This window comes from Mycobacterium sp. ST-F2 (assembly GCF_001905655.1).
In the GTDB taxonomy this organism is placed as follows: Bacteria; Actinomycetota; Actinomycetes; order Mycobacteriales; family Mycobacteriaceae; genus Mycobacterium.
This window is the reverse complement of the sequence record NZ_JMHT01000046.1, coordinates 1-56,642: the sequence shown is the minus strand read 5'-3', so window position 1 is coordinate 56,642 and position 56,642 is coordinate 1. Positions and strand designations below refer to the sequence as shown.

The 56,642-nt window shown below is 67.4% G+C and carries 59 protein-coding genes (1 of these 59 running past the window's edge); 40 read left to right on the top strand and 19 right to left on the bottom strand.

Annotated features, from left to right (window positions below; all coding sequences use genetic code 11):
- Window positions 1-748 carry the start of a transketolase gene (tkt, locus tag EB75_RS17495; protein WP_073696608.1) on the bottom strand. Its footprint begins 1,346 nt before the window's first position, so 748 of the gene's 2,094 nt are visible here — the first part of the coding sequence; the start codon lies at window positions 746-748; its stop codon lies off the left edge, out of view.
- Between the two features lie 238 nt (window positions 749-986).
- Between tkt and EB75_RS17490 the strand changes: the two genes are divergently transcribed.
- Window positions 987-1,988, top strand: coding sequence for a heme o synthase (locus EB75_RS17490; protein ID WP_083612378.1), 1,002 nt, complete (start codon window positions 987-989; stop codon window positions 1,986-1,988).
- 34 nt (window positions 1,989-2,022) lie between these two features.
- Window positions 2,023-2,952, top strand: coding sequence for a DUF1254 domain-containing protein (locus tag EB75_RS17485; protein WP_174557690.1), 930 nt, complete (start codon window positions 2,023-2,025; stop codon window positions 2,950-2,952).
- On the opposite strand, the gene EB75_RS17480 is transcribed toward EB75_RS17485, so the two are convergent.
- Window positions 2,949-3,923: a quinone oxidoreductase family protein gene (locus EB75_RS17480; RefSeq protein ID WP_073696606.1), complete on the bottom strand. Its 975-nt coding sequence runs from the start codon at window positions 3,921-3,923 to the stop codon at window positions 2,949-2,951. The genes EB75_RS17485 and EB75_RS17480 overlap by 4 nt on opposite strands.
- An 18-nt stretch (window positions 3,924-3,941) precedes the next feature.
- Between EB75_RS17480 and EB75_RS17475 the strand changes: the two genes are divergently transcribed.
- Entirely contained in the window at window positions 3,942-4,871 is a 930-nt protein-coding gene (locus EB75_RS17475) for an ATP-grasp domain-containing protein (protein ID WP_073696625.1), read from the top strand.
- Here EB75_RS17475 and EB75_RS17470 read toward each other — a convergent pair whose 3' ends face one another.
- Entirely contained in the window at window positions 4,872-5,264 is a 393-nt protein-coding gene (locus tag EB75_RS17470) for a type II toxin-antitoxin system VapC family toxin (RefSeq protein WP_073696605.1), read from the bottom strand.
- Window positions 5,261-5,512: a type II toxin-antitoxin system Phd/YefM family antitoxin gene (locus tag EB75_RS17465; protein WP_073696604.1), complete on the bottom strand. Its 252-nt coding sequence runs from the start codon at window positions 5,510-5,512 to the stop codon at window positions 5,261-5,263. Before EB75_RS17465 ends, EB75_RS17470 begins: the two co-directional genes overlap by 4 nt.
- A gap of 88 nt (window positions 5,513-5,600) precedes the next feature.
- Here EB75_RS17465 and EB75_RS17460 point away from each other — a divergent pair, with 88 nt between their 5' ends.
- Both EB75_RS17460 and EB75_RS17455 read left to right on the top strand, forming a co-directional pair.
- Window positions 5,601-5,825 carry a hypothetical protein gene (locus tag EB75_RS17460; protein ID WP_142239672.1) on the top strand — a complete coding sequence of 75 codons (225 nt, stop codon included), beginning with the start codon at window positions 5,601-5,603 and terminating at the stop codon, window positions 5,823-5,825.
- 30 nt (window positions 5,826-5,855) lie between these two features.
- Window positions 5,856-6,413: a Uma2 family endonuclease gene (locus tag EB75_RS17455; RefSeq protein ID WP_217267709.1), complete on the top strand. Its 558-nt coding sequence runs from the start codon at window positions 5,856-5,858 to the stop codon at window positions 6,411-6,413.
- Here the strand turns inward: EB75_RS17455 and EB75_RS17450 are convergent.
- Window positions 6,403-7,332 (bottom strand): COX15/CtaA family protein, encoded by a 930-nt coding sequence (locus tag EB75_RS17450; protein WP_174557689.1) that lies wholly within the window; start codon window positions 7,330-7,332, stop codon window positions 6,403-6,405. The genes EB75_RS17455 and EB75_RS17450 overlap by 11 nt on opposite strands.
- Window positions 7,333-7,352: 20 nt before the next feature.
- Complete coding sequence (locus tag EB75_RS17445) at window positions 7,353-7,934, bottom strand: TetR/AcrR family transcriptional regulator (RefSeq protein ID WP_073696600.1); 582 nt, start codon at window positions 7,932-7,934, stop codon at window positions 7,353-7,355.
- A gap of 83 nt (window positions 7,935-8,017) precedes the next feature.
- Between EB75_RS17445 and EB75_RS17440 the strand changes: the two genes are divergently transcribed.
- Window positions 8,018-8,626 carry a hypothetical protein gene (locus EB75_RS17440; protein WP_073696599.1) on the top strand — a complete coding sequence of 203 codons (609 nt, stop codon included), beginning with the start codon at window positions 8,018-8,020 and terminating at the stop codon, window positions 8,624-8,626.
- On the opposite strand, the gene EB75_RS17435 is transcribed toward EB75_RS17440, so the two are convergent.
- The 3 genes from EB75_RS17435 to mptB are packed head-to-tail and all read right to left on the bottom strand — an operon-like array spanning window position 8,619 to window position 12,038.
- Complete coding sequence (locus EB75_RS17435; protein WP_073696598.1) at window positions 8,619-9,401, bottom strand: ABC transporter permease; 783 nt, start codon at window positions 9,399-9,401, stop codon at window positions 8,619-8,621. The two genes, EB75_RS17440 and EB75_RS17435, sit on opposite strands and share 8 nt — an antisense overlap.
- A gap of 31 nt (window positions 9,402-9,432) precedes the next feature.
- Window positions 9,433-10,368, bottom strand: a complete 936-nt coding sequence (locus EB75_RS17430) for an ABC transporter ATP-binding protein (RefSeq protein ID WP_142239671.1) — start codon at window positions 10,366-10,368, stop codon at window positions 9,433-9,435.
- Entirely contained in the window at window positions 10,359-12,038 is a 1,680-nt protein-coding gene (gene mptB, locus EB75_RS17425) for a polyprenol phosphomannose-dependent alpha 1,6 mannosyltransferase MptB (RefSeq protein ID WP_073696596.1), read from the bottom strand. Before mptB ends, EB75_RS17430 begins: the two co-directional genes overlap by 10 nt.
- A gap of 113 nt (window positions 12,039-12,151) precedes the next feature.
- Between mptB and EB75_RS17420 the strand changes: the two genes are divergently transcribed.
- The 7 genes from EB75_RS17420 to EB75_RS17390 are packed head-to-tail and all read left to right on the top strand — an operon-like array spanning window position 12,152 to window position 18,396.
- Window positions 12,152-12,895, top strand: a complete 744-nt coding sequence (locus tag EB75_RS17420) for a helix-turn-helix transcriptional regulator (RefSeq protein WP_142239677.1) — start codon at window positions 12,152-12,154, stop codon at window positions 12,893-12,895.
- Window positions 12,892-14,319 (top strand): Fe-S cluster assembly protein SufB, encoded by a 1,428-nt coding sequence (gene sufB, locus EB75_RS17415; RefSeq protein ID WP_073696595.1) that lies wholly within the window; start codon window positions 12,892-12,894, stop codon window positions 14,317-14,319. The genes EB75_RS17420 and sufB overlap by 4 nt, the downstream gene beginning before the upstream one ends.
- Complete coding sequence (gene sufD / locus EB75_RS17410) at window positions 14,319-15,497, top strand: Fe-S cluster assembly protein SufD (RefSeq protein ID WP_073696594.1); 1,179 nt, start codon at window positions 14,319-14,321, stop codon at window positions 15,495-15,497. Before sufB ends, sufD begins: the two co-directional genes overlap by 1 nt.
- On the top strand, window positions 15,494-16,264 hold the full coding sequence (gene sufC, locus EB75_RS17405) for a Fe-S cluster assembly ATPase SufC (protein WP_020100570.1): 771 nt from the start codon (window positions 15,494-15,496) through the stop codon (window positions 16,262-16,264). The genes sufD and sufC overlap by 4 nt, the downstream gene beginning before the upstream one ends.
- 1 nt (window position 16,265) lies before the next feature.
- Window positions 16,266-17,510, top strand: coding sequence for a cysteine desulfurase (locus EB75_RS17400; RefSeq protein ID WP_073696593.1), 1,245 nt, complete (start codon window positions 16,266-16,268; stop codon window positions 17,508-17,510).
- A complete protein-coding gene (sufU, locus tag EB75_RS17395; RefSeq protein ID WP_083612376.1) occupies window positions 17,507-18,025 on the top strand; it encodes a Fe-S cluster assembly sulfur transfer protein SufU in 519 nt (172 codons plus the stop codon). Before EB75_RS17400 ends, sufU begins: the two co-directional genes overlap by 4 nt.
- Window positions 18,022-18,396: a metal-sulfur cluster assembly factor gene (locus tag EB75_RS17390; RefSeq protein WP_073696591.1), complete on the top strand. Its 375-nt coding sequence runs from the start codon at window positions 18,022-18,024 to the stop codon at window positions 18,394-18,396. The genes sufU and EB75_RS17390 overlap by 4 nt, the downstream gene beginning before the upstream one ends.
- 1 nt (window position 18,397) lies before the next feature.
- Here EB75_RS17390 and EB75_RS17385 read toward each other — a convergent pair whose 3' ends face one another.
- Window positions 18,398-18,847, bottom strand: coding sequence for a hypothetical protein (locus tag EB75_RS17385; RefSeq protein WP_073696590.1), 450 nt, complete (start codon window positions 18,845-18,847; stop codon window positions 18,398-18,400).
- Window positions 18,848-18,954: 107 nt separating this feature from the next.
- On the opposite strand from EB75_RS17385, the gene EB75_RS17380 reads away from it, so the two are divergent.
- The 7 genes from EB75_RS17380 to EB75_RS17350 all read left to right on the top strand — a co-directional run bounded on the left by EB75_RS17380 (window position 18,955) and on the right by EB75_RS17350 (window position 24,682).
- Entirely contained in the window at window positions 18,955-19,482 is a 528-nt protein-coding gene (locus EB75_RS17380) for a hypothetical protein (protein ID WP_073696589.1), read from the top strand.
- A gap of 102 nt (window positions 19,483-19,584) precedes the next feature.
- Window positions 19,585-20,271 (top strand): DUF8548 family protein, encoded by a 687-nt coding sequence (locus EB75_RS17375; protein WP_073696588.1) that lies wholly within the window; start codon window positions 19,585-19,587, stop codon window positions 20,269-20,271.
- Between the two features lie 59 nt (window positions 20,272-20,330).
- The gene (locus EB75_RS17370; protein WP_073696587.1) at window positions 20,331-21,431 is read left to right on the top strand and encodes an NADH:flavin oxidoreductase; all 1,101 of its coding nucleotides are present in this window, start codon (window positions 20,331-20,333) and stop codon (window positions 21,429-21,431) included.
- A 65-nt stretch (window positions 21,432-21,496) separates the two neighbouring features.
- Window positions 21,497-21,862 carry a thioredoxin gene (gene trxA / locus EB75_RS17365; RefSeq protein WP_073696586.1) on the top strand — a complete coding sequence of 122 codons (366 nt, stop codon included), beginning with the start codon at window positions 21,497-21,499 and terminating at the stop codon, window positions 21,860-21,862.
- A gap of 44 nt (window positions 21,863-21,906) precedes the next feature.
- A complete protein-coding gene (locus EB75_RS17360) occupies window positions 21,907-22,737 on the top strand; it encodes an enoyl-CoA hydratase (RefSeq protein ID WP_073696585.1) in 831 nt (276 codons plus the stop codon).
- A 30-nt stretch (window positions 22,738-22,767) separates the two neighbouring features.
- On the top strand, window positions 22,768-24,393 hold the full coding sequence (locus EB75_RS17355) for an ABC-F family ATP-binding cassette domain-containing protein (protein ID WP_073696584.1): 1,626 nt from the start codon (window positions 22,768-22,770) through the stop codon (window positions 24,391-24,393).
- Window positions 24,394-24,490: 97 nt separating this feature from the next.
- Window positions 24,491-24,682 carry a helix-turn-helix domain-containing protein gene (locus tag EB75_RS17350; RefSeq protein ID WP_073696583.1) on the top strand — a complete coding sequence of 64 codons (192 nt, stop codon included), beginning with the start codon at window positions 24,491-24,493 and terminating at the stop codon, window positions 24,680-24,682.
- A 112-nt stretch (window positions 24,683-24,794) separates the two neighbouring features.
- Here EB75_RS17350 and EB75_RS17345 read toward each other — a convergent pair whose 3' ends face one another.
- Genes EB75_RS17345 through EB75_RS17335 form a run of 3 tightly spaced genes read right to left on the bottom strand, consistent with a single transcriptional unit; the run spans window position 24,795 to window position 28,699 of the window.
- On the bottom strand, window positions 24,795-26,510 hold the full coding sequence (locus EB75_RS17345; protein WP_073696582.1) for a flavin monoamine oxidase family protein: 1,716 nt from the start codon (window positions 26,508-26,510) through the stop codon (window positions 24,795-24,797).
- Window positions 26,507-27,301 carry a carbon-nitrogen hydrolase family protein gene (locus EB75_RS17340; protein ID WP_073696581.1) on the bottom strand — a complete coding sequence of 265 codons (795 nt, stop codon included), beginning with the start codon at window positions 27,299-27,301 and terminating at the stop codon, window positions 26,507-26,509. Before EB75_RS17340 ends, EB75_RS17345 begins: the two co-directional genes overlap by 4 nt.
- Window positions 27,302-28,699 (bottom strand): amino acid permease, encoded by a 1,398-nt coding sequence (locus EB75_RS17335; RefSeq protein WP_073696580.1) that lies wholly within the window; start codon window positions 28,697-28,699, stop codon window positions 27,302-27,304.
- A 216-nt stretch (window positions 28,700-28,915) separates the two neighbouring features.
- Here EB75_RS17335 and EB75_RS17330 point away from each other — a divergent pair, with 216 nt between their 5' ends.
- On the top strand, window positions 28,916-30,319 hold the full coding sequence (locus tag EB75_RS17330; protein WP_073696579.1) for a purine-cytosine permease family protein: 1,404 nt from the start codon (window positions 28,916-28,918) through the stop codon (window positions 30,317-30,319).
- Here EB75_RS17330 and EB75_RS17325 read toward each other — a convergent pair whose 3' ends face one another.
- Window positions 30,320-30,919, bottom strand: a complete 600-nt coding sequence (locus tag EB75_RS17325) for a helix-turn-helix domain-containing protein (RefSeq protein WP_073696578.1) — start codon at window positions 30,917-30,919, stop codon at window positions 30,320-30,322.
- An 88-nt stretch (window positions 30,920-31,007) separates the two neighbouring features.
- Here EB75_RS17325 and speB point away from each other — a divergent pair, with 88 nt between their 5' ends.
- Window positions 31,008-31,988, top strand: a complete 981-nt coding sequence (gene speB, locus EB75_RS17320; protein ID WP_073696577.1) for an agmatinase — start codon at window positions 31,008-31,010, stop codon at window positions 31,986-31,988.
- Between the two features lie 58 nt (window positions 31,989-32,046).
- On the opposite strand, the gene EB75_RS17315 is transcribed toward speB, so the two are convergent.
- Entirely contained in the window at window positions 32,047-32,613 is a 567-nt protein-coding gene (locus EB75_RS17315; protein WP_073696576.1) for a TetR/AcrR family transcriptional regulator, read from the bottom strand.
- Between the two features lie 71 nt (window positions 32,614-32,684).
- The gene (gene acnA / locus EB75_RS17310; protein WP_073696575.1) at window positions 32,685-35,507 is read right to left on the bottom strand and encodes an aconitate hydratase AcnA; all 2,823 of its coding nucleotides are present in this window, start codon (window positions 35,505-35,507) and stop codon (window positions 32,685-32,687) included.
- 179 nt (window positions 35,508-35,686) lie between these two features.
- On the opposite strand from acnA, the gene EB75_RS17305 reads away from it, so the two are divergent.
- From EB75_RS17305 to EB75_RS17270, 8 genes are all read left to right on the top strand, one after another.
- On the top strand, window positions 35,687-36,319 hold the full coding sequence (locus tag EB75_RS17305) for an Rv1476 family membrane protein (RefSeq protein ID WP_073696574.1): 633 nt from the start codon (window positions 35,687-35,689) through the stop codon (window positions 36,317-36,319).
- 237 nt (window positions 36,320-36,556) lie between these two features.
- Window positions 36,557-37,978 (top strand): NlpC/P60 family peptidoglycan endopeptidase RipA, encoded by a 1,422-nt coding sequence (gene ripA, locus EB75_RS17300; protein WP_073696573.1) that lies wholly within the window; start codon window positions 36,557-36,559, stop codon window positions 37,976-37,978.
- A gap of 10 nt (window positions 37,979-37,988) precedes the next feature.
- The gene (ripB, locus tag EB75_RS17295; RefSeq protein ID WP_142239669.1) at window positions 37,989-38,711 is read left to right on the top strand and encodes an NlpC/P60 family peptidoglycan endopeptidase RipB; all 723 of its coding nucleotides are present in this window, start codon (window positions 37,989-37,991) and stop codon (window positions 38,709-38,711) included.
- A gap of 170 nt (window positions 38,712-38,881) precedes the next feature.
- A complete protein-coding gene (gene moxR1, locus EB75_RS17290; RefSeq protein ID WP_502689382.1) occupies window positions 38,882-40,009 on the top strand; it encodes a chaperone MoxR1 in 1,128 nt (375 codons plus the stop codon).
- A complete protein-coding gene (locus EB75_RS17285; RefSeq protein ID WP_073696571.1) occupies window positions 40,006-40,956 on the top strand; it encodes a DUF58 domain-containing protein in 951 nt (316 codons plus the stop codon). Before moxR1 ends, EB75_RS17285 begins: the two co-directional genes overlap by 4 nt.
- A gap of 87 nt (window positions 40,957-41,043) precedes the next feature.
- Window positions 41,044-41,808: a 3-oxoacyl-ACP reductase FabG1 gene (gene fabG1 / locus EB75_RS17280; RefSeq protein WP_073696570.1), complete on the top strand. Its 765-nt coding sequence runs from the start codon at window positions 41,044-41,046 to the stop codon at window positions 41,806-41,808.
- Window positions 41,809-41,850: 42 nt separating this feature from the next.
- Complete coding sequence (gene inhA, locus EB75_RS17275) at window positions 41,851-42,660, top strand: NADH-dependent enoyl-ACP reductase InhA (protein WP_073696569.1); 810 nt, start codon at window positions 41,851-41,853, stop codon at window positions 42,658-42,660.
- A gap of 84 nt (window positions 42,661-42,744) precedes the next feature.
- A complete protein-coding gene (locus EB75_RS17270; RefSeq protein WP_073696568.1) occupies window positions 42,745-43,764 on the top strand; it encodes a ferrochelatase in 1,020 nt (339 codons plus the stop codon).
- Between the two features lie 5 nt (window positions 43,765-43,769).
- Here EB75_RS17270 and EB75_RS17265 read toward each other — a convergent pair whose 3' ends face one another.
- Entirely contained in the window at window positions 43,770-44,609 is an 840-nt protein-coding gene (locus tag EB75_RS17265) for an Rv1486c family protein (RefSeq protein WP_073696567.1), read from the bottom strand.
- Window positions 44,610-44,668: 59 nt separating this feature from the next.
- On the opposite strand from EB75_RS17265, the gene EB75_RS17260 reads away from it, so the two are divergent.
- From EB75_RS17260 to EB75_RS17250, 3 genes are read left to right on the top strand one after another with little or no spacing between them, the layout of a single operon-like run.
- The gene (locus tag EB75_RS17260; RefSeq protein WP_073696566.1) at window positions 44,669-45,100 is read left to right on the top strand and encodes an NfeD family protein; all 432 of its coding nucleotides are present in this window, start codon (window positions 44,669-44,671) and stop codon (window positions 45,098-45,100) included.
- Window positions 45,101-45,145: 45 nt separating this feature from the next.
- Window positions 45,146-46,345: an SPFH domain-containing protein gene (locus EB75_RS17255; RefSeq protein ID WP_142239676.1), complete on the top strand. Its 1,200-nt coding sequence runs from the start codon at window positions 45,146-45,148 to the stop codon at window positions 46,343-46,345.
- Window positions 46,346-46,347: 2 nt separating this feature from the next.
- Entirely contained in the window at window positions 46,348-46,707 is a 360-nt protein-coding gene (locus EB75_RS17250) for a DoxX family protein (RefSeq protein ID WP_073696622.1), read from the top strand.
- On the opposite strand, the gene EB75_RS17245 is transcribed toward EB75_RS17250, so the two are convergent.
- Window positions 46,700-47,440, bottom strand: coding sequence for a TVP38/TMEM64 family protein (locus EB75_RS17245; RefSeq protein WP_073696564.1), 741 nt, complete (start codon window positions 47,438-47,440; stop codon window positions 46,700-46,702). The genes EB75_RS17250 and EB75_RS17245 overlap by 8 nt on opposite strands.
- A 224-nt stretch (window positions 47,441-47,664) precedes the next feature.
- Here EB75_RS17245 and mutA point away from each other — a divergent pair, with 224 nt between their 5' ends.
- Genes mutA through meaB form a run of 3 tightly spaced genes read left to right on the top strand, consistent with a single transcriptional unit; the run spans window position 47,665 to window position 52,776 of the window.
- The gene (mutA, locus tag EB75_RS17240) at window positions 47,665-49,539 is read left to right on the top strand and encodes a methylmalonyl-CoA mutase small subunit (RefSeq protein ID WP_073696563.1); all 1,875 of its coding nucleotides are present in this window, start codon (window positions 47,665-47,667) and stop codon (window positions 49,537-49,539) included.
- Window positions 49,540-49,541: 2 nt separating this feature from the next.
- Window positions 49,542-51,791 (top strand): methylmalonyl-CoA mutase, encoded by a 2,250-nt coding sequence (scpA, locus tag EB75_RS17235; protein ID WP_142239667.1) that lies wholly within the window; start codon window positions 49,542-49,544, stop codon window positions 51,789-51,791.
- Between the two features lie 10 nt (window positions 51,792-51,801).
- Window positions 51,802-52,776: a methylmalonyl Co-A mutase-associated GTPase MeaB gene (meaB, locus tag EB75_RS17230; RefSeq protein WP_073696621.1), complete on the top strand. Its 975-nt coding sequence runs from the start codon at window positions 51,802-51,804 to the stop codon at window positions 52,774-52,776.
- A gap of 58 nt (window positions 52,777-52,834) precedes the next feature.
- Here the strand turns inward: meaB and EB75_RS17225 are convergent, their stop codons facing one another.
- Window positions 52,835-53,467 (bottom strand): TetR/AcrR family transcriptional regulator, encoded by a 633-nt coding sequence (locus EB75_RS17225; RefSeq protein ID WP_083612372.1) that lies wholly within the window; start codon window positions 53,465-53,467, stop codon window positions 52,835-52,837.
- Window positions 53,468-53,585: 118 nt separating this feature from the next.
- Here EB75_RS17225 and EB75_RS17220 point away from each other — a divergent pair, with 118 nt between their 5' ends.
- From EB75_RS17220 to EB75_RS29345, 4 genes are all read left to right on the top strand, one after another.
- Window positions 53,586-54,914, top strand: a complete 1,329-nt coding sequence (locus EB75_RS17220) for an amidohydrolase family protein (RefSeq protein WP_073696561.1) — start codon at window positions 53,586-53,588, stop codon at window positions 54,912-54,914.
- A 48-nt stretch (window positions 54,915-54,962) separates the two neighbouring features.
- Window positions 54,963-55,496 carry an ester cyclase gene (locus EB75_RS17215; RefSeq protein WP_073696619.1) on the top strand — a complete coding sequence of 178 codons (534 nt, stop codon included), beginning with the start codon at window positions 54,963-54,965 and terminating at the stop codon, window positions 55,494-55,496.
- Between the two features lie 365 nt (window positions 55,497-55,861).
- Window positions 55,862-56,473, top strand: a complete 612-nt coding sequence (locus EB75_RS17210) for a hypothetical protein (RefSeq protein WP_073696560.1) — start codon at window positions 55,862-55,864, stop codon at window positions 56,471-56,473.
- The gene (locus EB75_RS29345) at window positions 56,463-56,612 is read left to right on the top strand and encodes a hypothetical protein (protein WP_168176063.1); all 150 of its coding nucleotides are present in this window, start codon (window positions 56,463-56,465) and stop codon (window positions 56,610-56,612) included. Before EB75_RS17210 ends, EB75_RS29345 begins: the two co-directional genes overlap by 11 nt.
- Window positions 56,613-56,642: the final 30 nt, after the last annotated feature.

Sequence of the window (56,642 nt, the reverse complement as noted above, 5' to 3'; positions counted from 1 at the left end):
GGGCCTCTTCGATCGCGGTGACGTTCTCGCCGCCCTCGACCTCCTGCACGTGCCAGCCGTAGGCGCGGTACCGCGCGCAGGTGTCCTCGGAGAGCGCGATGTTGGTGTCGTGCTCGATGGAGATCTTGTTGTTGTCCCACAGCACGATCAGGTTGCCGAGCTGCTGGGTGCCGGCGAGCGACGACGCTTCGCTGGTCACGCCCTCTTCGATGTCACCGTCGGAGGCGATGACGTAGATGAAGTGGTCGAACGGGCTCTCGCCGGGAGCGGCGTCGGGGTCGAAGAGCCCGCGCTCGTAGCGCGCGGCCATCGCCATGCCGACCGAGGAGGCCAGGCCCTGGCCCAGCGGGCCGGTGGTGATCTCGACGCCCTTGGTGTGGCCGTACTCGGGGTGGCCGGGGGTCAGCGAGCCCCAGGTGCGCAGCGCCTCGATGTCGGCCAGCTCGAGGCCGAAACCGCCCATGTACAGCTGCAGGTACAGCGTCAGGCTGGAGTGCCCACACGACAGAACGAAGCGGTCACGGCCGATCCAGTGGGTGTCGGACGGGTCATGACGCATCTGGCGCTGGAACAGGGTGTAGGCCAGCGGGGCGAGGCTCATGGCGGTTCCGGGATGGCCGTTACCGACCTTCTGAACCGCATCCGCGGCCAGCACTCGTACGGTGTCGACGGCGGCCGAGTCCAGCTCGGTCCAGTCGTCCGGGTGGTGCGGGCGGGTGAGTTCGGAAATCTCTTCGACAGTGGTCACGGGCGCACTCCTGCTTCGGGTACTTCGGGAAAGACTGGGTCGCGGCAAATTGCAAGCGAGCTGCATGACTACCCTAATGCGCGCCGCTCGCGCGGTGCAGACCGCTTCACCTTTGACCTGTCCGCGATTGGGTTTCTGTTCACCTGAAACCACCCTGCGGTGTCGAGCACTCAGGTGCGCGGTCTACCATCGTCTGTAGTAGAGGCTGCGCGGCCGTGACTTCCGAGGAGATATCTGCGTGAGCATTCGCGAGCGCCGTTCTGTCCACGGGGCGCACGGTTTCGGTCCCGGAGCTGCGGCGTCTGACGAGTCCGTCACCAAGTCCCCGAACCGGGTTCGGGACACGTTGCTGGCCTACATCGCCCTCACCAAGCCGCGCGTCATCGAACTGCTGCTGGTGACCACGATTCCCGCGATGCTGCTTGCCCACCGCTTCGATGTGGTGGCCAGCCAGGGCCCGATCAAACCGCTGCTGATCCTGAACACGCTGGTCGGCGGCCTCCTCGCCGCCGCCGGTGCCAACACCCTGAACTGTGTCGCGGACGCCGACATCGACAAGGTGATGAAGCGCACGGCCCGCCGGCCGCTGGCCCGGGCGACCGTCCCCACCCGGAACGCGCTGATCTTCGGCCTGGTGCTGACCGTCACGTCGTTCCTGTGGCTGTGGCGCTCCTCGAACCTGCTGTCGGGCCTTCTGGCCCTCGCGACCATCGCCTTCTACGTGTTCGTCTACACACTTCTGCTGAAGCGCCGTACCTCGCAGAACGTGGTGTGGGGCGGCGCTGCCGGCTGCATGCCGGTGATGATCGGCTGGTCGGCGGTCACCGGCACCATTCAGTGGCCCGCGCTGGTGATGTTCCTGATCATTTTCTTCTGGACGCCGCCGCACACCTGGGCGCTGGCCATGCGTTACAAGGAGGACTACGAGGCAGCCGGCGTGCCGATGCTGCCCGTCGTCGCCACCGAGCGCGAGGTCACCAAGCAGATCCTCATCTACACCTGGGCGACCGTCCTGACGACGCTGGCGCTGGCGCTGGCCACCGGCTGGCTGTACGCGGCCGTCGCGCTCGTCGCCGGCGTCTGGTTCCTGGTGATGGCACACCAGCTGTACTCGGGCGTCAAGCGTGGCGAGCCGGTGAAGCCGCTGCGCCTGTTCCTGCAGTCGAACAACTACCTGGCTGTGGTGTTCTGCGCGCTGGCGGTCGACTCGGCCCTCGCGCTGCCGATGTTGATCCACTGATCCGACCCGCTAGCTTGGGGCTATGCCCCAACTGGTGAGCCCTGACAACTTCGCCCGCGCCGAATCCGACATGTACTTCGGCGGTATCGTCCGCGACAACGGCTTCGGTGCCTTTTTCCACAACCGTGAACTCAGCTCGGTCGACCACCAGATCGTCATCCGGCAGAACCGCGACACCCTCTACTCGGCAGCGGTGTTCGACCTCGACGCCGGGCCCGTCACCGTAACGCTCCCGGACAGCGCGGGCCGGTTCATGTCGCTCCAGATCATCAGCGAGGACCACTACACGACCCAGGTTGCCTATGCGCCGGCGTCGGTGACGCTGACGCGCGATGAGGTGGCGACCCGCTACGTCGTGGCGGCGATCCGGACGCTCGTCGACCCCGATGACGCCGCCGACCTGGCCGCAGTGCATGCGCTCCAGGACGCCGTCACCGTCGCTCAGGACGCGCCTGGCAGCTTCACCATTCCGGACTGGGATGCGGCCAGCCAGAAGACGGTTCGCGATGCGCTCGTAACGCTCGCCACCACGCTCCCGGACACCAAGGCCATGTTCGGCACGGCGGCCGACACCGACCCGGTGCGGCACCTGATCGGCTCGGCGAACGGCTGGGGCGGCAATCCCGAGCGCGACGCCTTCTACCTGACCGTCGTGCCGCCGCGGAACGACGGCACGACGGTGCATCGGCTGACGGTCAAAGACGTTCCGGTGGACGGGTTCTGGTCGGTCACCGTCTACAACAGCGGTGGTTACTTCACGGCCAACGAGCAGAACGCCTACTCGCTGAACAACATCACGGCGACCAAGGACGCCGACGGCGGCACCACCATCCAGTTCGGCGGCGCCGACGGTGCCAACGTGCTGCCGATCACCCCGGGCTGGAATTACACCGTGCGGCTGTACCGGCCCCGCCCGGAGATTCTCGACGGCAGCTGGACGTTCCCGGCGGCGGAACCGGTCTAGGGCACCAGCACGACCGAGCCGACGGTCAGGCGGGACTGCAGGTCGGCGTGTGCGCGGGCGGCATCGGCCAGTGGATAGCGCTGACTCACCGTCACGTTGATGGTGCCGTCGGCGATGGCCTGCAGCAGTTCGCCTGCCCGCCATGAGAATTCATCGGCGGTGCGGGTGTAGTGCGTCAGACTCGGCCGGGTGACGAAAAGCGAGCCTCCGCGGTTGAGTTGTTGCAGATCGAACGGCGGCACCGGCCCGCTGGAGGCGCCGAACAAGGCCAGGGTGCCGCGCACCGCGAGGCTGGCCAGGCTGGCGTCGAACGTGGCGGCGCCGACCCCGTCGTACACGGCGGCGACGCCCTCGCCTCCGGTGAGCTCGCGGATCTTGGCACCGAACTCGGCGGGATCGTCGGGGTAGTCCAGCACCTCGACGGCGCCCGCCTGCCGGGACAGCTCGGCCTTGTCGTTGTTGGAAACGGTGGTGATGACGCGCACCGCCATGCTGGTGGCCCACTGCGTCAGGATCAGCCCGACACCGCCCGCGCCGGCGTGCAGCAGCACGGTGTCGCCCTGCTGCACTGGATACGTCGACTTGATCAGGTAGTGCGCCGTCATACCCTTCAGCAGAGAGGCGGCGGCGACGTCGGGCTCGACGCCCTCGGGCACGTACGCCACGTAATCGGCTGGTGCGACGCAGTATTCGGAGTAGGTCCCTTTCGCAGCGGCCGTGACGACCCGGTCGCCGACCGCCAGGGCTGCCACGTCGTCACCGACCGCGGTGATGGTGCCGCACACCTCGTCGCCCGGGATATAGGGGACCTCACGCTGGTACAGCCCGGAGCGGAAGTACGTGTCGATGAAGTTGACGCCGATGGCCTCGGCCTTGATCAGAACCTCACCCGGCCCCGGGGTGGGCTCGGGACGTTCGACGAGGGACAGGACTTCCGGACCGCCGAGTTCGGCGACTTCGATGGCGTGCATGGCACCTATCATTCCAACGTGAAGCTCGCGAGGCCCGACATCCGGCATCCCCGTGTCGTCTTGGCAGGTTGTCAGGCCCTCGTCGAAGGCGACGGGGACGACGACGGTTTGGTCGGCGCGCTGCGCAACCGCGGATTGCACGCGCACTGGCTGGCCTGGGACGACCCGGCCACGCTGCGGGCTGATCTGGTGATCCTGCGAGCCACGTGGGACTACACCGAGCGGCACGACGAGTTTCTGGCGTGGACCAAGCAGGTGCGCAATCTGCTGAACGCGCCTGCCGTGGTGGCGTGGAACTCCGACAAGCGGTATCTGGCCGATCTGGCTGCGGCCGGGGTGCCGACCGTCCCCAGTGGTTTCTTCGCGCCGGGGGAGTCGGTGTCGGTGCCCCGCGGTGAGGTCGTGGTCAAGCCGGCGGTGGGTGCGGGTTCGGTTGGCGCGCAACGTTTCACCGATGCCGTCGCGGCCGCTGCGCACGCCGCCTCGCTGCAGGCCGAAGGTCGCACCGCGTTGATCCAGCCCTACGACGCGCGCATCGAAGCGGGGGAGACCGCGCTGGTGTTCCTGGCCGGCATGCAGTCGCACGCCTTCATCAAGGGGCCGATGTTGCCGCCCGCCGGCGGCAGTGTGGAGATGCACGAATCCGGCACGTACGCCGAGGAGCAGCTGCAACCGGCCGACCCGGACTTCGAACTGTGGGATGTCGGTTACGCGACGTTGGATGCGGCGGCAGCGCATCTCGGCATCGAGCCGACGGAGTTCCTGTACGCCCGGGTGGACGTCATCGGGGACCGCCGGGATCCGCGGCTATTGGAACTCGAACTCGTCGAACCGGGGCTGGGCTGGCGACAACTGGCCGAGCCCGAACGTGCTCTGGCGCAACGGCAATTCGCTCTCGGTGTCGAGTCAGCTCTGGAGCGGCTGGGACTCGGTCCGCTGTCGCCGTAGTTACGTCTCGGCGACGGGATCGACTGTGCGCAGTCCCAGGGCAGCAGCCACCTGCAGCACGCCGGCGTCATGACTGACCATGACCGTGCCACTGCCCAGGCTCAGGGCGGTGGCCAGGTGAATCGCATCGAGGGTCTTGACGTGCTCAGTGATCGATTCGGCTGTCGTGAGGACGGACTCACTCAGCGGCGCGGTGGCGATCTTGTCCAACAGGTAGTCACGCTCGAGCACTGGGCGCTGCTGCCGACGCAGGACTCGCGTGAGCTCGGTTTGCAGGATGCGCGACGACACCACCTCGTGCTGTTCGGTGGCCTCGTCGAACCAAGCCACCGCACTTCGGTGACCTTCGATCGCGTAGACGGCGACGGACGTGTCGAGGTAGTAGCGCGTCAACGATCCGATGCCATTTCGGCAAGGAGCGCGTCGATCTGCTTGGCGGACTTTCGGGGCAGATCTCGCTCGGCGAGACGCGGAGCGGCCGGATTGCGCGGCGGAATGATTCCCGACGACTCCGAATCCACCGGAACCAGGCGGGCGACGGGGTGCCGGTGCCGAGTGACGACGTAGGTTTCGCCGGCGGCAACGTCTTCGAGCGCCGCGGTCGGGTTCTGCCGCAGCTCGGCGACGGTGATCGACTTCATCACGATGATTGTAGATATCATATCTACAATCATCTAGGTTAGCGTGTCATCGCTGTAGCACCATGCGGTATTCATTTAGATGTGGTCTGTGCCGTATGACGAGCCGCGTGACGACCATGACCGCGGCATTCCGGACTACCGAGGACTGGCCTCCCAAATTGGGCACAGCCTTGCCGCCAACGGGCCGAACATCATCGCTCCCAACGGCCGCGCGTTCTGGAAGCTCACCGACGCCGACAGTGGTGCGCTCGCGTGGCTGGCGTTCACTCCGGAGTTGCCAGTGCTAGCGCCTGCAAGCCGGGGCTACGCCTAAAGTTGTCAGTGGTCAGGTTTACCGTCGCGATTGAAAGGGGGTGCCATGGCGCAGCCAATTCTGAAGTTTCCCGACTACTGGTCCGAAGCCGATCTGGGCGATCTGCCTGCGGACGGGCACCGCTACGAGATCGTCGACGGGAGCCTGCTCGTGACGCCGCCGCCGCTGGACAGTCACCAGGCGATAAGTGGCAATTTGTACTTCATCCTGCGGACTGCGGCTCCGGCCGGCTGGCGTGTTCTGTACGAGGTCGGTGTTCGTGTCCCGGGCGGAAATTTCATTCCTGACCTGGTTGTTCTCAAGCCTGATTCGGCCCGCGGGGTCGAATGGCGCGAGTCATCCGACGTTGCCCTCGTCATCGAGATTGCTTCGCGCTCAACTGAACTCGTCGATCGGAGTCTGAAGGTCATCAAGTACGCCGAAGCGGGAATCCCAAACTACTGGCGGATTGAGGGCGACGGAACGGTCGAAGTTCGCGCGCTCACCGACGGTCAGTACGTCATGAAGGGCACGATTGCGCCCGGGGAACCGGCACACCTTGCCGAGCCCTTCAGTGTGGAATTCGACCCCGCGAATCTCACCGATTAGTGGAGCTTGGGTCTCGGCGAGACCGCATCGACGCCCATAGCGCCGCCGTGGCTGCGGTGCAGGCGCCGGCGCCCGCGACATGGATGGCGACGAGAACCGCGGGCACGCCGGTGTAGAACTGGACCGCACCGACCGCGCCCTGGGCGAGCACCAGCCCCGCCAGGACCGCCAGCCGCAGCAGCACGGGCTTGGGGGCGCGCACTGCGAGCAGCGCGAAGCCCAGTCCGATGACGAAGCTCAGGTAGGCCACCAGCAGCGACGAGTGCAGGTGCGCCAAATCGGTGATCTCGACCTGCAGTCGCTTGACCGGTTGCAGGGCGCTCTTGTCGCCGGCATGCGGTCCGGCGCCGGTCACCAGCGTTCCGGTCACCAGCACCGCGGACAGCGTCACGGCGGTCAGGGCAGTGAACCAGCGCAGCGGCTGCGGTACGACGAGTTGGTCGGTGCCCGAATCGGATTCGCCGATCTTGACGTAGAGCAGCACCGCCAGCCAGACCATCACCATCGACACCAGGAGGTGGACGGCGACGGTCCACCACAGCAGCCCGGTACGGACCGTGATGCCGCCGATGATCGCCTGCACCACAGTCGACGCCGGCATCAGCCAGGCGTACAGCTTGACCTCGCGGCGGCGGCCGGCGCGGATGACGGCGAGAACCGCCAGGGCGGCGGTCAACACGACGCCGAACGTGAACATCCGGTTGGTGAACTCGACGGCCTGGTGCACCACGGGCACTTCGGCGTGGGGCACCGGTACGAAGCTGCCAGGGAAGCATTGTGGCCAGGTCGGGCAGCCCAGTCCGGAAGCCGTGACCCGGACGATCGCCCCGGTGACGGCGATGCCGCCCTGGGTCAGGATGACCAGGAACGCGATGAGCCGCTGGACCCGAAGTGAGGGGATGGGCAGCTTGTCGAGCACAGGCTGATGGTAGATCAGTGCTAACTACGTGGCGTAGTAGGGGCGACGAACGGCACCAGCACCTGATCGACGAGGTCGACCACCAGCTCGTCGGTGATGGCGTCGCCGGTGATGAGGAGTCGGTGCCACAGCACGCTCTGGCCGAGCTCGCGGGCGATCTCCACGGGCACGTCGGCGCGGACGTCGCCGCGGGTCACCCCGCGCGCCAGGAGGTCGGCCATCTCCTGCTTGCGCCAGCCGATCACGTCGGCCCGGAACGCGGCGGCGAGTTCATCGTCCCCGGTCATCGCGGCGACCACCGCTCGCATGGTGGCGGCTTGCGGCCCGGTGAACACCGCGGCCCAGCCGCGCAGCACCGCCAGCATGTCGCCGCGGTAGCTGCCGGTGTCGGTGTGCGGTATCGCCGCTTTCGCGTTGCGCAGCAAGGTGTCTCGCAGCAATGCGGCACCGTCGGGCCAGCGTCGGTAGAGCACCGGTTTGCTGGTGCGGGCCGCGGCGGCGACGGCCTCCATGGTCACCCCGGCCGGTCCCTGCTCGGTGAGCAGCGTCATGACCGCGGCGCGGATCGCCGCATCGAGTTCGTCGCCGCGTCGTCGCATCAGACCTCCTTGAAGAAACGCTTGCGTATCTTAACCGATGAGCCTAGCGTCTTGTTAAGAAACGGAATCGTATCTTGGAGGAAGCCATGAGCCGCCCGAACTTGTACCCGCTGCGAGCCCTCGACACCGCGACCGTCCGTTACACCCGGGCGCCCCACGGCCGTCGCCGGGTGACCATCGAGCACCGGCCGCTACCTGGGGTGACTCCGCTGATGCTTCTCGACTGGTTCACGCACCTCGGCGGCACCATGTGTTACGGCGACCAGATCATCGACCGGTACCTGGCGTGGCACCCCGTCGACCACATCCGATGGGAACTGGCCCGCCCGGCGCCGACCGGCGGCGCGGCCGAAGGTGCTCGGTTCCGCATCGTCGAGGCGTTCGGTGGACGGCCGGACTACCGCGTCGACGTGGTGGACAGGGTGGAAAAGCTCGACGAGACCGGTATTCGGCTCGTACAGCGGGTGGCCGGCGTGATCGTGTTCAGCCTCGAACACACCTGGTCAGCAGGGGCCGAAGGGGCGCACTACGTCAGCGTTGTCGACGTCGGTGCGCGGTCGGCGCTCATGGCGCCGGTCAACCGGCTGCTGCTCCGGCGGTTTCCCGACGACATGGTGCGGGCCTGGGTGAAGCACAACATCGAAGAGGTCGGGCAGCTGGAACATCTGCTGCCGCAGTTGCTGCCCGTCAGCTGAACCGGAACCAGCGCAGCGCGGCCAGTCCGGCGAGCACGCCCCACGCGGCCAGCACCGCAATGCCGAACCAGTCGACTGACAGCGTCATCGCCTGGGTCAGTGATTCGGTCAGTGCGCCCGACGGCGTCAGCCTGGCCACCCAGCGCAGCGCCTCGGGGACGACGCGGTGCTCGATGGTCAGGGCGCCGAGCCCGGCCAGGATGAACCACAGCAGGTTCGCCAGGGCCAGCACGATCTCGGCCTTCAGCGTTCCGCCGAGCAGCAGGCCCAGCGCGGCGAACGAGGCGGTGCCGAGCGCGATGACCACCGCGCCCAGCAGCAGGCTCAGTGGGCTCGGCCGCCAACCCAGCGCAATACCGATGCCGCCCAACAGGATTGACTGCAGGAACACCGTGGTGACCACGGCCAGCGACTTGCCGGCGATGATGCCCCACACCGGCAGTGCGGTGGCGCCGAGGCGTTTGAGCGCGCCGTAGCGCCGATCGAAGGCGACGGCGATGGCCTGCCCGGTGAACGCTGTCGAGATCACCGCCAGCGCCATGATCGGCGGGGTGAACGTCCCCGGGCGGTGGTCGCCCAGCGAGCCCAGCGGCAGCAGCGTGAGCCCGATCAGCAGGGTGATCGGGATGAACATGGTCAGCAGCAGCTGCTCGCCGTTGCGCAGCAGCAGCTTGAGCTCCAGGCTGTACTGCGCCGCGAGCATCGCGGGGATGGCCGCGGGCCGCGGATCCGGGGTGAACGTCCCGGGCGCGAACCGGTTTGTCGCTGTACTCATGCGCGATCCGCCTTCGCTACTCGCCGGCCACTCATGACCGCAGCTCCCGTCCGGTCAGATCGAGGAACACGTCCTCGAGGCTGCGCTGCTCGACGCGCATGTCGGTGGCCAACACGTTCAGGCGCGCGGCCCACGCGGTGACGGTGGCCAGCACCTGCGGGTCGATCTGGCCTTCCACCAGGTATTCGCCGCCGGCGGCCTCGGTGGCGCGGTAGCCCTCGGGCAGCGCGGAGATCAGCAGCGACAGATCCAGCTTGGGTGGTGCGGAGAAACGCAATTGGTTCTCGGCGCCACCCCGCATGAGATCGGCGGGCGTGCCGGCAGCCACTGCGGCGCCGTGGTCGATGATCACGATGTGGTCGGCCAGTTCCTCGGCCTCGGTCAGCTGGTGGGTGGTCAGGACGACGGTCACGCCGTCACGGCGCAGGCCTTCGATCAATTCCCACACCACGATTCGGGCGTGGGCGTCCATGCCGGCGGTGGGCTCGTCGAGGAATACCAGCTCGGGGCGTCCGACGATGGCGCACGCCAGCGCCAGGCGCTGCTGCTGGCCACCGGAGAGCCGGCGGTAGGTGGTGCGGGCGGCCTCGGTCAGGCCGAGGGTATCCAGCAGCCACTGCGGATCGAGCGGGTTGGCCGAGTACGCGGCGACCAGATTCAGCATCTCGCCGGCCTTGGCGGCGGGATAGCCGCCGCCGCCCTGCAGCATCACGCCGATGCGGGCGCGCAGCTTGGCGTTGTCGGCCGTCGGGTCCAGGCCCAGGATCGAGATGCTGCCGGAGTCGGGCTTGTTGAAGCCTTCGCACATCTCGACGGTGGTGGTCTTACCGGCCCCGTTGGGTCCGAGCAGGGCCAGCACCTCGGCGCGCTGCACCTCGAGATCCAGGTTGTTCACGGCCTGGATCTCGCCGTAGCGCTTGCTGACGCCGCGCAGCAATACGGGCGTCTCAGTGGAACTCACGGGGATTCAGCGTAAGCGTCGGGCCTGGCAGCGGAGCTACCAGGGGCGTCACCGTTGTCTGTATCCGGCAATCCGCGCCACGGCAGCCGGTTCCGGGTCAGCGCGATCAACAACAGCACGATGACGGTGCTGGCCAGGGTGGCGTCGAGGATCTGGAACAGCGCGAACCGGTCGCCGTTGGCCGTCGGGCCGAAGACGCCGACGACGAACGTCACCACGATGGTGGTGCCGCGGAAGCCCGGCCGGGTGGCCCAGCAGGCCAGCGGGATGATCGCCCACAGCAGGTACCACGGCTGCACGACGGGGAACAGCAGGACCGTCGCACCCATGGCAACACCGAGGCCGCCGAGTGGGTGCAGCCGGCCGCGTAACACCGACAGCAGCAGCCAGCTGACCAGCACGCCGATGACGAAGACGCCGATGCCACGGGTCAGGCCGAGGACTGCGGTGGTGTGGTCGCCGAGCCCCAGCAGAATGCCGACCTGCCCGGTGCCGAGCGCGACGAGTGTCGGCGGCGACATCCAGGACCGCACGACGTTCGCGGTACCGAGGGTGAACAGCCAGCCGAAGCCCAGGCCGCTGGCCCAGCCGATGAGCGCCATGACCGCGAGCGCGACCACGCCCAGCGGCACGCAGGCCTGGAAGAACGCTTTGACCGTCCCGCCCAGGCGGCGCGCGAGGGCCATGGCCACGAAACCCAGCGCCAGCAGCGACGGCAGCTTGATCTGCGAGGACATGGCGATGAGCACCGTGCCGGTGAACAGCATCGCCAAGGGCCACCACCGCGCCCAGTCGTCGCGGTGCCGCGGCCAGCGGAGCGGCCGGGGGATGAGGGGGCGGCCGGAATCGATGCCACGCATCGCGAATTCGGTGCCGGCCAGCATCAGTCCGAGCATCGGTGCTTCGTTGTGGATGCCCGCGATGAGGTGCATGAAGAGCAGGGGATTACACGGCCCCAGCCACAGGGCGCTGACCTCGGCGACGCCGCAGCGGCGGGCCAGCCGTGGCGTTGCCCACACCGTGGCCGCGACGCCGAGCAGCACGACCAGCCGGTGCGAGAGCACTCCGGCGACGATGTTGTCGCCCGTCAGCTCCGAGATGCCGCGGCCGATCCATAAGAACAGCGGCCCGTAGGGCGCCGGGGTTTCGCGCCACAGGCTGGGCACCGTCAGGGTGAAGACGTGGTCGAGACCGAGTCCCGTGGCCGGGCCGACGCGGTACGGGTCCAGGCCGATACTGGCTATCTGGCTCTGCGCCAGATAGGAGTAGACGTCCTTGCTGTACATCGGCGGGGCGATCAGCAGCGGCAGCGCCCAGAGCAGCAGCGTCTGGTCCAGCTGGCTGCGGGACATGCGGCGTTTGCCCAGCGTGTACCGGCCAAGCATCAGCCAGGCGAGGGCCATCATGACGGCGCCCGTGGTGGTCATGGTCAGCGAGACGGTCTGGATGCGCGACGGCAGGTTCAGCAGGCGCACCCCGAACGTCGGATCCTGGACGACGGGCCGGGCGCCGGCGCCGAGCGCGCCGATGGCCATCAGTACCGTTCCGGTCGCGCCGAACAGGCGGGTCCGCCGCAGCGAGGCGACCTCGGAGGCGTTGAGCGGGGAGCCGACGGACGGCTCGTCGGCATGCCAATGCGCGACGGCCGTGCTCAGGTGCTGAAGGCGGTCGGGCATCAGAGCAGATTAGCCGTAGGCCTGTTCGGCATCGTTGAAGTCGGGCGACGCCGGTGATAAGGGTTACCTTCCTAGATTCGGTTACTGAATTCCGTCACAATGGTGTTGTGAAATTGTCGTCTGGAGCTCCCGAGGCTGCCGGCACCGCGACCGCGGTGGCGTCGGCGACGGCTGTTTCCGACGGCCACACCCGCTCGGCCATCGTGCAATTGCTGCTGGAAGGCGCGGTTACCGCGAGCCAGATCGGCGAGCAGCTCGGCATCTCGGCCGCCGGTGTGCGGCGTCATCTCGACGCGCTCATCGACGCAGGCGACGCCGAATCCAGTGCTGCCGCCGCATGGCAGCACAACGGCCGCGGCCGGCCCGCCAAGCGCTACCGGCTGACCGCCGCGGGGCGTGCCAAGCTCGGCCATACCTACGACGATCTCGCCGCCGCTGCCATGCGCCAGCTGCGCGAGATCGGCGGCGACGATGCCATCCGCACGTTCGCGCGTCGTCGAATCGACTCGATCCTGTCGGGCGTCAGCGCCACCGACGATGTCACCGACACGGCGGACCAGGTGGCGGCCGCGCTGACCAAAGCCGGCTACGCCACCACGACGACCCCGGTGACGGGCCCGATCGGCGGGGTGCAGATCTGCCAGCACCACTGCCCCGTCTCGCACGTCGCCGAGGAGTTCCCCGAGCTGTGCGACGCCGAGCGCGAAGCGTTCGCCGAGGTTCTCGGTACGCACGTGCAGCGGCTGGCCACCATCGTCAACGGGGACTGTGCGTGTACGACGCACGTTCCCGTCATCCCTGAGCACGCAGTCCACTCGATCCACCCCGCGACCCAAGAAGAAGGAGTGTCGCAATGACGACCACCCCGGAACAGTTGACCCAGGAGGAGACCATTGCCTCCCTGGGCACGTACGGCTACGGCTGGGCTGACAGTGATGCCGCCGGCGCCGCCGCGACCCGTGGGCTGAACGAGGCTGTCGTCCGCGACATCTCCGCGAAGAAGAACGAACCGGAGTGGATGCTCGACTTCCGGCTCAAGGCGCTGCGCATCTTCGACAAGAAGCCCATGCCGCGCTGGGGCAGCGATCTCGACGGCATCGACTTCGACAACATCAAGTACTTCGTGCGGTCCACCGAGAAGCAGGCCACGTCCTGGGAGGAACTGCCCGAGGACATCAAGAACACCTACGACCGCCTGGGTATCCCGGAGGCCGAGAAGCAGCGCCTGGTCGCCGGCGTCGCCGCGCAGTACGAGTCGGAGGTCGTGTACCACCAGATTCGCGAGGACCTCGAGGCGCTGGGCGTCATCTTCCTGGACACCGATTCGGGCCTGCGCGAGCACCCCGAGCTGTTCAAGCAGTACTTCGGCACCGTGATCCCCTCCGGTGACAACAAGTTCTCCGCGCTGAACTCCGCCGTGTGGTCGGGTGGCTCGTTCATCTACGTGCCGCCGGGCGTGCACGTCGACATCCCGCTGCAGGCCTACTTCCGGATCAACACCGAGAACATGGGCCAGTTCGAGCGGACGCTGATCATCGCCGACGAGGGCTCCTACGTGCACTACGTGGAGGGTTGTACCGCGCCGATCTACAAGTCGGACTCGCTGCACTCGGCCGTCGTCGAGATCGTGGTGAAACCCGGTGCGCGCGTTCGGTACACGACCATCCAGAACTGGTCCAACAACGTCTACAACCTGGTCACCAAGCGAGCACGCGCCGAGGCCGGCGCGACCATGGAGTGGATCGACGGCAACATCGGTTCCAAGGTCACCATGAAGTACCCGGCGGTCTGGATGACCGGCGAGCACGCCAAGGGCGAGGTGCTCTCCGTCGCGTTCGCCGGTGAAGGCCAGCACCAGGACACCGGTGCCAAGATGGTGCACCTGGCTCCGAACACGTCGAGCAACATCGTGTCGAAGTCGGTGGCCCGTGGTGGCGGACGGTCGTCGTACCGCGGCCTGATCCAGGTCAACAAGGGCGCGCACGGCTCCAAGTCGAGCGTGAAATGCGATGCGCTGCTGGTCGACAACGTCAGCCGCTCGGACACGTACCCGTACGTCGACATCCGTGAAGACGACGTCACGATGGGTCACGAGGCCACGGTCTCGAAGGTCAGCGAGGATCAGATGTTCTATCTGATGAGCCGCGGCCTGACCGAGGACGAGGCCATGGCGATGGTGGTGCGCGGCTTCGTCGAGCCCATCGCCAAGGAACTGCCAATGGAATACGCGCTCGAGCTGAACCGGCTGATCGAGCTGCAGATGGAAGGCGCTGTCGGTTAGTGAGTAATTTGACTGAGGCGGCGGAAGGCATCGTCGCCAACAAGGGTGAGCTGTTCACGTCCTTCGACGTCAACGCTTTTGAGGTGCCGCACGGCCGTGACGAGCTCTGGCGGTTCACGCCGCTGAAGCGTCTGCACGGCCTGCACGACGGCTCCGCGGTCGCCACCGGCGCTGCGCGCGTTGAGGTTTCGGAACGGGACGGCGTCACGGTCGAGACCGTCGGTCGCGATGACTCGCGGCTGGGTCAGGGCGGCGTACCCGCGGACCGCGTTGCCGCACAGGCGTATTCGTCGTTCGCCGAGGCCACTGTGGTGTCGGTCGGTCGCGACGTTCAGGTCGCCGAGCCCATCGAGATCGCCATCGCCGGTCCGGGTGAGGGCAAGACCGCCTACGGCCACCTGCAGCTGCGAGTCGCAGAACTCGGCGAGGCCGTCGTTGTCATCGACCAGAGCGGCAGCGGAACCTACGCCGACAACATCGAATTCGTCGTCGGTGACGCAGCGCGGTTGACCGTCGTGTCGATCGCCGACTGGGCCGACGACGCGGTGAACGTCAGCACCCACCACGCGACGCTGGGCAAGGACGCCGTGCTGCGGCACGTCGCCGTCACCCTCGGCGGCGACGTCGTGCGGCTGACCTCGCGCACCCGCTACCTGGGTCCCGGCGGCGACGCCGAGATGCTGGGCCTGTACTTCGCGGACGAGGGTCAGCATTTCGAATCGCGCCTGCTGGTCGATCACGCAGTGCCCAACTGCCGCTCCAACGTGTTGTACAAGGGTGCGCTGCAGGGCGATCCGGACTCGAAGAAGGCCGACGCCCACACCGTGTGGATCGGCGACGTGCTGATCCGAGCCGCGGCCACCGGCACCGACACCTTCGAGGTGAACCGCAACCTGGTGCTCACCGACGGCGCCCGCGCCGACTCGGTGCCCAACCTGGAGATCGAGACCGGCGAGATCGTCGGCGCCGGGCACGCCAGTGCCACCGGACGTTTCGACGACGAGCAGCTGTTCTACCTGCAGGCCCGCGGTATCCCCGAGGACCAGGCCCGCCGCCTGGTGGTCCGGGGCTTCTTCGGCGAGATCATCCAGAAGATCGCCGTGCCGGAAGTCCGCGAACGCCTCACCGCCGCCATCGAACACGAACTTGAACTGACTGAAGGACGCAACAACTCATGACCACACTGGAAATCAAGGACCTGCACGTCTCGGTCACCGCACCCGACGGTGCGGACGTCCCGATCCTCAAGGGCGTCAACCTGACCGTGAAGTCGGGCGAGACCCACGCGGTCATGGGGCCCAACGGTTCTGGCAAGTCGACGCTGTCGTACGCCATCGCCGGTCACCCCAAGTACACCGTCACCTCCGGGTCCATCACCCTGGACGGCGAGGACGTGCTGGAGATGAGCGTCGACGAGCGCGCTCGCGCCGGCCTCTTCCTGGCCATGCAGTACCCCGTCGAGGTGCCCGGCGTCTCGATGTCGAACTTCCTGCGCACCGCCGCCACCGCGGTCCGTGGCGAGGCCCCCAAGCTGCGCCACTGGGTCAAAGAGGTCAAGACGGCCATGTCGGAGCTGGACATCGACCCGGCGTTCGGCGAGCGCAGCGTCAACGAAGGCTTCTCCGGTGGTGAGAAGAAGCGCCACGAAATCCTGCAGCTGGGCCTGCTGAAGCCGAAGATCGCCATCCTCGACGAGACCGACTCGGGCCTGGACGTCGACGCGCTGCGCGTGGTGTCCGAGGGCGTCAACCGGTACGCCGAGGCCGAGCACGGCGGCGTCCTGCTGATCACGCACTACACCCGCATCCTGCGCTACATCCGTCCGCAGTTCGTGCACGTCTTCTTCGACGGCCGCATCATCACCTCCGGTGGTCCGGAGCTGGCCGACGAGCTCGAAGAGAACGGCTACGAGCGCTACACGCAGGCCGCGGCTGCAGGAGCCTGATATGACCGCGTCAGTGGATCTGGACCTGACGCGGATCAGGGCCGACTTCCCGATCCTGAGTCGGGTGATGCGCGGCGGAAACACGTTGGCCTACCTGGATTCCGGGGCCACGTCGCAGAAGCCGCTGCAGGTGCTCGATGCCGAGCGGGAGTTCCTGACCACCTCCAACGGCGCGGTGCACCGCGGTGCGCACCAGCTGATGGAGGAGTCGACCGACGCCTACGAACAGGGCCGCGCCGACATCGCGGCGTTCGTCGGGGCCGACGACGACGAGCTCGTCTTCACCAAGAACGCCACCGAGGCGCTGAACCTGGTGTCGTATGCGGTGGGGGACAACCGGTTCGACCGCGTGGTCGGCCCGGGGGACGTCATCGTCACCACCGAGCTGGAGCACCACGCCAACCTGATTCCGTGGCAGGAACTGGCTCGCCGGACCGGTGCCGAGCTGCGCTGGTACGGCGTCACCGACGACGGCCGCATCGATCTGGATTTGCTGCAGTTCGATGAGCGGGTGAAAGTGGTTGCCTTCACCCATCATTCGAACGTCACGGGTGCCATCGCGCCGGTCGCCGAGATCGTGCGGCGAGCTCAGGCCGTCGGTGCGCTGACGGTGCTGGACGCCTGCCAGTCGGTGCCGCATCAGCCCATCGACTTCCACGCGCTCGATGTCGATTTTGCCGCGTTCTCGGGTCACAAGATGTTGGGGCCCACCGGGATCGGTGTGTTGTACGGCCGTCGCGCACTGTTGAACGCGCTGCCCCCGTTCCTCACCGGCGGGTCCATGATCGAGACCGTCACCATGGAGTCGGTGACCTACGCGCCGGCACCGCAGCGGTTCGAGGCGGGTACCCCGATGACCTCTCAGGTTGTCGGATTGGCTGCTGCCGCAAGGTATCTCGGCGCCATCGGGATGGCTGCCGTCGAGGCGCACGAAGGCGAACTGGTGGCTGCCACGCTCGAGGGGCTGAGCCAGATCCCGCAGGTGCGGATCATCGGGCCGACCACCACCGAGCACCGCGGTTCTCCGGTGAGTTTCGTGCTCGACGGCGTCCACGCCCACGACGTCGGTCAGATTCTCGACGACGGGGGCATCGCGGTCCGGGTCGGGCATCACTGTGCGGCGCCGCTGCACCGGCGGTTCGGTATCGCCGCGACGGCTCGCGCGTCGTTCGCCGTCTACAACACGCTCGACGAAGTGGGCCGGTTGGTTGCGGGCGTCAAACGCGCTGTGGAGTTCTTCGCATGAGAATGGAACAGATGTACCAGGAAGTGATCCTGGACCACTACAAGCACCCGCATCACCGTGGGCTGCGCGAGCCGTTCGGTGCGCAGGTACACCACGTCAACCCGACGTGTGGCGACGAGGTGACACTGCGGGTGACGCTGTCCGACGACGGCGAGACCATCGCCGACATCTCGTACGACGGCCAGGGCTGCTCCATCAGCCAGGCGTCGACGTCGGTGCTGACCGACCAGGTGATCGGCCAGAGCGTCGACGAAGCGCTCAAGACCGTCGGCGCATTCACCGAGATGATTTCCTCCCGCGGAAGCGTTGAGGGGGACGAAGATGTGCTGGGTGACGGCATCGCGTTCGCCGGTGTCGCCAAATACCCGGCGCGGGTGAAATGCGCGCTGCTGGGCTGGACTGCGTTCAAAGCCGCGCTCGCCGAGGCGAGCGCCAAAGACACGGCGCTCGCGTTGGCGAGCGCATCGGACACGGCGCTGGCATCCGCCGGCGCAATTGCGGAGGGTAAGCGATGACTGAAGGCACACCCGAAGGAACCACCGCGGCCAACGTGGTCGACGACCCCGAACTCCTCGACGCCGTCGAGGAGGCCATGCGCGACGTCGTCGACCCCGAGCTCGGCATCAACGTCGTCGACCTGGGTCTGGTCTACGGCATGACGCTCGAAGAGGGCGACGAGGGCACCGTCGTGAAGCTGGACATGACGCTGACGTCGGCGGCCTGTCCGCTGACCGACGTGATCGAGGACCAGTCCCGGACCGCCCTGGTGGGCGCGGGCCTGGTCAGTGATCTCAAGCTCAACTGGGTCTGGAACCCGCCGTGGGGTCCGGACAAGATCACCGACGACGGTCGCGAGCAGCTCCGGGCGCTGGGTTTCACGGTTTAACTCAAAGCCGCAGTTCGATCACGTCGGCCGACAACGTGCCGCCGAACGCTTCCAGCGTGCCGACGTTGCAGCCGCCCGTGACGCCGGTGGCGCTGACACTCAAGTCATGGCCGCCGGCTGTTTTGGTGTAGGTCGGTGGGGCGGTCACGGTGCTGCCGGGGCGCGCGATGGCGGGCGCGCTGATCTGGCGGCCATCCAGGTAGAAGCGCACGATGATGTCCGAACAGCCGTTGGCGTCGTTGTTGAACGACGCCAACACCTTCTCGGCAATATGGGCGTCGAAATGGATCGACGGCCTGGCATTGCAGTCCTGACCGTTGGGCGGCGAACAATATCCCCGGACGTATTCCGAGACTTGGTCGGCCGCCGCGGTCGGGGCCAAAGCGACGCCCGCCGTGCCGATGGCGCCGACCAGTGCCAGGGCAACGCTGCCGCTGCGTTGGGTGAACATGTCGGCCCCTCTCCGTCGGCTGATGAAATCGACGGTAGGACCGCGGGACCGCCGGGCATATAAGGGGATTCCCTACATTTCTGTGCCAGGTTGCCCACACTGACCATGTGCTCGCGGTTCCGGCCATCGCGTGGCGAGGCGGCTTCGTCTACCGCGTGTTGATGATCGGCGGCGGTCTCGGTCTTGCTCTCGGCGTGCTGGCGTGGATCGACTCGGGACTGCTGCTCACCGGTGTCGTCGTGCTGGTGATCGTCGGGCTTACGTACGGCATCTGGATGGCGCGGCGGATGGCGCGGTTGTGGCCCGCGGCCGCTCAGCTCAGCGGCGCGGAGAGAGTGGCGGTGGTCCGTGCGGCACGCCGGGGCGAGCGGCTGCCGGAGGAGCGACTTGTCCACGCCGCCAATGACTATCGCGTCGCGATGCATACCGCGGCGGCGACGTCCAAGGAACTGCGCTGGCTGTTGATGGTGTTGCTGGTTGTCGCGGCGGGCACCGCGGCGTGGGATACCCGATACGGCTCCTTCGGCAACGCGGTGGTGTCGGCGATCTACTTGATGCTGCTGGTGGCCGAAGTACTCTGGTGGCCGAAACGGCAGGCCCAACTGCTCACCAACGTCGATCGGGCCTGTGGATAACTCCCGATTCTGGCGCCTTTTCGTGGCGTTCTTGTCGGTCGCCTTCTCTAGCTTCCAACGCAAGAGGACCACCGCGGTCCGATGCGAAAGGAAGGCACCACGATGAACGCTGACATCGATCGATTGCGGGCCGCGTGCGAACGCGATCTCGGAGACCCGGCGGAATGGCCGATGCCCGTGGGATATCCAGATTCCTTGGCGCTCTGCATCATTGACGCCATCTACGTCACGGGCGCCCGGCACCTCACCGTCGACAAGATCATCGAGCGCTATCGGAGCTACCGGGCCGGGCAAGGCGCTGACGCCGACGCTGACGGTGCGCCGGAACTGCTGGCCAATGTCGAGGCGCTCGGCGGGCCGCAGCAGTGGGCCGCCCAGATCGGTAACCGGCGGCCGACGTCCACAGCGAAAGACGCACCGCTGCGCTCGGTGGCGCTGACCGAGGTGGCGCAAGCCTTTGTGGCGCTTGGGATCTGCACCACCGAGGACCTGCGGGTGATCGCCGCGGACCCCGAGCTGGCGAAGGAGGCCAAACGGGCGTGGTGCGCGGTGCCGGGGCAACGGTCGGGGTTCACCTGGCGCTTCCTGCTGATGCTGGCGGAGCTGCCCGGCACCGATCCGACGGTCGTGGCATACGTCGCCCGCGAGGCCGGTGCCGACGGTCCTGAAGAGGTGGCGGGGCTACTTGCCGCTGTCGCGGACTCGGCCGGCTGGAATGCCGATGCGCTGCGCCAGGCGATCTGGCGGTTCGAAGCGCGACGCGCGCAGGAGCTACCGTCGTCCGCCTGACTGACCGGTTACCGGGCACCGCAGGAATCCAGAATGCCGGGACGGTGTTGCATAGCCTCATGACCGTTGATGCATCTGGACTCTTTGCCCCGCTGGCCCTGCGGAGCCTGACCGTCCCCAATCGGTTCGCCATGGCTCCCATGACCAGGCAGGCGTCGCCCGGAGGCGTCCCGGGGCCCGACGTGGCGGAGTACTACGCCCGTCGGGCTGCCGGTGGGGTCGGCCTGATCATCACCGAAGGCGTGCGGCTGGGTGACCCGTCGGCCGCCGGGTCTCCGGACATCCCGACGCTTGTCGGCGCCGCGGCGCTCGACGGCTGGCGCAACGTCACCAGTGCCGTGCACCGGCACGGCTCGACCATCGCGGCCCAGCTGTGGCACCAGGGCGCCGAGCGCGGCGACCGCGACGGAGTGGCCGCGGTCAGCCCGTCGGGCGTCAACGGCCACGGCGAGCAGGTCGGCCGCGCTTTGGCGGCCGCCGAGCTGCCCGCCGTCGCGAAGTGGTACGCCGAGGCCGCCCGAAATGCCAAGGAGGTCGGTTTCGACGCCGTCGAGCTGCACGGTGCGCACGGCTACCTGCTCGACCAATTCCTCTGGACAAGAACGAACTTGCGTACCGACGAATACGGCGGCTCGGTAGAGAACCGCACCCGTTTTCCGGCCGAGGTGGTCGCCGCCGTGCGTGCCGCGGTCGGCCCGGACTACCCGATCATCTACCGGTTCTCGCAGTGGAAGGGCACCGATTACAACGCGACGCTGGTCGACGATCCGATGCAGCTGCAGGAACTGCTGGCGCCGCTGGTCGACGCCGGTGTGGACGCCCTGCATCCCTCGACACGGCGGCACTATGTGCCGGCGTTCCCCGACGTCGACCCGGCCCTGACGCTGGCCGGCTGGACCAAGAAGGTCACCGGAACCCCGGTCATCGCCGTCGGTTCGGTGGGCCTGCAGACGGCCTTCCGGTCCGAGAAGCCCGGCCAGATCATCGAACCGGGACCGGTGGACCAGTTGGTGGAGCAGTTCGACGCGGGCGAGTTCGACATGATCGCGATCGGCCGGGCGCTGCTCGCCGACGCCGGTTGGGTGAACCGCCTGCGCACCGGCACCCTGGACGGGTTCAATGGCTACGACGCGGCCACTGCGCTGGCGCGATTGAGCTGACCAGACCACGATTGAGCTGACCAGATACTGGGAACAAGCAGGTACACCGCAATGTTGGGAGAAGCGTGAGCACCAAGGACATCACCGCCGCCGAATTCAACGGCATCATCAGCGACAACGACATCGTGCTGGTGGACTTCTGGGCGTCATGGTGCGGGCCGTGCCGGGCGTTCGCCCCGACGTTCACCGCATCGTCCGAGAAGCACCCCGACGTCTTCCACGCCAAGGTCGACACCGAGGCCGAACAGGGTCTGGCCAGTGCCGCCGAGATCCAGGCCATCCCGACCCTCATGGCGTTCAAGAAGGGCCAGCTGGTCTTCCGGCACTCGGGCATGCTGGCGGCCAACCAGCTCGACGAGGTCATCAGCCAGATCAAGGCGTTCGACATCGACGCCGCGATGGCAGACGACAGCGCGACCACCGACATCTGAGCAATCTGCACTGCCGGCGGGTGTGACTTTGCGCACCCGCTAGCGTGCAGGGCGTGAGCGAACAGACCCCACTGGTACTCGTCGACCACCCGCGCCCCGGCGTCGCGCTGGTCACCCTGAACCGTCCCGAGCGGATGAACTCCATGGCGTTCGACGTCATGGTGCCGCTCAAGGCGGCGCTCGAGGAGATCAACCACGACAACGACGTCCGCGCGGTCGTCCTGACCGGCGCTGGGCGGGGGTTCTCGTCGGGTGCCGACCACAAGTCGGCAGGCTCGGTTCCTCACGTCGCGGGGCTGACCCGTCCGACGTTCGCGCTGCGCTCCATGGAAGTGCTCGACGACGTCATCCTCGCCCTGCGCAAGCTGCATCAACCCGTTATCGCGGCCGTGAATGGAGCGGCGATCGGCGGTGGCCTCTGCCTGGCGCTGGCCTGTGACATCCGGGTCGCCGGCGCGGGTGCCTACTTCCGGGCTGCGGGCATCAACAACGGCCTGACGGCCAGCGAGTTGGGCCTGTCCTATCTGCTGCCGCGGGCCGTCGGCACCTCGAGGGCGTTCGAGGCGATGCTCACCGGCCGGGACATCGACTCGGCGGAGGCCGAGCGGATCGGTCTGGTGTCGCGGACCGTCGCCGACGAGCAGCTGCTGCAAACCTGCTTCGAGATGGCCGAGCGCATCGGTTCGTTCTCCCGCCCGGGAATTGAATTGACCAAGCGGACTCTCTGGAGTGGACTGGACGCCGGTAGTCTGGAGAGCCACATGCAGGCCGAAGGCCTGGGTCAGCTCTTCATCCGACTGCTCACCGCCAACTTCGAGGAGGCGGTTGTCGCGCGCGCCGAGAAGCGACCCGCGGTCTTCACCGACGACAAATAGGCCGGCACAGACAGTCAAGGAGGCAGCTGCGTGATCACCGCAACGGACCTGGAGGTCCGCGCCGGAGCGCGCACGCTGCTGGCCTTCGAGGGTTCGGCGCTGCGGATCCAGCCGGGGGACCGGATCGGGCTCGTCGGCCGCAACGGCGCCGGCAAGACCACCACTCTGCGCATTCTGGCCGGGGAAGGCCAGCCCTACGCGGGCTCGGTCGAGCGGATCGGCGAGATCGGTTACCTGCCACAGGATCCGAAGGAAGGCGATCTGGACGTCCTGGCCCGGGACCGAGTGCTTTCGGCCCGCGGTCTGGATACCTTGCTCAAGGACCTGGAGAAGCAGCAGGCCATCATGGCCGAGGTCGTCGACGAGGCCGCACGCGACAAGGCGGTGCGCCGGTACGGCGTTCTGGAGGAACGGTTTTCGGCGCTCGGTGGCTACGCTGCCGAGAGCGACGCCGGCCGCATCTGCGCCAGCCTGGGCCTGCCGGATCGCGTGCTGACGCAGCCGCTGCGCACCCTGTCCGGTGGTCAGCGTCGCCGCATCGAGCTGGCGCGCATCCTGTTCGCCGCGTCGGAGGGCTCCGGGTCCAACACCACGCTGCTGCTGGACGAACCGACCAACCACCTCGACGCCGACTCCATCGGCTGGCTGCGTACGTTCCTGCAGAGCCACACCGGTGGGCTCGTGGTCATCAGCCACGATGTCGAACTGCTCGCCGACGTGGTGAACCGCGTGTGGTTCCTCGACGCCGTGCGCGGCGAGGCCGACGTCTACAACATGGGCTGGCAGAAGTACCTGGACGCCCGGGCCACCGACGAGCAGCGTCGCCGCCGGGAACGCGCCAACGCTGAGAAGAAGGCCGGTGCGCTGCGGGCCCAGGCCGCCAAGATGGGCGCCAAGGCCACCAAAGCCGTTGCCGCACAGAACATGTTGCGTCGTGCCGAGCGGATGATCGCCGAGCTCGACGCCGAGCGGGTGGCCGACAAGGTCGCCAAGATCAAGTTCCCGACCCCGGCGCCGTGCGGCAAGACACCGCTCATCGTCAAGGGTCTGACCAAGACGTACGGCTCGCTGGAGATCTTCACCGGCGTGGACCTGGCGATCGACCGGGGTTCGCGCGTCGTCGTGCTGGGCCTCAACGGCGCGGGTAAGACGACGCTGCTGCGCCTGCTGGCCGGTGTGGAGAAGGCCGACGCGGGCGGTATCGAACCGGGCTACGGCCTCAAGATCGGTTACTTCGCGCAGGAGCACGACACCCTCGACAATGCGGCGACGGTGTGGGAGAACATCCGGCACGCCGCGCCGGACACGGGCGAGCAGGATCTGCGTGGCCTGTTGGGCGCGTTCATGTTCACGGGCCCGCAGTTGGAACAGCCAGCGGGCACATTGTCCGGTGGTGAGAAGACCCGGCTGGCGCTGGCCGGCCTGGTCGCCTCGACCGCCAACGTGCTGCTGCTCGACGAGCCGACCAACAACCTGGACCCGGCGTCGCGCGAGCAGGTGCTCGACGCACTGCGCAGTTACGCGGGTTCGGTGGTGCTCGTGACGCACGATCCGGGTGCGGCCGAGGCGCTCAATCCGCAGCGGGTCCTGCTGCTGCCGGATGCCACCGAGGACTTCTGGTCGGACACCTACCGCGATCTCATCGAATTGGCCTGACCTGATTCACCGAATCGCCCGCGCCGAGCGACCGCTGTTCTTACGCTGATTTCCGTCAGCCCGGCATACCGCCGGGGGGAGAGTCAGGGGATCGGCGATGAGGCAATCCAAGGCATCTCGCGACCAGATGATGACCCAGCTGCGCAGCGCCTACGAGGGCGGCGCCAGTATCCGGTCGTTGGTGGCCATGTCCGGTAAATCCTATGGGTCGGTGCACAGCATGCTGGTGCAGTCGGGCGCGGTCATGCGCAGCCGCGGCGGCCCGAACCACACCCGCAAGATCGCCTGAACGCCCCTGCGGCCCAGCCGCTTTCGGCTGTCTACCGCGACCCGCGGAGCCGTCTTGCGCGTGCGGGGGTACGCACAAGACGGTCCCGGGAGGCGGAAACCGTTGTCGGGCGCTAGATCTCGTCCGTGAGCCGTACCGGGGCGATGACGTCGAAGACGTCGCCCGGGCCCGGATTGTTCGGCGACGTTGATCCGCCGAACTGGTCCATCACGGCCCACACCGCGTTGAGCGCCGTGGTGATGGCGCCTTCGGCCCAGCCCGCTGTCCACGAGATGTCGTCACCGGCCAGGTAGATGCCGCGGTGCCGCTCATCGATGTCCCGCTGCATGAAGTGGGTGTACAGCGTCTCCTGGTACCGGTAGTGGCCGGGCAGGTTCGCCTTGAACGCACCCATGAAGTTGCGCTCGGTCTCCCACGACACCGTCTTCGGCGTCTCGATGATGTGGCTGCGGATGTCGACGTTCGGGTAGATCGCCTGCAGCGACTTGAGCATGAGGTCCATGCGCTCGGTCGCGCTGAGCGGCACGATCTTCCGGGAGTCGTCCTCCCAGGTGTACGACAGGCAGACGACGCCCGGCTTCTCGTTGCCATTGGCGTCGAGGCCCTGATCCAGCAGGTAGGTGCCCCGGCTCATCCGGTCGGTCAGTGTCATCGACATGACGTCGCGGCCGGCGGCATCCTTGTCCTTCCAGAACGGCCGGTCGACCAACACGAACACCTTCGACGAACCCATGTAGTGCGTCTGCTCGATGGCTGACCACACGTTGGGCGGGAACAGATCGTCGTCGCAGCGAATGTTGTTGAGCAGCATCCACGATTGCGCGGTGACGATGACGGCGTCGTACGTGCGGGTCTGGCCGTCGGCGTCGGTGATGGTGTAGCGGTTCGGGTGGGTGCGCCGGATATCGGTGACCGCGGCGCGCGTCCGGCCGCCGTGCAGTGACTCGAGTGAGGTGCCGGCCGGCCAGTGGGCGAGGCGCTGCGGCGAGCGCTGCCACAGCCGCAGCGGAAGCTGCTGGGAGCCGCCGACGATACCCCTGTGGTTGTCGTCGGCCTCGGTGAGCACAACCCGCAGGATTTCGAGCATCGAACTCGGGTAGTCGGTGTCCCACCCGCCGGTGCCGAAACCGACCTTGCCGAAAATCTCCCGCAGCTCGAACGACTTGAAGTGATGCGACTTTGTCAGGAAGCCCCAGAACGTCTCGTCGTCGAGTTCGCGAACGAGCTTGCCCCACGCCGATTTCAGGGCCTGGGTGTCGCGCTCGCGGATGGCGTTCTGGATCGCGTGCAGGTCGGCGCCGTCCTCGAGCGTCTTACGCCAGGCGTCGGCGACGTCGGTGAAGGCCTGCGGCAGGTCGGCGAGCTTCTCGGCGTAGTACGTCTGGCCCTTGAGGTCGACGACGGTGCTGGGCGCCGCGACCGAGAGCGGGTTCGGGAATTCGAAGGTCTCGATGCCGACCTTGTCGAAGTACTCGTAGAGGGTCGTCGAGGTGGGCGGGAACCGCATGGCACCCATCTCGGCCACCGCGTCGGGAGCGTGTTCGAACGGGATGGACCGCATGCGGCCACCGATCTGATCCGCTTCGTAGACAACGGGTTTCAGGCCCATCTTCATGAGCTCGTAGGCGGCGGTGATGCCGGCGCAGCCGCCGCCGACGATGGCGACCTCGGTGCCGTGGCGGTCGGCGGGGATCGAACCGAGGCCGTCGGCCGATGACACGTAGTCGTCGTAGGGGAAGGGGAAGTCGGGGCCGAACATGGTGATCGGCTTGTCCGACACGCTGGTGTCCGACAGCTGTGTCTCGTCGATGGGCTGGGGGACGGTCATCGGATCTGGTTCTCCTGGTAGAGATCTCGGCGGCGATCGCCGAGATGGGTGTTGACTGCGCGGGACACGGTTACCGCGGCGGGATCAATGTGGGTGATGAGCAGTTGCTCGGCTTTACCAGCGCGACTCAGTTCGGTCGTGTCGGGCGCGATGGTGCAACTCAGGCCGCAGTATTCGAGGTCGTTCTCGACTCCGGTGCGGTTGACGTAGGACAGGAACAGCTGACTTTCATAGGCGCGGGCGGGCACGATGTGCGTCGCCACGAAACTCCACGGCTCCATGAGTCCGGTCGGGACGACGAGCCATTCGGTACCCGCGTCGGCGTGGGCCCGCGCGTTCTCGGGGAATTCGATGTCGTAGCAGATCAACAGACCGCAAGTGACCCCGTCGAGTTCGAACTGCGTGACCCACTGCTCGCCCGGGGTGAACAGGTCCCGGTCGAAGCCGTAGAGGTGGGTCTTGCGGTAGTTCGCCAGGGATCGGCCGGTGCGGTCGACGACCTGTACGGCGTTATACGGCCTATTCGGCGCTTCCTCGGCATACCCGTAGACCACGGCGATTCCGGTCTCGCGGGCGATGTCCTGGACGGCCCGGAAGATCGGACCGTCGGCCGGCTCGGCGCGCTCGGCGACGGCGGCCCCGATGTTGTAGCCGGTGACGGACATCTCCGGGGTGACGACGATCCGGCAGCCGGCGTCGGCCGCCCGCCTCGCCGCCGCTGCGATGGCGGCGAGGTTCTCGGCGACGGTCCCGGAATCCTGCGGGCCTTGGAACATGCCGACGGTGAGCATCTACGCGGCGTCCACGCGCAGCTTCGACTTGCGGATGCTGTAGCCGAAGTAGACGGCGAGGCCGATGGCACCCCAGATGCCGAACGCGATCCAGGTGGCGCCGGGCAGTGCCCACATCAGGTAGCAGCAGAAGAGGAAACCCAGCACTGGCGCGACCGGGAACAGCCGCAGCCGGAACGTGCGGTGCAGATCGGGGCGCGTGCGCCGCAGGATGATGACCGCGATGTTGACCAGGGCGAAGGCGAACAGGCAGCCGATCGAGGTGGCGTTCGCCAGTTCACCCAGCGAGACGAAACCGGCCAGGGCCGACACGACCACACCGCAGATGACGATGTTCCACGTCGGCACGAAGGTCCGCGGGTTGATCTTGGCGAACAGCCCGGGCACCAGGCCGTCGACGGCCATGGTGTAGAGGATGCGGGTCTGTCCGTACTGGACGGCGAGGACGACGCTCGCGATGGCGATGACGGCGCCGATGGACAGGATGATGGCCGGCACGTTGCTGGTGGTGATGCCGCTGAGTGCGACGGCCAGGGTGGCACCTTCGTCGGCACTGAACTTGGTCCAGCTCATGGCACCCAGTGCGGCCAGCGCGACCGCGAGGTACAGGACGGTGACGATCAACAGCGAGGCCATGATGGCGCGTGGCAGGTCCCGCTTCGGGTTCTTGGCCTCGTTGCCTGCGGTGGATGCCGCGTCGAAGCCGATGTAGGAGAAGAAGACCTGGGACGCGGCGGCGGAGACACCCATGAAGCCCAGCGGCATGAACGGCGTGAGGTTGCCGGCCTTGAAGGCGGTGAAGGCGACGGCGCAGAAGAACACCAGGACGACGCACTTGAGGATCACCATCGCGGTGTTGACGACGGCGGATTCGGATGCGCCCCGCAGCAGCAGGATCGAGGCGAGCACCACGATCGCGATGGCCGGCAGGTTGATGACGCCACCTTCGCCGGGCGCGCCGGTGATGGCGGCGGGAAGTTCGATACCGAACAACTGGTGCAGCAGCGTGTTGATATAGCCGCCCCAGCCGACGGCGACGGCCGCGACGGACACGCCGTACTCGAGCATCAGACACCAGCCGCACACCCAGGCCCAGAACTCGCCCATGGTCGCGTAGGCGTAGGAGTACGAGCTGCCGGAGACGGGGATGGTACCGGCGAGCTCGGCGTAGGACAGCGCCGAGAACAGCGCGGTGACGGCGGCGAGGATGAACGAAATGAGGACTGCCGGACCGGCTTTCGGTACGGCCGCGCCGAGGATGACGAAGATTCCGGTGCCGAGCGTGGCGCCGATGGACAGCGCGGTCAGGTGGATGAATCCCATCGACCGCTTGAGGTGGGGACCTTCGGGTTCTTCGTTCGCGGCGACGATGTCGTCAACAGACTTTTGTGCGCTCATGGCGCGCAGAATGCCCGGTCGGGGGGCCTGGATGAGGGCCAAGGGGAGCTCCGTGGGGAGGAGGGCGCGCCACGAGATTTGTGACTCGCGTTACAGAGTGCGGTACGTCACTGCCATCTGTCAACACCTGGAGTGACCTAGGAAACAATAGTTGCCTTGAGCGACACCGATGCCTAATCTGTTGGCAGTGATCTGAGCCACATCAAAGGGGATGCCATGGCAGCCGCAATCGAGACCCGGTCCATCGACTGGATTCCAACCCACGAACGCCGGGGCAAGGTGCACCACCAGGCGCCGTTCTGGTTCACCGGGAACTTCGTGTTGACCACCATGGTCACGGGCTTCCTCGGGCCGGCCAACGGTCTGGCTGCCGGATGGTCGGTGCTCGCCGCGGTCGCGGGCGCCTGCTTCGGGACGCTCTTCATGTGCTTCCACGCCAATCAGGGGCCGACCATGGGCCTGCCGCAGATGATCCAGTCTCGTGCGCAGTTCGGTTCGCGTGGCGCCCTCGTCCCGTTCATCGCCGTCATCTTCGTCTACATCGGTTTCAACGTCTTCAACACCATCCTTGCGACGGACGGCTTCAAGACGGTCTTCGCGGGCCCGAACTGGGTCTGGTACCTCGGGCTGATGGTGGCCGCCATCGTGATCGCCGTCGTCGGCTTCGACCTGATGATGGTGGTCCAGCGCTGGCTCACGTACCTGCTGATCGTCGTTTTCGGTGTCCTCACCGTGTACGCGCTGTCGACGCTGCATCTGAACGCCGCCGTTCCTGATGGCGGAAAGTTCTCTCTGACAGTGTTTTTGATGCAGTTCGCCGCGGCGGCGGGCTACCAGATCTCGTACGCGGTGTACGTGTCCGACTACTCGCGGTACCTGCCGGAGAACACCTCGGCCAAGCACGTCATCTGGTGGACGTATCTGGGTGCCGCCGGCTCGTCGGTGTGGCTGATGTCGTTCGGTGCCATCCTGGCGTCGGCGCTGCCGACCCCTGACGCCATCGCGTCGATCCGGACCGTCGGCAACCAAATGCTGCCTGGCTTCGGCACTTTCACTGTCGTGTTGTCGTCGGTTGCTCTCGTGACCATCATGTCGGTCAACGCCTACGGCGCGAGCCTGACGAGCATGAGCGCCCTCGACGCGTTCCGTCCCATCACGCCGACCATCCGGCTGCGGGTGCTCGGCATCGCGCTGACGTCGTTCATCGCGTTCGTGGTGGCGTTGTCGCTGCCCGAGGGCTACCTCGAGTCGTTCAACACTTTCGTGCTGTTGATGCTGTACTTCCTGATTCCATGGACGGCGGTCAACCTCGTCGATTTCTATTTCGTCCGCCGTGGGCACTATTCGATCGTCGACATCTTCCGGCCGGACGGGATCTACGGTCGGTGGTCGTGGCGCGGACTGGCGGCGTACATCGTCGGCATGGTGTCGATGGTGCCGTTCATCTCGCTGCACTTCTACGAGGGACCCATCGCCAAGGTGCTTGGGGGAGTGGATATCTCGTTCATCGTCGGCCTGGCGGTATCGGGCCTGGCGTACTACGTCCTGACCCGCGACGTCGACCTGAGTGACGAGCATGCCGCCATCGAACGGAGCCGCGCGGAGCTGAGCGTCGCCTAGCTACTCGGCGGCCTCGGCCAGGCGCCGGTGCGCGAGCGCCGGCGTCAGGACCCACAACACTTTCGCGCCCATGTGTGCGTCGGCATGGAAAGCGTGCGGGCGGTCCGCGTCGAAGGTCAGTGCGTCGCCCGCCTCGAGCGTGATGCGACTGCCATTGCCCTCGACGAAATCGATGTGCAGCCGGCCTTCGATGACCATGGCGAATTCGACCTCGGCCGGCAGCGAGTAGGTGTCGGTGCCGCTGCCGCCACCGGGCTGGATCTCGCTCATCAGCACCTGGAAGCGCCGTTCATTGCTCGGCGTCAGCTGGAACTCGGTCATCTTGGTGCCGCCGAATTCGATGGGCGGGTACTCGCCGGCCCGGACGACCTCGCCGACGGGGGTTTCCTCGAAGAGGGAGCCGACCTGCAGGTCGAGTGACTCGCAGATGCGGATGAGCGCGGCGACGGACGCGTTGGACTGCCCGCGCTCGACCTTCGACAGGTAGCCCTTGGTCACGCCGCTGGCGGCGGCGAGTTCGTCCAGCGTCATGCGCTTGGCGCTGCGCGCGGCCTTCAAGCGTGCGGCGATGGTCAGTTGCGTTGCCGGTGAACCGCCCACGATTTCCTCCTAGGAAACAAAGATTGACAATGATTCTACTGCGGGAAACAATGAGACCCAAGCCACACGCCACGACTTTGGAGAGCCGATGAGTTTCGACCGGTACATCAAGACCACCGCACCAGACGGACGCGAGATCGTCGGCCAGGTCGATGCGAGTCGCTTCCCGCGCTACGCCGAACCGACGACTTTCGCGCGGGTGCCGCGCCTGGATCAGGTGTCGTCGCCCGATGTGACGATTCTGGGCGTCCCGTTCGACACTGGGGTGTCCTACCGTCCGGGCGCCCGCTTCGGCCCCGGCCACATCCGCGCGGCCTCCAAACTGCTGCGGCCCTACAACCAGGCGCTGGACGTTTCGCCGTTCGCCAATCAGCAGGTCGCGGACGCCGGTGACATCGGGGTCAACCCGTTCAACATCAACGAGGCCATCGAGACCATCGACACCGAGGTGACCGCGCTGCGCAAGGACGGCAGCGCCGTCCTGACCCTCGGCGGCGACCACACCATCGCGCTGCCGATCCTGCGCTCACTGCACCGCGACCACGGCCCCATCGCCGTGCTGCACTTCGACGCGCACCTCGACACCTGGGACACCTACTTCGGGGCGGCGTACACGCACGGCACCCCGTTCCGCCGGGCCAGCGAAGAGGGCCTCATCGACATGGAGCGCTCGCTGCACATGGGCATCCGTGGCCCGCTGTACAGCAAGAAGGACCTTGAGGACGACGCGATCCTCGGCTTCCAGGTGATCCGCTCCGACGACTACCAGATCGACGGTTTGCAGAGTGTGCGGGAGCGCATGGTCAAGCGACTCGCTGGTGGTCCCGTCTACGTGTCGGTCGACATCGACGTGCTGGACCCGGCGCATGCGCCCGGGACCGGGACGCCCGAGGCCGGCGGCCTGACGTCGCGCGAACTGCTGCATTCGCTGCGTTCGCTGACCGGCCTGAACGTCGTCGGCGCCGACATCGTGGAGGTGTCGCCGGCCTACGACCACGCGGAGATGACGGGCATCGCGGCCGCGCACGTCGGCTACGAGCTGTTGTCGGTGATGAGCGCGAACCGCTGAGCCGGACGACGATCAAGCGGCGAGGTACGAGCCGCGTTGAGGAGTTCGGCAGATCAGACTAAGGCTTGCGGCGCACGGACGCCTCGACGATGTCGAGCACGGCGCTCAGATCCTCACCGGTCTGACCCGACGCGAGCCGCGCGATGAGGCCGTCGAGCACCAGGTCGAGATAGATGTGCAGCACTTCGGTGGGCACGTCGTCACGCAGGGTGCCGGCGGCCTTCTTGCGCTCCAGGCGCGCGATGGTGGCCTGGTTGAGTTCCTCGTAGCGCTGCTGCCACTCGGCGCGGAACTCGGCGTCGGTGCGCAGGCGCCGCGCGATCTCCAGCCGCGTGCCCAGCCACTGATAGTTGTCGGGCTTGGCCAGCATGTTGCGCATGACCTGGACCAGGCCGTCCTTCTCGACGGTCTCGGCCATGCGCTCGCCGTCCTCCTCGGCGAGCGCGAAGAACAAGGCGTCCTTGTCGCGGAAATGATGGAAGATCGCACCGCGCGACATCGCGGTGGCTTCCTCGAGAAGCCGGACGGTCGCACCCTCGTACCCGAACTCGGAGAAACAGCGTCGAGCCCCGTCGAGGATCTGCGCTCGACGGGCGGCGAGGTGGTCGTCGCTTACTTTGGGCACCAGGACTCCTACTGGCGTTCGGTTGGGCAGCATCCTTTGTCCAGGAGCTGCCCAACCGAATCAGCCAGCTATCAGGCCTCGTTACCCGACCGCAGCATGTTGCGCAGCACGTACTGCAGGATGCCGCCGTTGCGGTAGTAGTCGGCCTCACCGGGGGTGTCGATGCGGACCACGGCGTCGAACTCGATCTTCGAGCCATCTTCCTTGGTCGCGGTGACGTGCACGGTCTTCGGCGTCTTGCCGGCGTTGAGCTCTTCGATACCGCTGATGTCGAAGGTCTCGGTGCCGTCCAGGCCCAGCGACTTGGCGCTCTCGCCGGCCGGGAACTGCAGCGGGATGACGCCCATGCCGATCAGGTTCGAGCGGTGGATGCGCTCGAACGACTCGGTGATGACGGCCTTGACGCCCAGCAGCGTGGTGCCCTTGGCGGCCCAGTCGCGCGAGCTACCCGAACCGTATTCCTTGCCGCCCAGCACGACCAGCGGAATGCCGGCCTTCTGGTAGTTCATGCACGCGTTGTAGATGAACTCCTGCGGGCCACCCTCCTGGGTGAAGTCGCGGGTGTAGCCACCCTGCGTGCCCTCCAGGCCGATGGTGTCGAGGATGCGGTTCTGCAGGCGGATGTTGGCGAAGGTGCCGCGGACCATGACCTCGTGGTTGCCACGACGGCTACCCAGCGAGTTGTAGTCCTTGCGGGCCACGCCGTGCGCGTCCAGGTAGTCCGCTGCCGGGGTGCCCGGCTTGATCGGGCCGGCCGGGCTGATGTGGTCGGTGGTCACCGAGTCACCCAGCAGGGCCATGACGCGGGCGCCCTTGATGTCGGTGACCGGCGCCGGCTCCATCTCCATGCCGTCGAAGTACGGCGCCTTGCGGACGTAGGTCGAGGCGTCGTCCCACGCGAAGGTGTCGCCGTCGGGGGTCGGCAGGTTGCGCCAGTTGTCGTCACCCTTGAACACGTCGGCGTAGGACTTGCGGAACATGTCCTGGCTGATGGCGCTCTTGATGGTGTCGTCGATCTCCTGGGCCGACGGCCAGATGTCGCGCAGGTAGACGTCGTTGCCTTCGGTGTCCTTGCCGAGCGAGTCGGTCTCGAAGTCGAAGTCCATGGTGCCGGCGAGGGCGTACGCGATGACCAGCGGCGGCGAGGCCAGGTAGTTCATCTTGACGTCGGGGGAGATGCGGCCCTCGAAGTTGCGGTTACCCGAGAGCACCGCGGTGACGGTCAGGTCCTCTTCGTTGACGGCCTTGGAGATCTCCTCCGGCAGCGGGCCGGTGTTACCGATACACGTGGTGCAGCCGTAGCCACCCAGGTAGAAGCCCAGCTTCTCCAGGTACGGCCACAGGCCGGCCTTCTCGTAGTAGTCGGTGACGACCTGAGAGCCCGGGGCCATGTTGGTCTTGACCCACGGCTTGCTGGACAGACCCTTCTCGACGGCATTGCGGGCCAGCAGGGCGGCACCGATCATGACCGACGGGTTGGAGGTGTTGGTGCAGGAGGTGATACCCGCGACCGCGACGGCGCCGTGGTCGAGGATGAACTCACCGTGGTCGCCCTTGACGCGGACCGGCTTGCTCGGCCGGCCCTCGGCGCCGTTGGCGGCGGACTGGACGTTGACGGCACCGTCGTCGGCGAACGACAGGGCGGCCGGGTCGGAAGCCGGGAACGACTCCTCGACGGCCTCGTCGAGCTTGGTGTGGTCGGCCGGGTGCTGCTCCTCCACGTAGTTGTGGATGTCCTTGCGGAAGGCGATCTTGCTCTCCGACAACAGGATTCGGTCCTGCGGGCGCTTCGGGCCGGCGATCGACGGCACGACCGTCGACAGGTCCAGCTCGAGGTACTCGGAGAAGGCCGGCTCGCGGTCGGCGTCGTGCCACATGCCCTGGGTCTTGGCGTAGGCCTCGACCAGCGCCAGCTGCTCGTCGGTGCGGCCGGTCAGGCGCAGGTAGTTGATGGTCTCTTCGTCGATCGGGAAGATCGCACAGGTCGAGCCGAACTCGGGGCTCATGTTGCCCAGCGTGGCGCGGTTGGCCAGCGGCACCTCGGCGACGCCCTTGCCGTAGAACTCGACGAACTTGCCGACGACGCCGTGCTTACGCAGCATGTCCGTGACGGTCAGCACCACGTCGGTGGCGGTGACGCCCGGCTGGATTTCACCGGTCAGCTTGAAGCCGACGACGCGGGGGATCAGCATCGAGACGGGCTGGCCCAGCATGGCCGCCTCGGCCTCGATACCGCCGACGCCCCAGCCCAGCACGCCCAGGCCGTTCTCCATGGTGGTGTGGCTGTCGGTACCCACACAGGTGTCGGGGTAGGCCTGGCCGTTCCGGACCATCACGGTGCGGGCCAGGTACTCGATGTTGACCTGGTGGACGATGCCGGTGCCCGGCGGGACGACCTTGAAATCGTCGAAGGCGCCCTGGCCCCAGCGCAGGAACTGGTAACGCTCGGCGTTGCGCTCGTATTCGAGGGCGACGTTCTTCTCGTAGGCGTCGGCGGTGCCGAACACGTCGAGGATGACGGAGTGGTCGATGACCATCTCGGCGGGCGAGAGCGGGTTGACCTTGTTGGGGTCGCCGCCGAGGGCGGTGACGGCCTCACGCATGGTGGCCAGGTCGACCACGCAGGGCACGCCGGTGAAGTCCTGCATGATCACGCGGGCCGGGGTGAACTGGATCTCGATGCTCGGCTCGGCCGAGGGATCCCAGTTGGCCAGGGCCAGGATGTGGTCCTTGGTGATGTTTGCGCCGTCTTCGGTGCGCAGCAGGTTCTCTGCCAGCACCTTGAGGCTGTAGGGAAGTTTCTCGGTACCCGGAACCGCGTCTAGGCGGAAAATCTCGTAGCTGTTCTCCCCGACAACGAGCGTGTCACGGGCTCCAAATGAATTGCTGCTCACATCAACTCCCGGCTAGATCTCGCCGCGACGGGCTGTGTCAGCGGCGCGTTGCTACCCTAACAGTACGCTTGTCCTATGAGCGCCCAGGGGGTGGCTACAGTCTTGTCGGGTTGTGGGTGCGCCGTCAGGGAGTTCGGCGAAATTCCAGTACCGTTTGCCCCGTGACAACTTTTGCGGCGATGCCGTACCTGCCGGCATTCATTCCGCCGGACGTCTGCGCGACGGTCGGGCAGGACCCGGCCAAGACGCCCGTCGACGTCTGCATGGCGACGGTGATCACCCAGGTGCGCGACGGTGGCGTCAGTGCGCCGGGCATCGCTGCGCCCGCCAAGGCGCCGGCCACGCCGCAGGAAGCGAAGCAGGCTGCCCAGGCGGCCGCCGAGGCCGCCGAACTGCGCCAGGTTGTCGCGGACGCCAAGGCCAAGGGCATCGACCTCAAGATTGTGGTGCTGCCGACGAGCCCGGGCATCGACACCCCGCTGCGCGACATCGCCGCCGACGTCGGCCATGTATATCCCGAGTCGACGGTGCTCACCCTCAGCCCGGGCTTCGCCGGCTCGGTCAGCCCGACCTATGACCGCGCACAGTTGGAAGCCGGTCAGGATCTCGCGAAGACGCCGAGTGTCGTGCAGTCGTCGAAGAATTTCGTGAGCCAGTTGGAAACGCCGATATTTCCCTGGACGTCGTTCACTGTGGTGGTCATCCTCGGTGTGGTGGCCGCTGCCGTCGGAACCCGGTTCCTGCAGGTCCGGGCCCGGAAGGCGGCTGTCGCGGCGGCTCCAGGCGAGACCCCCGCCACCACTTCCGCGTAGCTGGGCGCGGTGCGCCGCGAATTCGAATATCACTATTCGGTCACACCTTTTTCAATTACACCGATGTGATTTGTTACTAACGTTTCATTTGTGCAACCTGTGACGTACGGTGCAGTTGGTACCGGATGTTGCAGTTGTGATTAATTTTGATTTCTGTGACCACCGGTACCAACGGATTGAGCCCGCATTCGCCTGACGCGGGCACCAGCGCGCTGGAGCCATAGGAGACCGAAGTCAATGGGACGCAACATTCGCGCCTCAGCCACGCGGCTGGGCAGTCGCGTCGGCACCGGATCGGTCGTGCTCGGTGTCATGACCGCGTCCGTTTTCGCGTCGGGCATCGCCTCGGCCCAACCCGGCGGCAGCGAGATCGCCGCCCTCGTCACCGATCTCGCCAACGCCAACCAGAAGCTGCAGGACCTCGGCGCGTCCATCCAGGCCCGTCAGGAATCGGTCAACAAGGCCATCGCCGATGTGCAGACCGCCCGCGACAACGCCGCGACGGCGCAGCAGGAGATCGACGCCAGCCAGAGCGGGCTCAAGGACGCCAACGCCGCGATCGCGGCCGCGCAAGCGCACTTCGACAAGTACGCCGAGGCCGCGTACATCAACGGCCCGTCCGGCTCGTACCTGACTGCGACGGACCCCGGCGAGATGATCAACACCGCCGCCACCGGCGAGGCCCTGACCATCAGTTCGCAGGAGGCCATCGCCGACCTGCAGCGCACCCGGACCGAACTGGCCAATCGCGAATCCGCCGCCCGCCTGGCCAAGCAGAAGGCCGACCAGGCCGTCAAGGATGCCCAGGCCAGGCAGGACGACGCCGTCAGGGCACTCACCGACGCCCGGACGACGTTCGCCGGCCAGCAGACCCAGCTGGACCAGCTGGTCAGCCAGCGCAACGCGGCGCAGGCGAAGCTCGACGCGGCGCGCACCCAGTGGGCGGCGAGCGCCCCCGCGTCCGGAACTCCCGCGGCCGACCCCGGCCGGTACGCCGCCAACTGGGACGGCGCGCCCGCCGCTGCCGGTCCTCGCAAATGGGACGACGGCGGCTGGGACCCGACCCTTCCGAAGATCCCCAGCGCCAACATCCCCGGCGACCCGATCGCCGTCATCAACAACGTGCTGGGCATGACCGCCACCTCGGCGCAGGTCACCCAGCAGATGGGGCACAGCTTCCTGCAGAAGCTGGGCCTGGTGCCCGCCACCGTCACCAAGTCGGGCTACACCAACGGCGCCATCCCGCGCGTGTACGGCAAGCAGGCGTCGGAGTACGTGATCAAGCGCGCCATGTCGCAGATCGGCGTGCCGTACTCCTGGGGCGGCGGCACCGCCGCCGGTCCCAGCACGGGCATCGACTCGGGTGCCGGCACCGTCGGCTTCGACTGCTCGGGTCTGATCCTCTACGCCTTCGCCGGCGTCGGCATCAAACTGCCGCACTACTCCGGCAACCAATATGAAGCAGGCCGCAAGATCCCGACCGCACAGGCCCGCCGCGGCGACGTCATCTTCTACGGCCCCGGCGGCAGCCAGCACGTGACGCTGTACCTCGGCAACGGCCAGATGCTCGAAGCGCCGTACACGGGCTCCAACGTCAAGGTCTCGCCGGTGCGCACCAGTGGTATGACGCCGTACGTGATCCGCTACATCGAGTACTGAGGTAATTGCATTGCAAGGCAGGGAATTTCACCGGAGAGACGTCCTCGCGGGCGTCGGCGCGCTGGCGCTGGCATTCGCGTTCGGGCCCGCCCCGAGTGCGCTTGCCGAACCCGATGGCGGGTGGGACCCCACCCTTCCCGCGAAACCCAGCTCCGGTGCCCCCGGTGACCCGGTGGCCATCGCCAACGCGACGTTCCAGGCCAGTCAGCTGGCTCTGCAGACCACCCAGAATCTCGGCGAGAGCTTCCTGTCCAGCCTGGGTCTGGGTGGCAAGCCGTCCGGTGGCGGCGGCGGCTCGGCCACGATGATGCCCGGCGGACGCGTCGGCGGTAAGCAGGCCATCGAGTACGTCATCCGCCGCGGTGGCTCCCAGATGGGTGTCCCGTACTCGTGGGGCGGCGGCACCCTGACCGGTCCGGGCCCCGGTGTGGATTACGACGCCGGCAAGATCGGGTACGACTGTTCGGGATTCACGCGCTACGCGTATGCCGGCGTCGGCGTCCAGATTCCGAAGTACTCGGGCGACCAGTACAACACCGGCCGCGCCATCCCGCCGTCGCAGGCCAAGCGCGGCGACCTGATCTTCTACGGTCCCGGCGGCAGCCAGCACGTCACCATCTACCTCGGCGGCGGCAAGATGCTCGAGGCGTCCGGCAGCGCAGGAAAAGTGACGGTCAGCCCGGTCCGGACCGCCGGCATGTCGCCGCACCTCTCCCGGATCATCGAGACCTGATAATCACCTAAGTCTGTCGTGCCAACGTCGACGGACACGCAGCCGCCTGGAATAGTTGAGTCCGGGCGCGCCGCTATATTGGCGGCTACCCGCTAGACCAGCGACTTTGCGCCGGACGACCGGCCGTAACAACCGTGGGAGGAAGCTAGATGACGTCACCGAGTGGGCCGCTGGAGGGCGCCGGAGGCTACCCAGGCCCGGCCCCCACGCAGGGCTACCCGCCCGGGGCGCACGCCGCACCCACCGCGCAGCAGCCTGTCAGCGGCGCGTTGCAGTCCGAGGTGCACACCCTCGAACGCGCGATCTTCGAGGTCAAGCGCATCATCGTCGGCCAGGACCAGCTGGTCGAGCGCATGCTCGTCGGTCTGCTGGCCAAGGGCCACGTGCTGCTCGAAGGCGTGCCGGGTGTCGCCAAGACCCTGGCTGTGGAGACCTTCGCCAAGGTCGTCGGCGGCTCGTTCGCCCGCATCCAGTTCACCCCCGACCTGGTGCCCACCGACATCGTCGGTACTCGCATCTACCGGGTCGGCAAGGAAGAGTTCGACATCGAACTCGGCCCCGTGATGGTCAACTTCCTGCTCGCCGACGAGATCAACCGTGCGCCTGCCAAGGTGCAGTCGGCGCTGCTGGAGGTCATGGCGGAGCGCAAGATCTCCATCGGTGGCAAGACCTTCCCGCTGCCCAGCCCCTTCCTGGTCATGGCGACCCAGAACCCCATCGAGCAGGAGGGCGTCTACCAGCTGCCGGAAGCGCAGCGTGACCGATTCCTGTTCAAGCTCAACGTCGGTTATCCGTCGCCCGAGGAAGAGCGCGAGATCATCTACCGGATGGGCGTCAAGCCGCCGGAGCCCAAGCAGATCCTCACCACCGACGACCTGCTGCACCTGCAGGAGGTGGCGGCCAACAACTTCGTCCACCACGCGCTCGTCGACTACGTGGTGCGCATCGTCACCGCGACGCGTGAGCCGGAGAAGTTCGGCATGCCCGACGCCAAGGCGTGGATCGCCTACGGCGCCTCGCCGCGTGCCTCGCTCGGCATCATCAGCGCCTCGCGGGCGCTGGCCCTCGTGCGCGGCCGCGACTACGTCATCCCGCAGGACGTCGTCGAGGTCATCCCGGACGTGCTGCGGCACCGTCTCGTGCTCACCTACGACGCGCTCGCCGACGAGATCTCCGCCGAGACCGTCATCAACCGCATCTTGCAGACCGTCGCGCTGCCGCAGGTGAATGCCATTCCGCAGCAAGGACATTCGGTTCCGCCCGTGATGGCCGGCGCAGCTGGGGCGCCCGGCCGGTGACCGACAAGGCAGGCCGTTCCGTCGATCTGCCGTCGTTGCAGCGCGGCCAGATTCGCGATCCCGAACTGTCGGCCGCGCTGCGCAAGCTCGAGCTCACCGTCAGGCGCAAGCTCGACGGGGTGCTGCACGGCGACCACCAGGGCCTGATTCCCGGCCCGGGCTCCGAGCCGGGGGAGTCGCGGCTCTACCAGCCCGGCGACGACGTGCGGCGCATGGACTGGTCTGTCACGGCCCGCACGACGCATCCGCACGTCCGGCAGATGATCGCCGACCGGGAGCTGGAGACCTGGCTGGTCGTCGACATGTCGGCGAGCCTGGACTTCGGCACCGCCGGCTGTGAGAAGCGGGATCTGGCCGTCGCCGCGGCGGCCGCCATCGCGTTCCTCAACAGCGGTGGCGGCAACCGGCTCGGCGCCGTCATCTCCAACGGCGACACCGTGCGCCGCGTCCCCGCGCTGTCCGGCCGGCTGCACGAGCAGGAACTGCTGCGCGCCATCGCCACCACGCCCAAGGCCCCGCCCGGGGTCCGCGGCGACCTGGCCGCCGCCATCGACGCGCTGCGGCGGCCGGAACGGCGGCGCGGCATGGCGGTCATCATCAGTGACTTCCTGGGGCCCATCAACTGGATGCGCCCGCTGCGGGCCATCTCGGGGCGCCATGAGGTGCTGGGCATCGAGATCATCGACCCGCGCGACGTGGAGCTGCCGGCCATCGGCGACGTCGTCCTGCAGGATGCCGAGTCCGGCATCACCAAGGAATTCACCATCGACGAGCAACTTCGGGACGACTTCGCCCGGGCCGCCCAGGCCCACCGTGACGAAGTGGCCCGCACGCTGCGCCGTTGTGATGCCCCGCTGCTGACGCTGCGCACCGACCGGGACTGGATCGCCGACGTCGTCCGCTTCGTGGCGAACCGGCGCCGCGGTGCCATGGCAGCGGCCCGGTAGCTGTCAACACACAGAGTTCATCGGACGGCTCGCCGTCGTGGCGAGCCGATTTCGGGCTGCACCGGCAAAGACGATAAGTTGACCAGCATGAGTGACACTGTTGCCACCGAGGATGCAGCCACGCCTGCACCCGGCCGTCCGGCCTTTGTTTCCCGTTCTGTGCTGGTCACCGGTGGTAACCGGGGTATCGGCCTGGCCATCGCGCAGCGTCTGGCCGCGGACGGCCACAAGGTCGCGGTGACCCACCGCGGTTCGGGTGCGCCCGAGGGCCTGTTCGGCGTCGAGTGTGACGTCACCGACACCGAGGCCATCGACCGTGCGTTCAAAGAGGTCGAGGAGCACCAGGGCCCGGTCGAGGTGCTGGTGTCCAACGCCGGTATCTCCAAGGACGCGTTCCTGATGCGCATGACCGAGGAGCGGTTCACCGAGGTCATCAACGCCAACCTCACCGGCGCGTTCCGGGTGACGCAGCGCGCGTCACGCAGCATGCAGCGCAAGCGTTTCGGCCGCATCATCTACATCGGCTCGGTCTCGGGCATGTGGGGCATCGGCAACCAGGCCAACTACGCCGCGGCCAAGGCCGGCCTGATCGGCATGGCCCGCTCCATCTCGCGTGAGCTCTCCAAGGCCGGCGTCACCGCCAACGTCGTCGCCCCCGGATACATCGACACCGAGATGACGCGCGCCCTCGACGAACGCATCCAGGAAGGTGCGCTCGAGTTCATCCCGGCCAAGCGCGTCGGCACCGCCGAAGAGGTCGCGGGTGCCGTCAGCTTCCTGGCGTCCGAGGATGCCGGCTACATCGCCGGTGCGGTCATCCCCGTCGACGGCGGCATGGGCATGGGTCACTGACCCGAATTCTTTGGCTTACCAGAACTTAAAGGAGTCAGCACAATGGCAGGTTTGCTCGAAGGCAAGCGGATCCTCGTCACCGGGATCATCACCGACTCGTCCATCGCGTTCCACATCGCGAAGGTCGCTCAGGAGCAGGGTGCCGAGCTGGTGCTCACCGGCTTCGACCGGATGAAGCTCATCCAGCGCATCGCCGACCGGCTGCCGAACCCGGCGCCGCTGCTGGAGCTCGACGTGCAGAACGAGGAGCACCTGGCCTCGCTCGGCGAGCGCGTCACCGAGGTGATCGGCGAGGGCAACAAGCTCGACGGCGTCGTGCACTCCATCGGCTTCATGCCGCAGAGTGGCATGGGCGTCAACCCGTTCTTCGACGCGCCCTACGAGGACGTCGCCAAGGGTATCCACATCTCGGCGTACTCCTACGCCTCGCTGGCCAAGGCGGTGCTGCCGATCATGAACGAAGGCGGCGGCATCGTCGGCATGGATTTCGACCCGACCCGCGCCATGCCCGCCTATAACTGGATGACGGTCGCCAAGAGCGCCCTCGAGTCGGTCAACCGGTTTGTCGCGCGTGAGGCCGGCAAGTTCGGCGTGCGTTCCAATCTCGTTGCGGCAGGCCCCATCCGGACGCTGGCCATGAGCGCCATCGTCGGTGGTGCGCTGGGTGACGAGGCCGGCCAGCAGATGCAGCTGCTGGAAGAGGGCTGGGATCAGCGCGCGCCGATCGGCTGGAACATGAAGGACCCGACGCCGGTCGCCAAGACCGTCTGTGCGCTGCTGTCCGAGTGGCTGCCCGCCACCACCGGCTCGATCATCTACGCCGACGGTGGCGCCAGCACCCAGCTGCTCTGATCTGAATTGTTTTCCGCCGAAACGGCGTTCCAGCAGGCTTCGGCTGCCGGGGCGCCGTTTCGCGTCTGAGGAGGGGCGAAACACGTGGAATTCGACGCATTGCTGTTGCTGTCGTTCGGCGGACCCGAAGGTCCCGAGGACGTCCGTCCGTTCCTGGAGAACGTCACTCGCGGCCGCAACATCCCGCCGGCACGGCTCGACGAAGTAGCCGAGCACTACCTGCATTTCGGGGGTGTTTCGCCGATCAACGGCATCAACCGTGCCTTGATCGCGGAGCTCGAGGCGGCGATGCCTGATCTGCCGGTCTACTTCGGCAACCGCAACTGGGACCCGTACGTCGAGGACACCGTCACCGCCATGCGGGACAACGGGGTGCGCCGGGCCGCGGTGTTCACGACGTCCGCGTGGGGCGGCTACTCGAGCTGCCAGCAGTATGTGGAGGACATCGCGCGCGGCCGGGCCGCGGCGGGACCGCAAGCGCCGGAACTGGTGAAGTTGCGGCAGTACTTCGATCATCCGCTGTTTGTCGAGATGTATGCCGAATTCGTCTCGCAGGCTTTGCATTCCGCGCCGTCCGGCGCGCGACTGGTGTTCACGGCGCACTCCATCCCGGTGGCCGCCGACGAGCGGTACGGACCGCGCCTGTACAGCCGGCAGGTGGCGTACGCGGCGGGTCTGGTCGCTGAGGCCGTCGGGGTGGGTGACTACGACCTGGTGTGGCAGTCGCGGTCGGGACCGCCTCAGGTGCCGTGGCTGGAACCCGACGTGTCCGACCATCTGGCCACGCTCGCCGATGCGGGCACGAGTGCCGTCGTGGTGTGTCCCATCGGGTTCGTCGCCGACCACATCGAAGTGGTGTGGGACCTGGACAACGAGCTTGCCCAACAGGCCGCCGAGGCCGGAATCACGTTGGTGCGCACGGCAACTCCCAATGCCGACCGGCGTTACGCGAAGCTGGCCGCAGCGTTGATCGAGGAGTTGCGGACCGATGCCGCGCCGGCTCGGGTCACCGGTGCCGACCCGGTGCCCGGATGCGGAAGCAGCTGGAACGGTACGGGCTGCCAGGGTTCCGCGGCATGCGTGGCAGGCGGCGCGACGCCGTAGCGCGGCTAGTACGTCTCCCACGCGGAATGCAGGATGGCCGTCACGGCGGCCAGGCGGGCGGAGCGCACGATGTCGGACAGCGGCCGCATGGCCTCGCTCGCGATCTGCATCTCCGACGCGCTCTGCAGGCCGATGGGTGCCAGCCCGGCGCTCACGGTGACGATCGCGTCGATGTGGGCGGCGGTCTCGAGCACCCGCACCGCGCGGGCGGGGGCATGGTCCGGCAGCTTGTGCAGGTGCCCGGCTTCGAGAATCTGCTCGACCATCTCGCGCGGATCCTCGATGTCCGAACCGGGTTCGGCGCGCAGTCGGCCGAGCGCGTCGGCGGCGGAGCGGACCGCGTCGCGCAGCCGGTACTCCTCTTCGCCGAGGTCGAAGTGGCCGACCACGGGCGCGCTCGGCAGCGAATACACCGTCCACGACAGGGCCTTGACCTCGGCGTCGTCGGTGTCGTCCTCGTACTCGAAATCGGGGACCAGCCCGACGGCCTCGCCGTAGTTGGAGGTGACGACGACGGCCTCGCCCGCGCTGATCGCGTCCTGCTGGAACTGGGTGCCCGGTGTCAGTCCGCGGACGTCCCCGGGTACGGGCAGTACCAGGTTCAGGGCCGGTTCCGAGCGCGCGGCACCGGCCGCGTGGCGCAGCGTCTGCAGCAACGTGACGCCGCCGTAGTTGGTCAGGTCCGGCCACGGCAGGCCGGTCCGGCTGGCCGCGACGGCGTCGTACGCGGCGATGGAATGCCTTGGCGCCCACGGCGATAACGCATCCAGGACGTCGTCGGGTGCGGCCAGGCCGGCATGCCAGGCATTGGCCCACACCGTCAGCGAAACACTCGGACACCACATGATGCACGCAGTGTAAAACGTTGCGGCCCATAAAGCCTGCAAGGCGCTACTCTGGTCGCATGCCGGTGCCGTTGCTGTGGCTCATCTTGGCGATCGGGCTTGCCGGCGCCGAAGCGCTGACTGGTGACATGTTCCTGCTCATGCTGTCCGGCGGGGCGCTGGCGACCGCGGGCCTGAGCTGGGCCACCGACTGGCCGATCTGGGCCGACGGCGCCTCATTCCTGATCGTGTCGGTGCTGCTGCTGGTTCTGGTGCGGCCGACGCTGCGCAAGCGACTGGGCGCCGCGGGCCTGCCCGAACCGGTGAAGGCGCTGGAAGGCAAGACCGCGCTGGTGCTGGAACGGGTGGCCCGCCATGAAGGCCAGGTAAAACTCGACGGCGAAATCTGGACGGCGCGTCCGATGGACGACGACGATGTCTTCGAGCCCGGCGATCACGTCACCGTGATGAAGATCGACGGCGCGACTGCTGTGGTCTACCGGACCATCTGAACGCAAGGGGAGCTCAAATTGACTGGTGCACTTGTTCTTCTGCTGATGTTGGTGGCGCTGGCCATCGTGGTGGTGGTCAAATCGGTGGCGCTGATTCCGCAAGCCGAGGCGGCGGTCATCGAGCGGCTGGGCCGTTACAGCAAGACCGTCTCGGGGCAGCTGACGCTGCTGCTGCCGTTCGTCGACAAGATCCGGGCCCGGGTCGACCTGCGTGAGCGCGTCGTCTCGTTCCCGCCGCAGCCGGTGATCACCGAGGACAACCTCACGGTCAACATCGACACCGTCGTCTACTTCCAGGTGACCAGCCCGCAGGCTGCGGTGTACCAGATCAGCAACTACATCGTCGGTGTCGAGCAGCTGACCACCACCACGCTGCGCAACGTCGTCGGTGGCATGACGCTGGAGCAGACCCTGACCTCCCGCGACCAGATCAACGCCCAGCTGCGCGGCGTGCTCGACGAGGCCACCGGCCGGTGGGGCCTGCGCGTCGCGCGCGTCGAGCTGCGCAGCATCGACCCGCCGCCGTCCATCCAGGATTCGATGGAGAAGCAGATGCGCGCCGACCGCGAGAAGCGCGCCATGATCCTGACCGCGGAGGGCACCCGGGAGGCGTCCATCAAGCAGGCCGAGGGCCAGAAGCAGTCGCAGATTCTGGCCGCCGAGGGCGCCAAGCAGGCCGCGATCCTGGCCGCCGAGGCCGACCGGCAGTCCCGCATCCTGCGGGCCCAGGGTGAACGTGCCGCCCAGTACCTGAACGCCCAGGGGCAGGCGAAGGCCATCGAGAAGACGTTCGCGGCCATCAAGGCCGGCCGGCCGACGCCGGAGCTGCTGGCCTACCAGTACCTGCAGACCCTGCCGCAGATGGCCAAGGGCGAGGCCAACAAGGTGTGGGTGGTGCCCAGCGACTTCGGTTCTGCGCTACAGGGTTTCACCAAACTGCTCGGCGCCCCGGGGGAGGACGGGGTGTTCCGCTACACGCCGTCGCCCGTCGAGCCTGCCCCCGCCGCAGACGACGACGCCGACGAGGTCGCCGACTGGTTCAACACCCAGACCGACCCGGCCATCGCGCAGGCGGTGGCGAAGGCCGAGGCCGAGGCCCGCACCCCGGTGCAGCAGCCCGGCTACAGTGCACCGTCGTTGTCGGCACCTCCGGCACCTCCGGTACCCCCGGCCCCTCCGACTCAGCCGTTCGAGCCCCGTCGGGCCCCGGAGATCGACCCGCCCGCCGGGCAGCATTCGAGGTGACCGTGAGCGTGCTGACCTCCCCGAAGACCTACACGGCACTGGCGCTGCTCCAGGCGGGCGACGCGGCGGCCTGCGCCGTTCCCATCGCGCCCATCGAGAAGGCCCTCGCCGGGGTGAACTTCCCGCTGGAGTATCGGTGGATTCTCGTCGGGTCCAAGGCCGCTTCGGCCGTCGGCCTGCTTGCCGTGGGGCGGAACCCGGCGCTGGCCCGGCTGACCACCGCGATGCTGGCGCTGTATTTCACGCTGGCCGTCTCCGCGCACATCAGGGCCCACGACAAGCCGCAGAACGCGGCGCCGGCCGTGCTGTTCCTGGCATTGTTCACCGCGATGACGGCGAAGGGGCCGGACGCGCCTAGGTAGCGCTGCCGGAGGTCGAGACCGTGTCGGGCGCGAGCGCCGCGGCGTGGGCGCGACGGTGCAGCCTGATCTCGTAGATCAGCCCGGTGATCCCGATGGTCGCGGTGCAGGCCGACACGACCAGCAGCGACGGCCGGATCTGCCCGGTGAGGGCGTCGCCGAGGATGACGACTGCCGCGGTGCCGGGCAGCAACCCGAAGAACGTCGCGATCGCGTACGGCAGGACCCGGACCGACGAGGCCCCGGCGGCGTAGTTGAGCACCGAGAACGGCACCGCCGGAATCATGCGCATCGACAGGATCGCGGCCCAGCCGCGTTCCTTGAGGCGGGCGTCCAGGCTGTCGATGTGGCTGTGCGACAGCTTGCTCAACTGCCAGCCCAGCACCCGGACCAGCCAGAGTGCGATCAGGGCGCTCAGCGTGCTGGCGATGACGGCCAGCGTGACGCCGAGTGCCGAACCGAACAGCAGACCCGCGGCCAGGGTGAACGCGGTGCGGGGAAACGGCAGCACCGTGACGAGCGTGTGGGCGACGAGGAAGGCCAACGGGAACCACGGGCCGGCCGCCGCGGCCCAGTCGCGCATCTGGACCGCACTGGGCAACGGCACCCAGACGGCAATTGCGACGAGAATCACAATCGCCGTTCCGATGCCGAGCGCCCGCCGCAGCGGCATCTGCACCGCAGTCGTCTGCACCGCAGACAGGACCGTGCGCAGCGCGCTGACAACGGAGTTCACGCTTTCCAAGGGTACGGGGCGCAGGTCCGCCGATCGCTGTCAGGAGCGGGTTCCATAGGGCGGTCGCTTGCGGCAACCCGTCGCCATCAGAGGCATGGACAGCCGGTGTGTGGCGGAGCTACTGGGTAGTAGCGACCTGCGTGATTTAGCCTGAAAAACAAGTGTGATAGGCATTTCTGCATGCAGTGCCATATGTCTGATGGCCGAAAGATTGGGAGTCGCCGGTGACTGTCGATGCGTCCACCGTTCGGGACCGCTACGCGCGGTGGCAAGAGAACGTCGCCGGCGTGCTCGCCAAGAGCACCCGCAAGGCAGTCGAGGATCTGCCGGCAGACCCCGAGCGTCTGCTCGATACTCCCACCTATGACGGATTCCCGGTCCGTCCCCTCTACACCAGCCTCGACGGTCTCGCGGAGCCTTCGCTGCCCGGCCACTGGCCGTTCACCCGCGGCGGTGACGCCCACCGCGACGTGCTCGCCGGCTGGAAGGTGACCGAATCTTTCCCGATCACCGGCGATGTTGATGCCGCTGATGTCCGTGCGACCAATGGCGCCATCCTGCTCGCGCTCACCGATGGCACCAGTGCCCTCGAGGTGCGGGTCGGTACCGGTGGCGTGCCCGTCGACCAGCTGGACCGGGTGTTCGAGGGCGTGTTCCTCGACCTGGTGCCCGTGATCCTGGACGCCGGCGCCGAGGTGTCCGGCGCGGGTGACCAGCTCCTGACACTGGTGCAGCCCTTCGACGCCGACCAGCGCTCGCGTCTGTCGATCGACCTCGGCGCCGACCCGCTGACGGCGCCGTTGTCCGGCCGTTCGGCCGCCACCGAAGCCGACGTCGTCGCCACCGCCGCGAAGCTCGCCGAGTTCGACGGGGGAGTGCGCGCCGTCACCGTCGACGCCGCCGCGCTGCACAACCTCGGCGCGAGTGCCTCGCTGGAGCTGGCGGGCGCCATCGCCGCCGGCGTCGCGTACCTGCGCCTGCTCACCGAGGGCGGACTGTCGGCCGCCGACGCGCTGCGGCAGATCAGCTTCCGCTTCGCCGCCGACGACGACCAGTTCGCGACCATCGCCAAACTCCGTGCGGCGCGCCGGCTTTGGGCCCGCGTGGCCGAGGTGGTCGGTGCGCCGGACTCCGGCGCCGCGACGATCCACGCCGTCACGTCGAAGGCCATGATGTCGCAGCGCGACCCGTGGGTGAACATGCTGCGCACCACCCTCGCCGCGTTCGCCGCCGGCGTCGGTGGCGCCGACACCGTGCTGGTCGAGACGTTCGACGCCGCCATCGCCGGTGGATTGCCCGGCACCGCAGTCACTTTCAGCCGCCGCATGGCACGCAACACCCAGCTGCTGCTGCTGGAGGAGTCGCACCTGGGCCGCGTCGTCGACCCGTCGGGTGGTTCGTGGTTCGTCGAGGACCTCACCGACCAGCTGGCGCAGCAGGCCTGGGCCAAGTTCCAGGAGCTGGAGTCGCTGGGCGGTTTCGTCGCGGCCCGTGATCACCTGAGCGCCCAGATCGCCGAGGTCGCGGCCCGTCGCGCCGACGACATCGCGCACCGCCGCACCGCGCTCACCGGTGTGAACGAGTTCCCGAACCTCGCGGAAAGCCCGGTGCCGGCGGAGCCGGCGATTCAGCCTGGGCCGCAGACTGATTCGTTCTCGAATGTGCGTCGCTACGCCGCGGCTTTCGAGGCGCTGCGCAACCGTTCCGACGCGTACCTGGCCAAGACCGGCAAGCGCCCGCAGGCGGTGCTGCTGCCGGTCGGCCCGCTCGCCGAGCACAACATCCGCACGACGTTCGCCGCGAACCTGTTGGCTTCCGGTGGTATCGAGGCCGTCAACCCCGGCACCGTCGACGCGGCGGGTGTCGCGGCCGCTGCCGCGGGCCAGGTGGCCGCGGTGGTCTGCGGCACCGACGCCCGGTACGCCGACGAGGCGAGCGATGTCGTCAAGGCAGCCCGCGCGGCCGGCGTCGCGCACGTCTACCTCGCCGGGCCGGAGAAGGCGGTGGCTGATGCCGCTGATAAACCGGATGAGTACCTCACCATGAAAATCGATGCCGTCGAAGCGCTTTCGACCCTGCTCACCCGATTGGGGGCATGACCATGACCGCTTCTGACGTGACCACCATCGGAAGTTTCGCCGACGTCCCGCTGCAGGGAGACAGCCCTGCGGCGCCGTCCGCCAGCGCCGTCGACACGCACGTCGCCGACGCGGCGCAGGCGCACGGCTACACCGCGGAGCAGCTCACCTGGTCGACGCCCGAGGGCATCGACGTCAAGCCGGTGTACATCGCAGAGGACCGGGACGCCGTCGCGGCGGCCGGCTACCCGCTGGACAGCTTCCCGGGCACCCCGCCGTTCATCCGCGGGCCGTACCCGACCATGTACGTGAACCAGCCGTGGACCATCCGGCAGTACGCCGGCTTCTCCACGGCCGCCGAGTCCAACGCGTTCTACCGCCGCAACCTGGCCGCCGGCCAGAAGGGCCTGTCGGTGGCCTTCGACCTGGCGACCCACCGCGGCTACGACTCGGACCACCCGCGCGTCCAGGGTGACGTCGGAATGGCCGGTGTGGCAATCGATTCCATTCTCGACATGCGCCAGCTGTTCGACGGCATCGACCTCGGTAGCGTCAGCGTCTCGATGACGATGAATGGCGCCGTGCTGCCGATTCTCGCGCTCTACGTCGTCGCCGCCGAGGAACAGGGCGTGCCGCCGGAGAAGCTGGCCGGGACCATCCAGAACGACATCCTCAAAGAGTTCATGGTCCGCAACACGTACATCTATCCGCCGAAGTCGTCGATGCGGATCATCTCGGACATCTTCGGGTACACCAGCACCAAGATGCCGAAGTTCAACTCGATCTCGATCTCGGGCTACCACATCCAAGAGGCCGGTGCCACAGCGGATTTGGAGCTGGCATACACGCTGGCCGACGGCGTCGAGTACATCAAGGCCGGCCTCGACGCGGGCCTGGACATCGACAAGTTCGCGCCGCGGCTGTCCTTCTTCTGGGGCATCGGCATGAACTTCTTCATGGAGGTGGCCAAGCTGCGCGCCGGCCGTCTGCTGTGGAGCGAGCTGGTCGCCGAGTTCGCGCCCAAGAGCGACAAGTCGCTGTCGCTGCGTACGCACTCGCAGACTTCCGGCTGGTCGCTGACGGCGCAGGACGCGTTCAACAATGTGGCGCGCACGTGTATCGAGGCCATGGCGGCCACGCAGGGCCACACGCAGTCGCTGCACACCAACGCCCTCGACGAGGCGCTGGCGCTGCCCACCGACTTCTCGGCCCGCATCGCGCGCAACACGCAGCTGCTGCTGCAGCAGGAGTCGGGCACGACCCGCCCGATCGATCCGTGGGGCGGTTCGTACTTTGTGGAGTCACTCACGCATCAACTGGCGGAGCGCACACGGGCACATCTCAAAGAGGTCGCCGAGCACGGCGGCATGGCGCAGGCCATCGGCGAGGGCATCCCGAAGCTGCGCATCGAAGAGGCCGCTGCCCGCACCCAGGCCCGCATCGATTCCGGTGCCCAGACGGTGATCGGCGTCAACAAGTACCAGGTGGACGAGGACCAGGAGATCGAGGTCCTCAAGGTCGAGAACAGCCGGGTCCGCGCCGAGCAGCTCGCCAAGCTCGAGCAGCTGCGCGCCGACCGCGACGAGGCCGCCACGCAGGCGGCACTGGCCGAATTGACCCGCGCCGCAGGCGAATCCGGTCCTGCCGGGGAAGACGGACTGGGCAACAACCTGATGGCCCTGGCCATCAACGCCGCCCGCGCCAAGGCCACCGTCGGTGAGATCTCCGACGCGCTGGAGAAGGTGTACGGCCGCCACCAGGCCGAGATCCGGACCATCGCCGGCGTCTACCGCGACGAGGTCGGAAAGGCCGGGAACGTGAGCACCGCAACCGAACTGGTCGAGAAGTTCGCCGAGGCCGACGGCCGTCGTCCCCGCATCCTGGTGGCCAAGATGGGCCAGGACGGCCACGACCGTGGCCAGAAGGTCATCGCCACCGCGTTCGCCGACATCGGCTTCGACGTGGACGTCGGCTCGCTGTTCTCCACGCCCGACGAGGTGGCGCGGCAGGCGGCGGACAACGACGTGCACGTGGTCGGGGTGTCATCGCTGGCGGCAGGCCACCTCACGCTGGTGCCCGCGCTGCGCGACGCACTGGCCGAGGTGGGGCGTCCGGACATCATGATCGTGGTCGGCGGCGTGATCCCGCCGGGCGACTTCGACGAGCTGTACGAGGCGGGCGCCGCGGCGATCTTCCCGCCCGGGACGGTGATCGCCGACGCCGCGATCGGCCTGTTGGGCAAGCTCGCCGAGCGGCTGGGTTACCAGCTCTGAGGTGGCGGGTATGACGGCCCCCGTGCCTGAACTCGCAGCCAGGATTCGGGCCGGCGATCGGGCGGCGTTGTCGCGTGCCATCACGCTCGTCGAGTCCACCCGGGCCGACCATCGTGATGCCGCGCAGCAGTTGCTGCTCGAGCTGACACCCGAGGCCGGCAACGCGCTGCACGTCGGTATCACCGGCGTCCCCGGCGTCGGTAAGTCGACGACCATCGAGGCGCTCGGCATGCATCTCATCGAGCGGGGCCACCGCGTCGCGGTGCTGGCCGTCGACCCGTCGTCGACGCGTACCGGCGGTTCGATCCTCGGTGACAAGACCCGGATGGCGCGGCTGGCGGTGCAGCCGGAGGCCTACATCCGGCCGTCCCCGACGTCGGGCACGCTCGGTGGCGTGGCCAAGGCGACGCGCGAGACCATCGTGCTGCTGGAGGCCGCCGGCTACGACGTGGTCCTGGTCGAGACCGTCGGCGTCGGGCAGTCCGAGGTGACGGTGGCGAACATGGTCGACACCTTCGTGTTCCTGACCCTGGCCCGCACCGGCGATCAGTTGCAGGGCATCAAGAAGGGTGTCCTGGAGCTCGCCGACGTCATCGTGGTGAACAAGGCCGACGGCGAGCACGCCATCGAGGCCAAGGCCGCGGCGCGGGAACTGTCCGGTGCGATCCGGCTGATCTACCCGCGTGACACGCTGTGGCGTCCGCCCGTGCTGACCATGAGCGCTCTGACCGGCGACGGCTTGGCACAGATGTGGGACACCGTGCTCAAGCACAGGGAAACCCTCAGTGCCGCAGGGGAATTCGAGGCACGGCGGCGGGCTCAGCAGGTCGACTGGACCTGGACCATGGTGCGGGACACCGTGCTGGACCGGGTGTTGTCGAATGCCGCCGTCAAGGCCCATCGCGACGAGGTGGAACGTCAGGTGCGCGACGGCGAGTTGACGCCCGCCCTGGCGGCGCAGCGCATCATCGACCTGGCACGCTAGCCCATCGTCATCGTTTCCCAGAGACGGAAAATCGAAGGTCGACCTCCCTTGCCGGGACCTAGCAAGTTCTCGGCTCAGGCCTGCAGATGGCTTTCTCGGCCGTCGCCACCAGCACGTCGATAGCCTCCTCGATCGGCAAGTTGCACCCGGTGACCAGGTGGTCGAGGCTCTCGAATGCGGTGAGCGCCCACAGTGTTTGGAAGGCGCGGTCGGTACTGACGTCATCGCGTAGTGCGCCCGCCTCGGCGAGGTGAGCGGTGAGCGCTGCCACCCCAGAGCGACGGTCCTCCTCCATGTGACGGACTGCGCCACCGGCAGACTCGGGATCCAGGCGGTCCATGGAGTGGAGTACCCGGTAGACCGCCAGCTCCCGGCCCTTCATCCGGCTCGCGGCCGCTATTGCCGCGCGCAGGTGCTCGCGGGCATCGGCACTCGCGGCGGCGGCGCTCAGTTGGTTCAGCCCGGTGCGCTCCCAGAGGTCTACGACGAAGGCGTCGAACAGCCCACCGCGAGAACCGAAGTCGGAGTAGATGGTCGCCCGGGATACGTTCGCCAGCCGCGCCACCTTGTCCATGCTCAGTTGTTCGGTCGGCGCCTCGCGCAGACGCTGCCCGACTGCGTCGAGGATTCGCCGTCTCGTCTGCTGCGCCATCTCCGCGCGCGCCACCTGCTCGTACTTCCGTCGCCCCACAGACCTCGGCCCTTCCTGTTCCCGCAGCTGATCCAGATTCTACTTGACAGGCTGTCTTCTTAATGTCATCGTCGCAATATTCACCGGACATGCTGTCTAGTTGAATTGAGGAGCCTCCATGACGACGCATGAACCGCAGCATGCACCCACGTCCTCCGCCCGCCGAACCTTGACGCTGAACGATGTCGTCCTGATCGACGGCACCGGCGCGCCGGCGACGCCCGGAGCGCGGGTGATCATCGAAGACGGTGTCGTCGCGGCGATCGAGCCAGCAGCGGCCAGCGCCGACGGATCGTCGGTGGTGCCGGGGTGTGGTCGGTGGTTGCTGCCCGGCCTCTGGGATACCCACATGCATCACGGTTTCAGCGCCGGCGGCATGACCTCCGCAGCCGAGGTCTCCCGCGATCAGGGTCTGCTCAACTGGCGCGCTTACCTGCGTAGCGGCGTCACGTCCGTGGTGAGCACGGGCGATGATCCACGCCGGATCATCGCCGCTCGCGCGGCCGAACGCGCAGGCGAGCTGATCGGTCCTCGCATCTTCGCAGCGGGAAGTGTGGTCACCGCTCCCGGGGGGCACCCGATCAACACCTTGATGCACGGCTCGACCCAGAACATCGGCGAGCTGGCCGTTGGATTCGACGACCCTGCTGCCGCCGTCCAGCATGTCCGCTCGGCGCTTCTGGAGCATGACCTCGACCTCGTCAAAGTCGTCGTCAGCAGTATCCCGGGCGACGGTCCTCGGCTACGGCCGGAGGTACTCGACGCCATCGTGACGGAGACCCACCGGCTGGACCGGCTCGTCGTCGCTCACGTGTCCACCGAGCAAGAGGCGGCGGAAGCGGTTGCGGCGGGTGTCGACGGCCTCGAACACATGGTGCCCGAGGGCGGTGGCCTCTTCGATGCCACTCTGGCAAAGATGGCCGAGCGGCGGGTGCTGTGGACACCGACCCTGTCGCTGTTCGATCGCATGGCGCACGACCGCGACCTGGCCTACGTCCAGGCGCAGAGACCGGAAGGCTACGTGAGCCCGACCGTGCTGCAAAGCGTCGCGCAGTGGGCAGCCAGCTTGACACCGCACTCTTCTGACGGGACGCGGTGGGAGCGCACGGTCGACAACGCCGGCCGTGCACATGCCGCCGGCGTCCGCCTGGCCCTCGGCACCGACGCCGGAATGACCGCGGTGTTTCATGGCCTGGCGGTGCACCACGAGCTCGAGCTACTGGTTCGAGCGGGCCTGACTCCCCATGAAGCATTGACGGCTGCGACGGCTGTGGCCGCCGAGAAAGTCGGGGCGTCGGCCAGGCTCGGGACCATCGAGGTCGGCAAGGAAGCCGATTTGATCCTGTTGCGCGCAGACCCTCTCGCCGATATCCGCAACACCCGCGCCATCGATCTGGTGGTCAAACGCGGAGTCCGCTACGACCCGGATGCCCTCCGCGTCGCCTGATCGAACTCGCCGAACCGCCGCGTGAACACCAACAACAAGGAGCATTCGATGCCCGTCCGCCCCACACTCAGGACCCGGGACGAGACCGTGTCTGTCGCCGAGGCCGCCATCCATGCCGTCATGGGAGGAACGCTCGCCGATCACTGCGCCGTCGTTCACCCCGACGCCACGAACCGCGAGTCGGCAACCGAGCCACCGCCGACGCGGGGACGTGGGCCGCGAGCGTTTCACGCGACCGGGGTGTGGCTTCGCGAAGCCTTCGCCGACCTCGCCTGGACGACCGACCTCAGTGTGGTCGAGGGGGACGTCGTCGTCACCTTCGGCCGGATGTCTGGGCGGCACACCGGCAACTTCGTCGTCTGGACCGAGGACGCCACGGTAGCGCGAGTGTTCGTGCCGACCGGAGCGACCGTGAGCGTTCAGCAGGCGCATTTCCAGCGGATCCGCGATGGCCTGGTGATCGAGCACTGGGCAGTTCGCGACGACCAGGGGATGGCAACGCAGGCCGGCTGGCTCCCACCAACCCCGGGTTACCTGATCCGCTGCGCATGGGCCACGAGAAAGGCCCGCCGAGGCTCCTGAGGTTGAAAAGTAAACCGGGCGAACATCATTCACGACTCGCCCGACACTCAGGCAGTGGACACACTCCGCACGGTGTGCTCGGCCACCCGACACGACACCGCTGCGCACAACGGCCGAATGTCAAAACTTGTTGCAACAACAGGAGTTTCACATGAGTCGAGTCGTACCGACGACCTCACCCTTCAGTCTTATCGAACCCCGACTGAACTGACGCGCCGCCCATGCTCGGCCGTCCGATTCGCTTCAGTCGACGTTCTGCGCTCCGCCGGCTGAATTTGGAAAACAGTTTCGCGCAATCACAAGAAGTGCCGCCTCTGCAGCTAGGTCCTTGTTTCAGGCGGGCACACAGGCTTCTAGGAGTGAACATGAAGGTAAAGGGTCCACTGATCACGCTGGGCGTCGTCGCCGCCCTGGGCGTCGGGATTCTGGCAGTGAACACGTCCAAGGAGACACCATCTGCCGCACCACCAACGGCGCCGGCCACTGCGTCATCGACATCGGCACCCACAACCACCACCACCGTGCCGACGCCATTTCCCGCAAAGGCGGACTACGTCGGGAAGATCGCCACTGCCGGCGGTGTCATCGCGTTGGACATCTCGATCAGCGGCAAGAAGGCTGTCGCCTACGCCTGCGACGGCAAGACCGTCGAGACGTGGCTTACCGGTCCCGCCGAAGCCGGATCGGTCAAGCTGACCGACAAGGACAAGACCAGCCGACTCGAGGGGCGCCACGAAGGCAAGAACGTCACCGGCACGCTCACCATCGGTGACAAGAGCTGGCCGTTTACGGCTGCTGCCGTCCAGCCGCCGGCGGGCTTGTACTCCGAGCAAGCGAATGGGGTGCGCAACAGCTGGATCGTCGACGCCGACCGGTCGGTGACCGGTGTGCAACGCGCCGCCGACGGGGCAACCGCACCCGCACCGGCGTTCCCTCGTAACGCAACCCGAGTGGAGGGTGACATCGATGTCCTTTGATCCCGAGGCTGATGCGCCGACGCAGCGTTCGCAGCGCGCACAGGCGAGTTCCGGCGGTGTGCTGGTGGCAGTGGTCGTCGGTGCGCTCGCGGCGGTCGGCCTCGGTGTCTTCGGCACTATGCTGTCGTCGGTCACGTAATTCCCCAGGGGTTGCTGTCACGTAATTCCC

Excerpts from the sequence above, each read along its gene's own strand:
- EB75_RS17480 (WP_073696606.1), bottom strand. The coding sequence starts at position 3,923 with ATGCACGCCATCGAAGTCGCCGAACTCGGCGGTCCGGAAGTCCTGTCC.
- EB75_RS17465 (WP_073696604.1), bottom strand. The coding sequence starts at position 5,512 with ATGAAGTCGATCACCGTCGCCGAGCTGCGGCAGAACCCGACCGCGGCG.
- EB75_RS17440 (WP_073696599.1), top strand. The coding sequence starts at position 8,018 with ATGAGCCGCCCGAACTTGTACCCGCTGCGAGCCCTCGACACCGCGACC.
- EB75_RS17435 (WP_073696598.1), bottom strand. The coding sequence starts at position 9,401 with ATGAGTACAGCGACAAACCGGTTCGCGCCCGGGACGTTCACCCCGGAT.
- mptB (WP_073696596.1), bottom strand. The coding sequence starts at position 12,038 with ATGCCCGACCGCCTTCAGCACCTGAGCACGGCCGTCGCGCATTGGCAT.
- sufB (WP_073696595.1), top strand. The coding sequence starts at position 12,892 with ATGACGACCACCCCGGAACAGTTGACCCAGGAGGAGACCATTGCCTCC.
- sufC (WP_020100570.1), top strand. The coding sequence starts at position 15,494 with ATGACCACACTGGAAATCAAGGACCTGCACGTCTCGGTCACCGCACCC.
- EB75_RS17400 (WP_073696593.1), top strand. The coding sequence starts at position 16,266 with ATGACCGCGTCAGTGGATCTGGACCTGACGCGGATCAGGGCCGACTTC.
- sufU (WP_083612376.1), top strand. The coding sequence starts at position 17,507 with ATGAGAATGGAACAGATGTACCAGGAAGTGATCCTGGACCACTACAAG.
- EB75_RS17390 (WP_073696591.1), top strand. The coding sequence starts at position 18,022 with ATGACTGAAGGCACACCCGAAGGAACCACCGCGGCCAACGTGGTCGAC.
- EB75_RS17385 (WP_073696590.1), bottom strand. The coding sequence starts at position 18,847 with ATGTTCACCCAACGCAGCGGCAGCGTTGCCCTGGCACTGGTCGGCGCC.
- EB75_RS17375 (WP_073696588.1), top strand. The coding sequence starts at position 19,585 with ATGAACGCTGACATCGATCGATTGCGGGCCGCGTGCGAACGCGATCTC.
- EB75_RS17370 (WP_073696587.1), top strand. The coding sequence starts at position 20,331 with ATGACCGTTGATGCATCTGGACTCTTTGCCCCGCTGGCCCTGCGGAGC.
- EB75_RS17350 (WP_073696583.1), top strand. The coding sequence starts at position 24,491 with ATGAGGCAATCCAAGGCATCTCGCGACCAGATGATGACCCAGCTGCGC.
- EB75_RS17345 (WP_073696582.1), bottom strand. The coding sequence starts at position 26,510 with ATGACCGTCCCCCAGCCCATCGACGAGACACAGCTGTCGGACACCAGC.
- EB75_RS17340 (WP_073696581.1), bottom strand. The coding sequence starts at position 27,301 with ATGCTCACCGTCGGCATGTTCCAAGGCCCGCAGGATTCCGGGACCGTC.
- EB75_RS17335 (WP_073696580.1), bottom strand. The coding sequence starts at position 28,699 with ATGAGCGCACAAAAGTCTGTTGACGACATCGTCGCCGCGAACGAAGAA.
- EB75_RS17330 (WP_073696579.1), top strand. The coding sequence starts at position 28,916 with ATGGCAGCCGCAATCGAGACCCGGTCCATCGACTGGATTCCAACCCAC.
- speB (WP_073696577.1), top strand. The coding sequence starts at position 31,008 with ATGAGTTTCGACCGGTACATCAAGACCACCGCACCAGACGGACGCGAG.
- EB75_RS17305 (WP_073696574.1), top strand. The coding sequence starts at position 35,687 with ATGCCGTACCTGCCGGCATTCATTCCGCCGGACGTCTGCGCGACGGTC.
- ripA (WP_073696573.1), top strand. The coding sequence starts at position 36,557 with ATGGGACGCAACATTCGCGCCTCAGCCACGCGGCTGGGCAGTCGCGTC.
- fabG1 (WP_073696570.1), top strand. The coding sequence starts at position 41,044 with ATGAGTGACACTGTTGCCACCGAGGATGCAGCCACGCCTGCACCCGGC.
- inhA (WP_073696569.1), top strand. The coding sequence starts at position 41,851 with ATGGCAGGTTTGCTCGAAGGCAAGCGGATCCTCGTCACCGGGATCATC.
- EB75_RS17265 (WP_073696567.1), bottom strand. The coding sequence starts at position 44,609 with ATGTGGTGTCCGAGTGTTTCGCTGACGGTGTGGGCCAATGCCTGGCAT.
- EB75_RS17260 (WP_073696566.1), top strand. The coding sequence starts at position 44,669 with ATGCCGGTGCCGTTGCTGTGGCTCATCTTGGCGATCGGGCTTGCCGGC.
- EB75_RS17255 (WP_142239676.1), top strand. The coding sequence starts at position 45,146 with ATGTTGGTGGCGCTGGCCATCGTGGTGGTGGTCAAATCGGTGGCGCTG.
- scpA (WP_142239667.1), top strand. The coding sequence starts at position 49,542 with ATGACCGCTTCTGACGTGACCACCATCGGAAGTTTCGCCGACGTCCCG.
- meaB (WP_073696621.1), top strand. The coding sequence starts at position 51,802 with ATGACGGCCCCCGTGCCTGAACTCGCAGCCAGGATTCGGGCCGGCGAT.
- EB75_RS17220 (WP_073696561.1), top strand. The coding sequence starts at position 53,586 with ATGACGACGCATGAACCGCAGCATGCACCCACGTCCTCCGCCCGCCGA.
- EB75_RS17215 (WP_073696619.1), top strand. The coding sequence starts at position 54,963 with ATGCCCGTCCGCCCCACACTCAGGACCCGGGACGAGACCGTGTCTGTC.
- EB75_RS17210 (WP_073696560.1), top strand. The coding sequence starts at position 55,862 with ATGAAGGTAAAGGGTCCACTGATCACGCTGGGCGTCGTCGCCGCCCTG.
- EB75_RS29345 (WP_168176063.1), top strand. The coding sequence starts at position 56,463 with ATGTCCTTTGATCCCGAGGCTGATGCGCCGACGCAGCGTTCGCAGCGC.